Annotated in this window: 28 protein-coding genes and 1 pseudogene (1 of these 29 running past the window's edge); 13 read left to right on the top strand and 16 right to left on the bottom strand. The window is 63.0% G+C overall.

All coding sequences use genetic code 11. The features are described 5' to 3' along the window. The 4 genes in view from F3H41_RS14430 to F3H41_RS14445 are tightly spaced (at most 17 nt apart) and all read left to right on the top strand, a layout consistent with a single transcriptional unit that may run on beyond the window. Positions 1–810, top strand: the 3' portion of a protein-coding gene (locus F3H41_RS14430; RefSeq protein WP_149739389.1) for a sarcosine oxidase subunit beta family protein. It extends 444 nt beyond the left edge of the window; only the last 810 of its 1,254 coding nucleotides appear in the window; its start codon lies beyond the left edge, outside the window; it ends in the stop codon at positions 808–810. A gap of 17 nt (positions 811–827) precedes the next feature. Further along, positions 828–1,157, top strand: coding sequence for a sarcosine oxidase subunit delta (locus F3H41_RS14435; RefSeq protein ID WP_149739390.1), 330 nt, complete (start codon positions 828–830; stop codon positions 1,155–1,157). Next, positions 1,154–4,147: a sarcosine oxidase subunit alpha gene (locus F3H41_RS14440; protein ID WP_149739391.1), complete on the top strand. Its 2,994-nt coding sequence runs from the start codon at positions 1,154–1,156 to the stop codon at positions 4,145–4,147. Before F3H41_RS14435 ends, F3H41_RS14440 begins: the two co-directional genes overlap by 4 nt. Next, positions 4,140–4,706, top strand: a complete 567-nt coding sequence (locus F3H41_RS14445) for a sarcosine oxidase subunit gamma (protein ID WP_149739392.1) — start codon at positions 4,140–4,142, stop codon at positions 4,704–4,706. The genes F3H41_RS14440 and F3H41_RS14445 overlap by 8 nt, the downstream gene beginning before the upstream one ends. 281 nt (positions 4,707–4,987) lie before the next feature. Here F3H41_RS14445 and F3H41_RS14450 read toward each other — a convergent pair whose 3' ends face one another. The 12 genes and pseudogenes from F3H41_RS14450 to F3H41_RS14505 all read right to left on the bottom strand — a co-directional run bounded on the left by F3H41_RS14450 (position 4,988) and on the right by F3H41_RS14505 (position 26,052). Further along, positions 4,988–5,473 carry a MaoC family dehydratase gene (locus tag F3H41_RS14450; RefSeq protein WP_149739393.1) on the bottom strand — a complete coding sequence of 162 codons (486 nt, stop codon included), beginning with the start codon at positions 5,471–5,473 and terminating at the stop codon, positions 4,988–4,990. Positions 5,474–5,541: 68 nt separating this feature from the next. Then, positions 5,542–7,503 carry a glycogen debranching protein GlgX gene (gene glgX, locus F3H41_RS14455; RefSeq protein ID WP_149739394.1) on the bottom strand — a complete coding sequence of 654 codons (1,962 nt, stop codon included), beginning with the start codon at positions 7,501–7,503 and terminating at the stop codon, positions 5,542–5,544. A 304-nt stretch (positions 7,504–7,807) separates the two neighbouring features. Beyond that, positions 7,808–9,436 (bottom strand): alpha-D-glucose phosphate-specific phosphoglucomutase, encoded by a 1,629-nt coding sequence (locus F3H41_RS14460; RefSeq protein ID WP_149739395.1) that lies wholly within the window; start codon positions 9,434–9,436, stop codon positions 7,808–7,810. A gap of 1 nt (position 9,437) precedes the next feature. After that, entirely contained in the window at positions 9,438–10,886 is a 1,449-nt protein-coding gene (glgA, locus tag F3H41_RS14465) for a glycogen synthase GlgA (protein WP_149739396.1), read from the bottom strand. Positions 10,887–10,889: 3 nt separating this feature from the next. After that, positions 10,890–12,152, bottom strand: a complete 1,263-nt coding sequence (gene glgC / locus F3H41_RS14470; protein WP_149739397.1) for a glucose-1-phosphate adenylyltransferase — start codon at positions 12,150–12,152, stop codon at positions 10,890–10,892. Positions 12,153–12,264: 112 nt separating this feature from the next. Then, positions 12,265–14,475, bottom strand: coding sequence for a 1,4-alpha-glucan branching protein GlgB (gene glgB / locus F3H41_RS14475; RefSeq protein WP_149739398.1), 2,211 nt, complete (start codon positions 14,473–14,475; stop codon positions 12,265–12,267). After that, positions 14,472–16,937, bottom strand: a complete 2,466-nt coding sequence (locus F3H41_RS14480) for a glycogen/starch/alpha-glucan phosphorylase (RefSeq protein ID WP_149739399.1) — start codon at positions 16,935–16,937, stop codon at positions 14,472–14,474. Before F3H41_RS14480 ends, glgB begins: the two co-directional genes overlap by 4 nt. 216 nt (positions 16,938–17,153) lie before the next feature. Then, a complete protein-coding gene (locus F3H41_RS14485) occupies positions 17,154–18,347 on the bottom strand; it encodes a VWA domain-containing protein (protein WP_149739400.1) in 1,194 nt (397 codons plus the stop codon). 143 nt (positions 18,348–18,490) lie between these two features. Beyond that, positions 18,491–19,375, bottom strand: coding sequence for a transglutaminase family protein (locus F3H41_RS14490; protein WP_149739401.1), 885 nt, complete (start codon positions 19,373–19,375; stop codon positions 18,491–18,493). 5 nt (positions 19,376–19,380) lie between these two features. Further along, positions 19,381–21,729: pseudogene (locus tag F3H41_RS14495) on the bottom strand (circularly permuted type 2 ATP-grasp protein); the annotation flags it as partial. Between the two features lie 81 nt (positions 21,730–21,810). Further along, positions 21,811–25,134, bottom strand: a complete 3,324-nt coding sequence (locus F3H41_RS14500; RefSeq protein WP_149739402.1) for a transglutaminase family protein — start codon at positions 25,132–25,134, stop codon at positions 21,811–21,813. 144 nt (positions 25,135–25,278) lie between these two features. After that, a complete protein-coding gene (locus tag F3H41_RS14505) occupies positions 25,279–26,052 on the bottom strand; it encodes a VOC family protein (RefSeq protein ID WP_149739403.1) in 774 nt (257 codons plus the stop codon). A gap of 98 nt (positions 26,053–26,150) precedes the next feature. On the opposite strand from F3H41_RS14505, the gene F3H41_RS14510 reads away from it, so the two are divergent. Both F3H41_RS14510 and F3H41_RS14515 read left to right on the top strand, forming a co-directional pair. After that, the gene (locus F3H41_RS14510) at positions 26,151–26,591 is read left to right on the top strand and encodes a MarR family transcriptional regulator (RefSeq protein WP_149739404.1); all 441 of its coding nucleotides are present in this window, start codon (positions 26,151–26,153) and stop codon (positions 26,589–26,591) included. Positions 26,592–26,667: 76 nt separating this feature from the next. Then, complete coding sequence (locus F3H41_RS14515; protein WP_149739405.1) at positions 26,668–27,693, top strand: hypothetical protein; 1,026 nt, start codon at positions 26,668–26,670, stop codon at positions 27,691–27,693. 58 nt (positions 27,694–27,751) lie between these two features. Here the strand turns inward: F3H41_RS14515 and ilvD are convergent, their stop codons facing one another. Further along, positions 27,752–29,593, bottom strand: a complete 1,842-nt coding sequence (gene ilvD, locus F3H41_RS14520; protein WP_149739406.1) for a dihydroxy-acid dehydratase — start codon at positions 29,591–29,593, stop codon at positions 27,752–27,754. Positions 29,594–29,917: 324 nt separating this feature from the next. Here ilvD and msrP point away from each other — a divergent pair, with 324 nt between their 5' ends. Beyond that, positions 29,918–30,859, top strand: a complete 942-nt coding sequence (gene msrP, locus F3H41_RS14525; protein WP_149739407.1) for a protein-methionine-sulfoxide reductase catalytic subunit MsrP — start codon at positions 29,918–29,920, stop codon at positions 30,857–30,859. After that, entirely contained in the window at positions 30,859–31,515 is a 657-nt protein-coding gene (gene msrQ / locus F3H41_RS14530; protein WP_149739408.1) for a protein-methionine-sulfoxide reductase heme-binding subunit MsrQ, read from the top strand. Before msrP ends, msrQ begins: the two co-directional genes overlap by 1 nt. Before the next feature lie 19 nt (positions 31,516–31,534). Here the strand turns inward: msrQ and F3H41_RS14535 are convergent, their stop codons facing one another. Together F3H41_RS14535 and F3H41_RS14540 are read right to left on the bottom strand one after the other, a co-directional pair. Beyond that, a complete protein-coding gene (locus F3H41_RS14535) occupies positions 31,535–33,919 on the bottom strand; it encodes a GGDEF and EAL domain-containing protein (RefSeq protein WP_149739409.1) in 2,385 nt (794 codons plus the stop codon). After that, positions 33,916–34,959 (bottom strand): spermidine/putrescine ABC transporter substrate-binding protein, encoded by a 1,044-nt coding sequence (locus tag F3H41_RS14540; RefSeq protein ID WP_149739410.1) that lies wholly within the window; start codon positions 34,957–34,959, stop codon positions 33,916–33,918. Before F3H41_RS14540 ends, F3H41_RS14535 begins: the two co-directional genes overlap by 4 nt. A gap of 677 nt (positions 34,960–35,636) precedes the next feature. Between F3H41_RS14540 and F3H41_RS14545 the strand changes: the two genes are divergently transcribed. Further along, entirely contained in the window at positions 35,637–36,182 is a 546-nt protein-coding gene (locus F3H41_RS14545) for a transglutaminase-like cysteine peptidase (RefSeq protein WP_188129474.1), read from the top strand. A 313-nt stretch (positions 36,183–36,495) separates the two neighbouring features. Here F3H41_RS14545 and F3H41_RS14550 read toward each other — a convergent pair whose 3' ends face one another. Next, complete coding sequence (locus F3H41_RS14550) at positions 36,496–36,957, bottom strand: hypothetical protein (protein WP_149739412.1); 462 nt, start codon at positions 36,955–36,957, stop codon at positions 36,496–36,498. 585 nt (positions 36,958–37,542) lie between these two features. Between F3H41_RS14550 and F3H41_RS14555 the strand changes: the two genes are divergently transcribed. The 4 genes from F3H41_RS14555 to F3H41_RS14570 form a co-directional block, all read left to right on the top strand. Next, positions 37,543–38,220, top strand: coding sequence for a hypothetical protein (locus F3H41_RS14555; RefSeq protein WP_149739413.1), 678 nt, complete (start codon positions 37,543–37,545; stop codon positions 38,218–38,220). A gap of 43 nt (positions 38,221–38,263) precedes the next feature. Continuing rightward, positions 38,264–39,649: an O-antigen ligase family protein gene (locus F3H41_RS14560; RefSeq protein ID WP_188129475.1), complete on the top strand. Its 1,386-nt coding sequence runs from the start codon at positions 38,264–38,266 to the stop codon at positions 39,647–39,649. Between the two features lie 281 nt (positions 39,650–39,930). Beyond that, positions 39,931–40,293 carry a hypothetical protein gene (locus F3H41_RS14565; protein WP_149739415.1) on the top strand — a complete coding sequence of 121 codons (363 nt, stop codon included), beginning with the start codon at positions 39,931–39,933 and terminating at the stop codon, positions 40,291–40,293. Between the two features lie 473 nt (positions 40,294–40,766). Then, positions 40,767–41,086: Wzz/FepE/Etk N-terminal domain-containing protein (locus tag F3H41_RS14570; RefSeq protein ID WP_244616200.1), on the top strand; the 320-nt coding region annotated here is incomplete at its 3' end.

Below are 41,086 nucleotides of genomic sequence, written 5' to 3' on the forward strand. Positions count from 1 at the left end.
ACGCCCGAGCAGGCGAAGGAATTCTGCCCACCGCTCGATATTTCCGCCTCCGCCCGCTATCCGCTGAACGGTGCCGCCCTGCAGCGCCGAGGCGGCACGGCCCGCCACGATGCGGTGGCCTGGGGCTATGCCCGCGCCGCCTCCGACATGGGCGTCCACGTCATCCAGAACTGCGAAGTGACCGGCATCCGCCGTGGTCCCGACGGCCGCGTCATCGGGGTCGAGACCAGCCGCGGCTTCATCGGTGCCCGCAAGGTCGGCGTCTCCGCCTCCGGCCACAACACGCAGATCATGGAAATGGCCGACGTGCGCGTGCCGCTCACCAGCAACCCGCTGCAGGCGCTCGTCTCCGAGCCGATGAAGCCGATCTTCCCCTGCGTGGTCATGTCCAACACGGTGCATGCCTATATCTCGCAGTCGGACAAGGGCGAACTCGTCATCGGTGCCGGCACCGACCAGTTCGTCTCCTATTCCCAGACCGGCGGCCTGCAGATCATCACGCATACGCTGGATGCCATCTGCGAGCTTTTCCCGATCTTCCGGCGCGTGAAGATGATGCGCCAGTGGGGCGGCATCACCGACAACACGCCGGACCGTTCGCCGATCCAGTCCAAGACGCCGGTTCCCGGCCTCTACGTCAATTGCGGCTGGGGCACGGGTGGCTTCAAGGCGACGCCAGGTTCGGCGCATCTCTTCGCGCATCTGATCGCCCGTGACGCACCGCACCAGCATGGTGCCGGCTTCACGCTGGACCGGTTCCGTACCGGCCGCCTGATCGACGAAGCGGCCGCCGCCGCCGTCGCGCACTGATTTTCGGGAGTTCGTTCATGCTTCTCATCCGTTGCCCCTATTGCGAGGAAGATCGTTCCGAGCTCGAATTCCGTTCCGTCGGCGAAGCCCATATCGTCCGGCCTGACAACATTGCCGAGATCTCCGACGAAGCCTTCGCGGAATACTTCTTCCTGCGTGACAATCCCAAGGGCCTGATCTACGAGCGCTGGCGCCATATCCACGGCTGCGGCCGCTTCTTCAATGCGGTGCGCCATACCGTCTCGGACAAGTTCGTGATGACCTACAAGGCCGGTGAGCCCAAACCGGACCTTCCGGCTGCGACCCCCGTCGCGCAGCCTCTTGCCCAGGAAGGAGCGGCGAAATGAGCGGAGCCAATCGCATCCCCGGCGCAGGTCGCCTGACGCCTGCCAAGACCGCCCGTTTCACCTTCGACGGCCGCCCCTATACCGCCCTTGAAGGCGACACGGTCGCCTCGGCGCTGCTCGCCAACGGCGTGCACCTGATGGGCCGCTCGTTCAAGTATCACCGCCCGCGCGGCGTCGTCTCGGCCGGCCCGGAAGAGCCGAATGCGCTGATCGACGTGCAGCGGGACGCCGCCCGCCGGCAGCCGAACGTGCGCGCCACGGTGCAGGAAGTCTTCGACGGCGTGACCATCGCCTCGCAGAACCGCTATCCGTCGCTCTCCTTCGACGTCGGCAGCATCAACAACCTGCTCTCGCCCTTCTTTGCCGCCGGCTTCTACTACAAGACCTTCATGTGGCCGAAGAAGGCCTGGAAGCATCTTTACGAGCCACAGATCCGCGCTGCCGCTGGTCTCGGCGTTTCGCCCGATCAGGCCGACCCCGACCACTATGCCGGCCGATACGCGCATTGCGACGTCCTGGTCGCCGGTGCCGGTGTTGCCGGTCTCTCCGCTGCGCTGGCCGCCGCGAAGACCGGCGCCAGCGTCATCCTGTGCGACGAGCAGCCGGAAGTCGGCGGTGCGCTGCACTTCGACACCAGCGTCATGATCGACGGCAAGCCGGGCTTCGACTGGGCCCAGTCCGTTGCGGCCGAACTCGCCGCCATGGAAAACGTGACCGTGCTGACGCGCACGACCGCGTTCGGCTATTACGAGCACAATTTCGTCGGCCTCGTGGAGCGCGTGACGGATCATCTCGCCAAGCCGGATCGCCGGCTGCCGCGCGAGCGCCTGTGGCAGGTGCGCGCCAAGCAGGTGGTGATCGCCACCGGCGCCATCGAGCGGCACATGGTGTTTTCCAACAACGACCGTCCCGGCATCCTGCTGGCGTCGGCGGCCCGCACCTATCTCAACCATTTCGGTGTCGCGGTCGGCCGCAATGTCGGCGTCTACACCGCAAACGATTCGGCCTATGAAGCCGCCTTCGACCTGAAGCGGGCCGGCGTCTCCATCGCCGCCATCGTCGATTGCCGGCAGCAGCCGGGCGCGGCGGTTCTGGCGGAAGCCAGCCGCCTCGGCATCGAGGTCCTGACGGGCCACTCCGTCATCGACACGGCCGGCAAGCTGCGGGTTTCGTCCATGACGGTCGCCCGCAATGGTGGCGGTTCCTCGCGCACCATGCGCATCGATGCACTCATCACCTCCTCCGGCTGGACGCCGTCGGTGCATCTCTTCTCGCAGTCGCGCGGCAAGGTGGCCTATGATGCGGAAAGCCAGCGCTTCCTGCCGGGCACCTACGTGCAGGAGTGCATTTCCGTCGGGGCCTGCAACGGCACCAACGGCCTGCAGGCGACGATCGACGAGGCCATCGCAGCCGGGCGTGACCGTGCGTTGAAGGGTGGCTTCACCGGCGGCGATACCCCGGCGATCTCCGGCACCAACGCCTTCGAATGGACCGGCGGCATGGCCGGTGCGGCCGAAGGGGCCGGCCCGGACACGACGGTGAAGGCCTTCATCGACTTCCAGAACGATGTCTGCGCTAAGGATATCCGCCTTGCCGTGCGCGAAGGCATGCACTCGATCGAGCACATCAAGCGCTTTACCACCAACGGCATGGCGACCGATCAGGGCAAGCTCTCCAACATTCACGGCCTCGCAATCGCGGCCGAGGCGCTGGGGCGCGAAATCCCGAAGGTCGGTCTCACCACCTTCCGCGCGCCCTATACGCCCGTCACCTTCGGCACGCTGATCAACCATTCGCGCGGCGATCTCTTCGATCCCGCCCGCAAGACCCCGATGCATGCCTTCGAGGAAGCCAAGGGCGCGATCTTCGAGGATGTCGGCAACTGGAAGCGTGCCTGGTACTATCCGCGCGCCGGCGAAGACATGCACAAGGCTGTCGATCGCGAATGCGTGACGGTGCGCCAGTCGGCCGGCATCTTCGATGCTTCCACGCTCGGCAAGATCGAGGTGGTCGGACCCGATGCGGCGAAGTTCCTCAACCTGCTCTACACGAACGGCTGGGACACGCTGAAGCCGGGCCGCTGCCGCTATGGCATCATGCTGCGCGAAGACGGTTTCATCTATGATGACGGCGTGGTCGGCCGCATGGCGGAGGATCGCTTCCACGTGACGACGACGACCGGCGGTGCCGCCCGCGTCATGCACCACATGGAAGACTATCTGCAGACGGAATTCCCGCATCTCGACGTCTGGCTGACCTCTGCCACGGAGCAGTGGGCCGTCATCGCCGTGCAGGGTCCGAAGGCCCGCGAGATTATCGCGCCGCTCGTCGAGGGCATCGACCTCTCCAACGAGGCCTTCCCGCATATGAGCGTGGCCGAGGGCAAGATCTGCGGCGTGCCGACCCGGCTGTTCCGCATGTCCTTCACCGGCGAACTCGGCTTCGAGGTCAACGTGCCCGCCGATTACGGCCAGGCCGTGATGGAAGCGATCTGGGCCCGCGCCGAGCCGATGGGCGCCTGCATGTACGGCACCGAAACCATGCACGTGCTGCGCGCCGAAAAGGGTTACATCATCGTCGGCCAGGATACGGACGGTACGGTGACGCCCGATGATGCCAGCCTCGGCTGGGCGATCGGCAAGAAGAAACCCGACTTCGTCGGCATTCGCGGCCTGAAGCGCTCGGATCTCGTGGCCGAGGGCCGCAAGCAGCTCGTCGGCCTGCTGACCAAGGATCCGAAGGAGGTTCTGGAGGAAGGCGCGCAGATCGTCGCCAATCCGAACGAGCCGGTGCCGATGACCATGCTCGGTCACGTCACCTCGTCCTACTGGTCGGAAAATTGCGGCCGGTCGATCGCCATGGCGCTGGTCGCCGGCGGCAAGGCGCGGCTGGGGCAAACGCTCTACGTGCCGATGGCCGATCGCACGATCGCCGTCGAGGTGAGCGAGATGGTGTTCTTTGACAAGGAAGGAGGCCGCATCCATGGCTGATCCCGTAATCGCCCAGCGTCGTCCGGTTCTCGCCGGCGCCCATCCGAGCCTCTACGGCGGCTCCGCCGTCGCCCATGTCACCCCGGCAAAGGCTGCCACGCGCCTTTCGCTGCGCGCCAAGCCCGATGCCGTGGCGGCCCTTTCCGCCGCGCTCGGTGTCGACCTTCCGACGCGCCCGAAGCGTTCTGCCAGCAGCAAGGGCCGTCACGCCCTCTGGCTCGGTCCGGATGAGTGGCTGGTGATCGACGAGGCGGAAACCGACCTGATGGCCGCCCTTGCCGGCGTCGGCGTGCTGCATTCGGCCACCGACATCTCGCACCGCAACACGGCCGTGCTGGTCTCCGGTCCGGGCGCAGCCGCCGCCATCAACAGCGCCTGCCCGCTCGACCTCACGGACGGCGTTTTCCCGGTCGGCGCGGCGGCCCGCACCGTGCTCGGCAAGATCGAGATGGTGCTCTACCGCACCGCCGCCGAGGACTATCGGGTGGAATGCTGGCGCTCCTTTGCACCATACGCGTTCGGTATTCTGGTGGAAGGGGCGGAAGACGCGGCGCTCTGAGAGGCGCGCTTGCGTGTCGCCAAGGCGTCGCAGCTGCGTCGGCTGCGGCGTGTTGAGCTTCGTGGCTGCCTTGTCCTCGACCGAGCTCCAATCTCCCGTCATTCTCGGGCTTGACCCGAGAATCCACAGGCCGTTGAAAACGCTCGTGAAATGGATCCTCGGGTCAAGCCCGAGGATGACGGAGAGGGGCTGTCGCTCGTTTCACTGCCGTCAGTTGGTGTGCGATTGGAGGCGATGATGGAGGGTGTGGGGCGCATGCTTGGCGCATCCATCGGACTCCTTCACGCCCCCTCCGGCCGATCCTTCGGATCGAACTGCGCAATCGTCGTCCATGTCGCCGTCAGCGCCGGCTTGCGCTCTCCCTCTATCTCGACGCTGACATCATAGGTCAGCATCAGCATGGCCGCGCCGCGGAAGCGGGCCTCGGCGAGCGTGAAATGGCCGCGCACGCGCGCGCCCGACTTCACGGGCGTCACGAACCGCACTTTTTCAAAGCCGTAGTTTATCCCCATGGTCTGCTCGCGAATGCGCGGCACAGCCGAATAGTTCATGGCGGAGAGCAACGAGAGCGACAGGAACCCGTGCGCAATCGTGCCGCCGAACGGCGTTTGCGCCGCCCGCACCGGATCGGTGTGGATGAATTGGTCGTCGAGCGTCGCCGCGGCAAACTGATCGATCATCGCCTGACCGACGGTGATCCAGTCCGAGGTTCCGATCACGGTGCCGGAGAGCGCCTGTATCTCGCGAAGCGATATTTCTTTGTGCATGGTCTGGACCTTGGGTTGTGATCTATCGTTTGCCGGTCGCGGACGCCCGCCTCTCACGCCAGCCGGATTTATTCCCCAACCTCAACGACGAATGCCACCGCCCGTGCCTCCACCAGCCCGCCCGCCGCGCCGTCGCCCAGCAGGTCGGCCCAACGCCGCCCCGGAAGGGGCGAGGGGAGGCGGAACTGGCGGGGGAAGGGGCTGCGGTTGAAAACCACGGCGAGGTGGGTCTTGAGGGTCGTTTGCCGATCGAGCGTGGCGAGTAGCATGGTCAGCGTTTCCGTCTCCGGATTTTCCCAGTCGCTGACGGCCATGGGCCGGGCGTCGAAGGTCAGCCAGGAGACATCGCCGTCGCCGGTGAAGAAGGTGTTTTCCGAAAAGACTGTGAAACGGCTGCGGATGGCGGAGATGGCGGCGGTGTGCGCCAGCAGCTCCGTGTCGAGTGCGCTCCAGTCGAGCCAGGTGATCGCATTGTCCTGGCAATAGGCGTTGTTGTTGCCGCGCTGGCTGCGGCCGGCCTCGTCGCCGGCGGTGAGCATCACCGTGCCGCGCGTTGCCATCAGGGTCGAGATCAGCGCCTTCACATCGCGGCGGCGGGCGGCGAGGATGGCGGGGTCCGTTGTGGCGCCTTCCACCCCGTTGTTCCAGCTGTGGTTCTCGTTGTGCCCGTCTCGATTGTCCTCGCCATTGGCCTCGTTGTGCTTGTGCGCGTGGGAGACGAGATCCATCAGTGTGAAGCCGTCATGGGCGGCGACGAAGTTGACGCTGCGGGTCGCCCCGCCGTTATTGCGCGAGAAGATATCGGAGGAGCCGGAGAGGAGGGTGGCAAGCTGCCCGATCATGCCCCGGTCGCCGCGCCAGAAGCGGCGCAGGTCGTCGCGGGCCCGGTCGTTCCATTCGAGGAAGGGGGCGGGGAAATTGCCGAGCTGGTAGCCGCCGGGCCCGATATCCCAGGGTTCGGCGATCAGGATGCGGTCGGCAAGCAGTGGGTCGGCCGTCATGCGGGCCAGGAGCGGCGCGTTGCGGTCGAAGCCATCCGGGCGGCGGCCGAGAATGGAGGCGAGGTCGAAGCGGAAGCCATCGATGCCGGCCTCGCGGACGAAGTGGCGCAGGCAATCGAGGACGAGATCGGTGACGACAGGCTCGTCGCAGGCAATCGTGTTGCCGCAGCCGGTGTCGTTGACGAGGACGCCGGGATTATCGGGCAGATGACGGTAGTAGGTCCGGTTGTCGAGGCCGCGGAAGGAAAGGGTGGGGCCGTAGCGGTCGCTTTCGCCCGTATGGTTGAAGACAAGATCGAGGATGACGCCGATGCCCTCGACATGCAGCGCGGCGACGGTACGGCGCAGTTCCTCCATGCCGCCGGGCACGAGGCGCGGATCGAGCGCCATCAGCGCGATCGGATTGTAGCCCCAGCCATTGGTGAGACCGAGCGGGGGCAGGTGCCGCTCGTCGATCCAGGCGGTGATCGGCATCAGCTCCACGGCGCCGACGCCGAGCCGCTTCAGGTGGGCAATGACGCTGGGATGGGCGAGCGCTGCGAGCGTGCCGCGCTGCTTTGCCGGAACCTCTTCGTTGAGAATGGTGAAGGGTTTGACGGCGACCTCGTAGATCAGGCCGCCGGGTACCATCAACGGCGGCGCGGGCTTGACGGCGCGGGGCTTGGTGACGACGGCGCGCGGCACGAGATCGGCGGTGTCCTCGCCGAAGGCGGCGAGACGCGCGTCATAGCGGAAGGGCCGATCAAGCTCGACGGCATAGGGATCGACGAGCAGTTTCGCCGGATCGAACCAAAGCCCGGCATCCGGGTCGTAGCGCCCGTGCGCACGGTAGCCGTAGCGGGTGCCGGGGCCGACGCTGCTGACGCTCGCCCGGTGAATGTCGCCGTCGCGCTCCATGGATATCCGCCGCACCTCACGGCCATCGGCGGTATCGAAAAGGCAAAGCTCGATACGCTCAGCGTCACGGGAATGGACGGAAAACAGCGTGCCGCGCGGTGTGGGCTGCGGGCCGAGCGGAGATGCGGTCATGCCGGGGCGGTCCGTTCACGGGTTGATGCGGGTGGGGGAAGAGTAGGCACGGCAGAGGCGGGAGAGCAAGGGGGAGCTGTGCTTGCTCGACAGTGTTCGCTTGGCAGCCCTGCTGATATTTCAACGGCTGGATCCGGCGCCAACGGCGACGATTGCCCTCTCCTCTCCCCTGGGGGAGAAGGTGGCTCGAAGGGTCGGATGAGGGGTCTTCGCAGCCTCTTGCGCGAAATGTGAACCCCTCATCGCCTCACTCCGTTCGGCACTTCTCCCCAAGGGGAGAAGAGCACTCAGAGCCTATCACCCCTCACGTGATGACGGTCGGGGCGTCGCGGCCGGTGCGCTTCTTGATCTCGGCAATCTCGTCGGCGGCGGCGATGAGGTCGGCGAGCGCCTCCTGGGTGTCGATGCCGTGGCGGGCGGGATCGGCTTCGTAGCGCTCCACGTAAAGGCGCAGCGTCGCGCCCGAGGTGCCCGTGCCGGAAAGGCGCAGAACGATCCGCGAGCCGCCGGCAAACAGGATGCGGATGCCTTGCTTGGAGGAGACCGACTGGTCGATCGGGTCGTCGTAGGAGAAGTCGTCGGCCGCTTCCACCGTCAGACCGTTGATGGTCTGGCCGGGCAGGGTGGCGAGCTTGTCGCGCAGCGCCGTGACGAGGCCGTTAGCGGCGTCGCTGTCAACTTCCTCGTAGTCATGGCGCGAATAATAGTTGCGGCCGTAGGTCGCCCAATGGTCGGTGACGATGTCCTTGACGCTTTCCTTGCGCACGGCGCAGATGTTCAGCCAGAAAAGCACGGCCCACAGACCGTCCTTCTCGCGCACGTGGTTCGAGCCCGTGCCAAAGCTCTCCTCGCCGCAGACGGTGGCAAGTCCGGCATCGAGCAGGTTGCCGAAGAACTTCCAGCCGGTCGGCGTTTCGTACATGCCGATGCCGAGCTTTTCGGCCACACGGTCGGCCGCGCCGCTGGTCGGCATGGAGCGGGCGATACCGGCAATGCCGCCCTTGTAGCCGGGGGCGAGCGTGGCGTTGGCGGCGATGATGGCGAGGCTGTCGGAGGGCGTGACGAACATGCCGTGGCCGACGACCATGTTGCGGTCGCCGTCACCGTCCGAGGCCGCGCCGAAATCCGCGCCGCCTTCGCGCATGACTTCTTCGTAAAGATCGGCTGCGTGGACGAGGTTCGGGTCGGGGTGGTGGCCACCGAAATCGGGCAGCGGCATGAAGTTCAGCACCGAGCCCTTGGGAGCGCCGAGGCGATTTTCGATGATTTCCTTGCCATAGGGTCCGGTGACCGCGCTCATGGCGTCGAAGACCACGCGGAAGCCGCCGGCAATGTGGGCGCGGATGGCGTCGAAGTCGAAGAGGCTTTCCATCAGTTCGGCATAGTCGGCGACCGGATCGATCACCTGCACGGTCATGCCCTCGATCGTGTGCTCGCCTTCGAGGTCGAGATTGACGTCGGCTGCGTCGGAGATCCTGTAGGCGTCGATGGTCTTGGTGCGGGCGTAGATCGCGTCCGTCACCTTCTCCGGGGCCGGGCCGCCGTTGGAGACGTTGTACTTGATGCCGAAATCTTCCGTCGGGCCGCCAGGATTGTGGCTGGCGGAGAGCACGATGCCGCCGAAGGCCTGGTATTTGCGGATGATGTTGGAGGCGGCGGGCGTCGACAGAATGCCGCCGCGGCCGACCATCACGCGGCCGAAGCCGTTGGCAGCGGCCATCTTGATGGCGATCTGAATGACCTCGCGGTTGTAATAGCGGCCGTCGCCGCCGATGACGAGCGTCGCGCCTTCATAGCCTTCTAGGCTGTCGAAGATCGCCTGGATGAAATTCTCGGCATAGTTGGCCTGCTGGAAGACAGGCACCTTCTTGCGCAGGCCTGATGTGCCGGGCTTCTGGTCGGTATAGGGCGTGGTGGAAATGGTCTTGATCATGTCAAATGCCTTTTTTGGACAGCAGGCGGGTGTAGAGGGCGGCATAATCGCCGGCGCTCCGGTCCCAGGAAACGTCAGATTTCATGCCCTGCGCCTGGATGCGGCCCCAGATGGCGGGGTCGGCATAGGCGCGCAGCGCCCGGCGCAGCGCCATGCGCAGGCCGTCGGCGGTGATGGGGGCGAACTGGAAGCCGGTGGCGACCTTGGCGAGAAGGGCCGCCTCGTTGGCGTCGATGACCGTGTCGGCAAGACCGCCGGTGCGGCCGACGATCGGCACGCAGCCGTAGCGCAGGCCATAAAGCTGGGTCAGGCCGCAGGGCTCGAAGCGCGAGGGAATGATGATCGCGTCAGCGCCGGCCTGCATGCGGTGAGACAGCGGCTCGTTGTAGCCGGTGGTGATGGCGACGCGGCCCGGATGACGACCGGCGGCGGCAAAGAGCGCGGTTTCGAGGCCCGGATCGCCGGAGCCGAGAATGGCGAGACGTCCGCCGCCTGCAACGATCTCCGGGATGACCTCCACCAGCAGGTCCATGCCCTTCTGCCAGGTCAGGCGGCTGATCACGCAAAAAAGCGGGCCGTCACCTGCCTCCAGGCCGAATTCGGACGCAAGGGCTGTCTTGTTCTCAGCGCGCTTCTTGAGCGTTGCGGCATCGAAGCTGCGGGCAAGGAAACTGTCGGTTGCTGGATTCCAGACATCGGTATCGATGCCATTGACGATACCGACGAGATCGTCGCCGCGCGCCTGCAGCAGGCCTTCCAGCCCCATGCCGAATTCGGGCGTCAGGATTTCCTGCGCGTAGCTCGGGCTGACGGTGGTGATGGCGTGCGCGGTGCGCAGGCCACCCTTCAGGAGGCCGACATCACCGTAATACTCCACGAACTCCATGGAGAAGGCTTCCGGCGGCAGGGCGAGCTCGGCAAAGACATCGGCGCCGAACTGGCCCTGGAAGGCTATGTTGTGCACTGTCATGATCGATGGAACAGAGTGCGCGACCGGGCTGAAGCGCATGTAGACGGGGGTGAGCGCCGCCTGCCAGTCATGGGCGTGAATGATATCCGGGCGCCAGTCCGTCAAGAGGCCATTGGCGATTTGCGAGCCCGCCAGCGACAGGGCCGCGAACCGGCGGAAATTATCGGGGTAGTCCTTGCCGGCGGCGTCCACATAGGGGCCGCCCTGACGGTCGTAAAGCCAGGGCGCGTCGAGCACCAGGAGATCGAGCCCCTCGTGCTCGACGGCCAGAAGGCCGGCGGGATTGCCGAACAGGGTGTCGAAGGTGGCGATCTGGCGCGCCTTGCCGATCTTACGCATCACGGCCGGGTAGCCGGGCAGCAGCGTGCGCATAGCGATGCCGTGGCGTTTCAACGCCAGCGGCAGGGCACCCGCAACATCCGCGAGCCCGCCGGTCTTGACCAGCGGATAGACTTCCGACGCAACAGACAGCACCTTCATCGATCACATACCCAGTTTGTCGATCATCGCCTGGGTGATCAGGCAGATGCCGTTTTCGCTGCGACGGAAGCGCCGTGCATCCTCTTCGGGGTCCTCGCCGACGACGAGGCCTTCGGGGATGACGACGCGGCTGTCGATCACCACGTTGTTCAGCTGCGCATGGCGGCCGATCTTCACACTCGGCAGGATGACGCTGTTTTCGATGCGCGAGAAGGAGTTCACGCGCACACCCGTGAAGAGCAGGCTGCGGTTGAGCGTTGCGCCGGAGATGATGCAGTCGCCGGAGATGAGCGAAGAGGTGGCCGAGCCGCGGCGCGTCTCGTCGTCATGCACGAATTTCGCCGGCGGCTTGATCTCGGCAAAGGTCCAGATCGGCCACGTGCTGTCGTAGATGTCGAGTTCCGGCGTCACATGGGTGAGGTCGATATTGGCCTGCCAGTAGGCATCGATCGTCCCGACGTCGCGCCAATAGGCTTCGCGCTCGAAATTGGAGCGCACGCAGGACGTGGTGAAGCGGTGGGCGACGGCTTTGCCATGCTTGACGATGTAGGGAATGATGTCCTTGCCGAAGTCGCGGCTGGAATTGGGGTCTTCCGCATCGCGTCGCAGCAGCTCCATCAGGAAGCGCGTGTGGAAGACGTAAATGCCCATGGAAGCCAGCGCCATGTCCGGATTGCCGGGAATGCCCGGCGGATCGGCGGGCTTTTCGACGAAATCGATGATCTGGTCCTTGTCGTCGACATGCATCACGCCGAAGCCGGTCGCTTCCATACGCGGCACTTCGAGGCAGCCAATGGTCACCTGCGCACCCGAGTCCACATGCTGCTGGAGCATGAGTTCGTAGTCCATTTTGTAGACATGGTCGCCGGCGAGGATGACCATGTATTCGACGCCGCTGTCTTCGATGATGTCGATGTTCTGGTAGACGGCGTCGGCGGTGCCTTCATACCACTGCGTTTCGGAAACGCGCTGGGAGGCAGGCAGGATGTCGAAGCTCTCGTTGCGCTCGGGGCGGAAGAAGTTCCAGCCGTTCTGCAGGTGGCGGATCAGCGAGTGCGCCTTGTATTGTGTGGCCACGCCGATGCGGCGGATGCCGGAATTCAGCGCGTTCGACAGCGCAAAATCGATAATGCGGGCCTTGCCGCCGAAATAGACCGCGGGCTTGGCCCGGCGGTCGGTCAGTTCTTTCAGGCGGCTTCCCCGGCCACCGGCCAGCACATAGGCCATGGCATCACGGGCAAGAGGCTGAATGCGTTTTTCGACCATGGTAGTCCTCCCATCAGATGTTCTCAGGTTCCACCGGCCCGTTCCCCTTGGGCCAATGGTCCCTTGCGTCTTGGCTCTTCCGACGGTCCGCGCTGAGCACGCGGATGCCGGCCTATTGCTGCTCGAACATCACCGTCGCCAAGGGCGGCAGGGTGATGTCGGCCAGAATGGCACCGGACGGTTGTCGCTCGGCCTGAACGGCACCGCCATTGCCCTTTCCGCTTCCTCCGTAAATCTCCGCGTCGCTGTTGAGAATTTCCTTCCAGCGTCCCTCGGCAGGCAGCGGGATGGTGTAGTTTTCGCGATAGACGGGCGTGAAGTTGGTGACGACTGCAATGGTCTTTTCGCCCGGCGCCTTGCGCAGCCAGGCAAAGACGGAGTTGTCGCTGTCATTGGCGATCAGCCATTCAAAACCGTCGCCTTCGCAGTCCCGCGCATGAAGCGCGGGCTTGGCGCGGTAGGTGCCGTTGAGATCGCGCACGAGACGGCGCATGCCGGTGTGCAGCGGGTATTCGTCGAGGTTCCAGTCGAGCCCGCGTTCCTCCGACCATTCGCGCCACTGGGCGAATTCCTGGCCCATGAACAGGAGCTTCTTGCCGGGATATCCCCACATGAAGCCGTAATAGGCCCGCAGATTGGCGAATTTCTGCCAGTCGTCGCCGGCCATCTTGGCAATCAGCGATCCCTTGCCGTGCACAACCTCGTCATGGGAGAGCGGCAGCACGAAGTTTTCGGTGAAGGCGTAGAGCAGGCCGAAAGTGAGGTCGTTGTGGTGGTGCTTGCGGTGGATGGGCTCGCGGGCGAGGTACTGCAGCGTATCGTGCATGAAGCCCATGTTCCACTTGAAGCCGAAGCCCAGGCCGCCGGCATGGACGGGATGGGAGACCTTGGGCCAGGACGTGGATTCCTCTGCAATCGTCAGGATGCCCGGATGGCTGCCATAGACGGCGGCGTTCATCTGCTGGAGGAAGCGCACCGCCTCCAGGTTTTCGTTCCCGCCATATTCGTTCGGCACCCATTCGCCGTGCTTGCGCGAATAGTCGAGGTAGAGCATCGAGGCCACCGCATCGACACGCAGGCCGTCGAGGTGGAATTTCTCGGCCCAGTAAAGGGCGTTGTTGAGGAGATAGGCGAGCACCTCGGCGCGGCCGAAATTGTAGATCGCCGTGTTCCAGTCCGGGTGGTAGCCCTGGCGCGGATCCTCGTGTTCGTAGAGCGCGGTGCCGTCGAACCAGCGAAGCCCGTGGGCGTCGGTCGGAAAATGCGCCGGAACCCAGTCGAGGATGACGCCGATGCCGACCTTATGGGCGCCGTTGACGAAGCGGGCAAAGCCCTCCGGCTCGCCGAAGCGGGCGGTGGGGGAATAGAGACCCGTCGTCTGGTAGCCCCAGGAGGGGTCGAACGGATATTCGGTGACCGGCAGGAATTCGATGTGGGTGAAGCCCATGTCGACGCAATAAGGGATCAGCCGCTCGGCGAGTTCGTCCCAGGTCAGCATCGAGCCGTCTTCGCGCCGCTGCCAGGAGGCGGCATGCACCTCGTAGATGGAAATCGGCTGACGGCGGGCGTCCGTACTGGCCCAAAACTTTCGGTGCGCCTCGTCTTCCCAGACCTGCGCGATCTCGCCGGTGGTGACGGAGGCGTTCTTCGGGCGCAGTTCGGAGCGGCGGGCGAAAGGGTCGGCCTTCAGCGGCAGAAGTTCGCCGTTCTTGCCGATGATCTCGTATTTGTAGGGAACGCCTTCCGGTACGCCGGGAATAAAGATCTCCCAGATGCCGGTGTCGATCCTGAGTCGCATCTGGTGGCGGCGGCCATCCCAGGCGTTGAAGTCGCCGACGACGGAGACGCGCTGCGCATTCGGGGCCCAGACCGCGAAGTGGAAGCCGTCGGCACCCTCATGGGCGATGCCGTGCGCGCCCATCTTGTCGAATAGGCGAAGGTGCGAGCCTTCCTTGATGTAATAGTCGTCCATCGGCCCGAGCACGGGGCCGAAGCTGTAGGGATCGACGACGGTCCATTCGCCGCCGGCATTCTTCAGCCGGTAGCGGATCGGCTGGCGCTTCTTCAGCGCCACCGGACCATCGAAGAAGCCCGCGTCGTGGCGGCGGGTCAGTGTCCCGAGCGGCTTACCGGCCAGCGTTTCCGCGACCGCCTCCTCGGCGTCCGGTATGAAGCATCGGGCGATAAAACCGCCCTTTGCCTCGTGTACGCCGAGAACAGCAAAGGGGTCGCCGTGCTTGCCGGCGACGATTGCTGCAATTTCCGCCTCCGAAAGAACGCTTCCTCCGTTACCAGTCGTCACGTTGGCGGAATTTTCGGTCATACGACCCTCCAGATTTCCTTTGCGTATTGCCGGATCGTCCGGTCGGAGGAGAACCATCCCATCCGTGAAGTGTTCCGGATGGTCTTCGAATACCAGACATGCGGATCGGTCCAGAGCGTATCGACTTCGCGCTGGGCCTTGGCATAGGCATCGAAGTCGGCAGCGACCATGAACCAGTCGTGATTGTAGAGGCCGTCCACGAGTCCGGCGAAGCGGCCGGTATCGCCCGGCGAGAAGACGCCGGAAGAGATGGCGGAGAGCGCCTGCTGCAGTTCACGGGAGCCTTCGATGATGGCGCGGGGATTGTGGCCGTCGGCACGGGTCTTGGCCACCTCCTCTGCCGTCATGCCGAAGATCTTGATGTTCTCTTCCCCGACATGGTCGCGCATCTCGACATTGGCGCCATCCAGCGTGCCGATGGTCAGCGCGCCATTGAGGCCAAACTTCATGTTGCCGGTGCCGGAGGCTTCCATGCCGGCCGTCGAGATCTGCTCGGAAAGGTCGGCGGCGGGCACGATGACCTCGGCAAGCGAGACGTTGTAGTTGGGGACGAAAACCACCTTCAGCAGGCCGCGCACGGCGGGGTCGTTGTTGATGACCCTTGCGACGTCGTTGGCCAGTTTGATGATCAGCTTCGCATTGTGGTAGCTCGGCGCCGCCTTGCCGGCGAAGAGCTTCACACGCGGCACCCAGTCGAGCTCGGGATGCGAGCGCATCTGGTCATAGAGCGCGATGGCCTCGATGATGTTGAGGAGCTGGCGCTTGTATTCGTGGATGCGCTTGATCTGGATGTCGAACATCGCGGAGGGGTCGAGGCGGATGCCCATGCGGCTCTGCACGAGCTTGGCGAGGCGCACCTTGTTGGCCCGCTTCACGGCCGCGAACTTTTCCTGGAAGTCCTTGTCGTCGGCGAATTTGTCGAGATCGGAGAGCGCCTCCGTCTCGTCCATGAAGCGATCACCGATCGCATCGCGGATGAGGGAGAACAGGCCGGGATTGCACTGCATCAGCCAGCGGCGCGGCGTGATGCCGTTCGTCTTGTTGTTGATGCGGGTGGGGTAGAGCCGGTGCAGGTCGGCGAAGACCGTTTCCTTCATCAGCTCCGTATGCAGGGCGGAGACGCCGTTGATCGAGTGCGAGCCGACAAAGGCGAGATTGCCCATGCGCACACGGCGCTCGCCGCTTTCGTCGATCAGCGAGATCGAGCGGATCTGCTGGTCCGTGTGGGTCTTCTGCCGGCGAGCCTCCATCAGGATCATCGCATTGATGGCGTAGACGATCTGCATGTGGCGCGGTAGCAGGCGCTCGAACAGCGGCACCGGCCAGCTTTCCAGGGCTTCGGGCAGCAGCGTGTGGTTGGTGTAGGAGAAGGTGAGGCGGGCGATGCCCCAGGCCTGCTCGAAATCGAGGCCATGGACATCCGTCAGAAGGCGCACGAGTTCGGCGACCGCGACGGAGGGATGGGTGTCGTTGAGCTGGATCGAGACGGCATCCGGCAGTGAGGTGAAGTCGGGATATTGCTGCAGGTGGCGGCGCAGAATGTCCTGCAGCGAGGCGGAGGAGAAGAAGAACTCCTGGCGCAGGCGCAGTTCCTGACCGGCGGGCGTCGCGTCGGCGGGGTAGAGAACGCGGGCAAGGCTTTCGGCCTTGTTGCTTTCACGCAGCGCGCCGATGTGGTCGCCGGCATTGAAGGCGTCGAGCAGGATCGGATCGATCGGCGTTGCCGTCCACAGGCGCAGCGTGTTGACGCGGTTGGCGCGCCAGCCGACGACGGGCGTGTCATAGGCCGTGGCGATGACGCGCTCGGCCGGCTTCCAGACGTAGCGGGTCACTTCCTCGTCGACATTGACAGTCTCGACGGCGCCACCGAAGCCGATTTCGTAGGAGCTTTCGCGCCGCTCGAATTCCCAGGGGTTGCCGTGGGCAAGCCAGTTTTCGGGCAGCTCCACCTGCCAGCCATCGGCCATCTGCTGGCGGAAAAGGCCGTGCACGTAGCGAATGCCGTAGCCGTAGGCCGGCACGTCCACGGTTGCCATGGATTCCATGAAGCAGGCGGCCAGACGGCCAAGGCCACCGTTGCCGAGGGCCGCGTCCGGCTCAAGCTCGGCGATCACGTCGATGTCGACGCCGAGCGAGGTCAGCGCCAAGCGCATCTCGTCCATAATGCCGATATTGGTCATGGCATCGCGCATCAGGCGGCCGATGAGGAATTCGAGCGAGAGGTAATAGACGCGCTTCGAGCCCTCGGCGTAGGTGCGCTTGGTGGCGTCCATCCAGGTATCGGTGATGCGGTCGCGGGCCACCAGGATGGCGGCGGTCAGCCAGTCATGCGGCTTGGCGACCTTCGGGTCCTTGCCGATGCGATATTTCAGGCGTTCGAGGATTTCCGTGGCGAGCTGCTCGGGGCTCGACGTGCGAAGCGCCGGCGTCGGAAGCTCGCTGGATTTGACCTGGTTCATCATGGAAAAGATTGCCCCTTCTTTCCAGTTTTCAAGACCCGCACCCTCCGGGTTGTATCGATTTATGCATCTATCCGAAGCGCTTGCAATACATCTTGTCAAGAAAGCCGGCACGCGGGCACGGCAGGTCATGTCCCCAACGGCACTTGTGGCAAGTTGTTGAAAAAAATAAAAAAGCCGCCTGCACAGGACAGGCGGCTCCAGCCGAGACTTGGTGGATTACTTGCTGAGGCGGGTTGCGACGGCAGTGGCGCGTTCGCCGATGAACTTGAAAGCCGCCGTCAACTGATCGCCGTCTTCTGCAGGAATGTAATGGGCAGGCGTCGTGGCGCAGTAGCGCAGCAGGTCCTGCCCGGCCTTCGGCGCCATGAATGGTACCGAGAAAACCTCGATCCCCGCCTTGCGTGCCTTGTCGCAGTAGGCCTTGGTTGTCGTATCGGCGCTTAGAATGTTGTTTACGCCATCGGTCAGCAGCACGATGAACTTCGACGGTATCTGGCCGTTCTTGATCTTGTGTGCATTGTTTTCCGACAGCTTCATGAGCGAATCATAGGCTGTAACGAAAGCGGGCGCCGAGTTTGTGAAGCCGCTCGCTTTAAGATTGTTCACGTAGTCCATCGTCCGCTTCGTCCCCCAATCCAGGGGAGTAGGCTGGTCTGCATCGGTGCTGTAGGACGAAGCTCCCGTGCGAACGAGAGACTGCGTCGGATCTGCCTCGTTCAACGTCAGCACGAGTTTTCCGACCGCGTCCTTCAGCACTTCCAGCTTGGTGGCCGTGTCCTCGTAGGACCACGTACAGGTCGTCGGGACCCACTGATTATTGAAGCAGTTATAGGTATACGTTCGGGTGGTTCGCGTGTTGGTCTTTTCGTCCATCGATCCCGACCGGTCAAGGACCAGATACATGGACAAGGCGTTCTTGGACTCCGTACTCGATGTCGCGGTGCCCGTGGAATTGATGACGGTAGAATCGTGGCCGAGCAGCCGCGTCAACGGCGTGAAATGAACCGTCGTGCCGGCGGTGACTTCGACCTTGTATTCCTTGGCATTGCCGAGGGTCGGCTTGACGGAGATCTTGACGACGGCCTGGGAGGCAATCTGCTCCGGCGTGCCGTCATTTTCACCCTCGTCAAGATTGCTTTTGCGCGAAACCTGGCCCTTCAGATATTCGAGCACGATCTTTCTGGCTTCATCTTCGCTGACGCCTTTTCCGGCGAGTGCGGATGCACCCGCCAGGGCTGCCGCATCCACAGCCCCCTGCATTTCCTGTTTCGTCAGGACCATGCTCGCCATGTCCAAGACAATGCCCCCGGCACCGATCAGCACGGGCAGCGCCAACGCGCCCAGCAAACCGAAATTGCCGCTCCTGTTGGACAAAAGACCACGGGGATTGAAATGGCGTCGGCGTGTCATGGGTCTCTCGCAGGAGAACTTGATCGTCGTTACTTTATCCAAGGTCCGTTTCAAGGCCGTTGCTGCTAAATTTAGAATTTTAGCGATCGACGCAAAAACTTGGCGTTTTTTGACAGTGAGACGCCGCTTTGTCCGGCTTTGGGTCAGGCCGGCAGCACCGGCACCACGTCCACGGCCTGTTCCGTCGTCTGGCCGCCATAGCTTTTCAGGATACCGATTACCGGGGCGACGTCGGCATAGTCGCGGCCGTGGCCGACCACGATGTGGTCGGTGCCGGCCGGGATGTCGTTGGTGGGGTCGAGTTCGACCCAGCCGGTGATGGGGCCGGCCCAGTAGCGCACCCAGGCGTGCATCGCGTCCGCCCCTTCCAGCCGTTCCTTGCCCGGCGGGGGAATGGTGCGCAGGAAGCCGCTGACATAGCCCGCGGGAATGCCGAGGCTGCGCAGCGCGACGATCATGACATGGGCGAAATCCTGGCACACGCCGCGCTTCAGCTTGAAGGCGGCTGCCGGTGTCGTATCCACCGTCGTCGCTTTCGGATCGTAGGTGAAGTCCTTGTGGATGCGGGTGCAGAGCGCCCTGGCGATCTCGTTGACCGTCATGCCGTCGCAGACCGCAGTGCGGGCATAGGCGGCAATGGTGGCAACCTCGGGCAGGCGGGGGCTGACGCCCATGAAGTGGTGCGGAGAATCAGGATCGAGCGTCCAGACGGTCGCCAGCGCCGGTGCGAGATCGGCGAGTTTTGGCGAAAAGTCGGCGGTGATTGGCACGGGGTCGACGGTGACGCGGGCCTGCATGCGGATCATCAGCCGGTCATGGGCGGTGCGGAAGACGATGGATGTGGCAGCGTTGCGGAAGAAATCGGTGCTTTCGTGCCGCTCCTGCGGGGTCGGGACACAGCTGACGGAACCGGCGACGAGACGCTGGCGGCCCGGCTGCGAGAGCGGCAGCACGCGCACCATGTGCCGGCCGCCGGAGACGGGGACGTCATAGGCATAGGTGATCTTCAGATTGATGTCGTAGATCACGGGGCTCAGCTCAGATAGGTTTGTGCAAGGACATCGGAGAGGTGCTCCAGATCCTGCTCGAAGCGGCGGTAGACGGCGGGGGTCATGCCGTCCGGCGTCATGACGGCGAGGCCAGCGTGCAGGCGCATCGCTTCGCGGTAGAAGGACGACATCTGCCCATTGGTGAAGGCGTTCGGCAAAAGCTCGACCTCGGTCTTGATCTCGTTCAGCTGGTAGAGGATCGAGCGCGGGTTCAGCGGGTCGAGCGCAAGCAGATCGGTGACCGTCAGCGAGGCGGTGGCGACGTTGTAGCGGCGGCGATGGGTCATGACGCTGTCGCCGATTTCCAGCAGCATGTCGTAGGCGCCGTCCGGCGTGTTCGGCCCGGTCATGTGGCCGAGAAGGCGCGTCATGTGCAGGCCGCGCTCCAGGTAGCGGCCAATCGACAGGAAGCGCCAGCCGGTGAAGCGGTACATGTTTTCATGCACGAGACCGGCAAAGCCCGCAAGCTTGCGCAGGAGAATGGTCATGGCGTGGGTGGCGTCGTCGCCGGCCTGGACGGTGGCGTGGAACTTGCGCGCGGTCTTGGCGAGATCGTTGAGCGCCAGCCAACCATCCGGCGAGAAGCGGTCGCGAATGTTGCTGGCAGAAAAGAGGGCGCTCGAAATATTGGCGAGCAGGCTCGACGGGACCGGCTGCTTGGTATCGATGTCGAGCGCCGCCAGATATTCCGTCACGTCTTTCAGAAGCGGCATGTCGGGATTGGCAGCTTCCGCGTAGCGGCCGTGCCAGGCACGCAGGATGCGCAGCGCCCCTTCGGCCCGCTCGATGTAGCGGCCGAGCCAGAAGAGATTGTCGGCTGCGCGGCTCGGCAGGCTGCCGGGCATGTTGCGGGTGAAGCTTTCCTCCGCCGGCAGCAGCGATGTGCGGGCGACGGGCTTGTCACTGACGATCCACACATCGGCCGCCGAACCGCCGGCCTGCATGGCAATGGCCGCGACATCGTCGCCCGAGCCGATGCGGGCAAAGCCGCCGGGCATGATCTGCCAGCCATCCAGCGTGCGGGCGGCAAAGACGCGCAGCGACATCGGCCGCGGCGTCAGCTTGCCGTTGACGAAGGCGGGCGTGGTGGAGAGCGTCACGGCCTCCTGGCCGACGAGCTTGGCGCCGTCGGTCTTCAGCCATTCGCCGATCGATGTCTTGGCGTTGTCGCGCAGGGTGGAGCCGAGAACGGATTGCTCGTTGTCGTCGAAGAAGGGGCGCACGGAATAGGCCGGGCCGATGACCATCTTCTCGATATTGGCGGCGACATGCGCCTGCTCGGCCGCCTGCCCGCACCACCAGGTGGCGATGCTCGGCAGGCGGAGGTCCTCGCCCGTCAGGTGGCGCGAGATGCGTGGCAGGAAGGCGAGGAAGGCGCGGGTCTGCAAGATGCCGGAGCCGAGCGCGTTGACGATGGAGACGGAGCCGGCCCGCAGCGCCTCCACAAGCCCGGGCGTGCCGATGTGGGAGTTCTGGTTGAGCTCCAGCGGATCGGCAAAGGCGGCATCGAGACGACGCCACAGCACGCCGACGGGCTTCAGGCCAGCGACGGTGCGCACCATGACGCGGTCGCCGACCACCGTCAGGTCTTCGCCTTCCAGCAGCATGAAGCCCAGATAACGGGCGATGTAGGCGTGTTCGAAATAGGTCTCGTTGGCAACGCCGGGCGAGAGGACCGCGATGCGGTCTTCCGGGTGGCGTTTGCCGGCCTGCAGCGTGTCGCGGAAGGCGCCGAAGAAGCTGGCGAGGCGGTGCACATGTGTTTCGGCATAGACATCGGAGAAGGCGCGCGTGGTCGCCACGCGGTTTTCCAGCGCAAAGCCGGCGCCGGAGGGCGCTTCGGTGCGGTCCGACAGCACCCACCAGTTGCCATCCGGGCCGCGGCCGATTTCGAAGGAACAGAATTGCAGAAAATGGCCGTCGGCGGGCTTCACCCCGACCAGCGGGCGCAGGAATTCCGGATTGGAGCCGACCAGGGCCGGCGGCAGGAAGCCTTCCCGCACCAGTCGTCCCTCGCCGTAGATATCGGCGACCACCTTCTCCAGAAGCTCGGCGCGCTGCACAAGGCCTTCGGAGACGACCTGCCATTCCTTTTCGTCGATGAGGACGGGAATGTGGGAGAGCGGCCAGTTGCGTTCGGTGTTTTCCTTGCTGCCATAGGCCCGGTAGAAGACGCCGGCATCGCGAAGATAGCGGTCGGCGCGGGCGAAGCGGTTGACGAGGTCGGTCTCGTCCATGCGGCCGATGGCTGCGAGCAGGTGCTGCCAGACGGGGCGCACTGCGCCCGACTTGTCCAGCATCTCGTCGGCGCTTCCGGGCAAGGCGGCATAGCCCGAGACGAGATCCGTTCGGGCCTTAGCCTTTGCCTGTGCCTGTGCCTTCAACTGCGGTTCGGCCGCCGATTTCACCACGCCTTACACTCCTGCCGGGCGCCTCAGGTCGAGCGTCAGGGGGAATTCGGGCGACGGCGTTTCCGGATAGAAGGTAAAGCCGCCGGCCGTGTGTCCCCAAGGCTCGAAGCGTGCCAGCCGGCGTGCCTCCGCCTCGTTGCCGTTGACGGGGAAGGTCTCGTAATTGCGACCGCCCGGATGGGCAACATGGTAGATGCAGCCGCCGATCGAGCGCCGCGACCAGGTATCGTAGAGGTCAAAGGTTAGCGGCGTGTTCACGGGCAGCACCGGATGCAGGCCGGAGGCCGGCTGCCAGGCCTTGTAGCGCACGCCGGCAACGGCAACGCCGGCTTCACCGGTCGCCGTCAGCGGCACGGGCCGGCCGTTGCAGGTCACGGTGTAGCGACCGGGATTGGCGGTCTGCAGCTTGACCTGCACGCGCTCGACGGAGGAATCGACGTACCGCACCGTGCCGCCGATGGCCCCCTGTTCGCCCATGACGTGCCACGGCTCCAGCGCTTGGCGGATCTCGAGCTTGGAGCCCTCGTATTCCACCTCGCCGCAGAAGGGGAAGCGGAATTCGAGCTGGGCCTCGAACCATTCGGGCCGGAAATCGAAGCCATGGGCGCGAAGGTCGGCAAGGACGTCGAGGAAATCGGCCCAGACGAATTGCGGCAGCATGAAGCGATCATGCAGCGTCGTGCCCCAGCGCACGAACTTGCCGTCGATGGGATAGAGCCAGAAGCGGGCGATGAGGGCGCGCACGAGAAGCTGCTGGGCCAGCGACATGCGCGCATTCGGCGGCATTTCGAAGCCGCGGAACTCGACGAGGCCGAGACGCCCGGTCGGGCCATCCGGGGAGAACAGCTTGTCGATGCAGATTTCCGAGCGGTGCGTGTTGCCGGTGACGTCCACCAGGAGGTTGCGAAACAGGCGATCGACCAGCCAGGGCAGCGGCGGGTGCAGGCCTGAATTGGGCAGCGGCACCTGCGAAAGCGCGATTTCCAGCTCGTAGAGGCTGTCGTGACGCGCCTCGTCGATGCGGGGTGCCTGGCTTGTCGGGCCGATGAAGAGGCCGGAGAAGAGGTAGGAGAGCGAAGGGTGGCGCTGCCAGTGCAGCACCAGGCTCTTGAGAATATCCGGACGGCGCAGGAACGGGCTGTCGAAGGGCGTCGAGCCGCCGACCACCACGTGATTGCCGCCGCCGGTGCCGGTGTGGCGCCCGTCGATCATGAACTTGTCGGCCCCGAGGCGGCACTGGCGCGCTTCCTCGTAGATCGCCGTGGTGATGTCGACACAGTCCTTCCAGCTATAGGCCGGGTGGATATTGACCTCGATGACGCCGGGGTCCGGCGCGACGCGGATGACGTTCAGCCGTTCGTCGTGGGGCGGAGCATAGCCTTCGATGTGAACCGGCAGCTTCAGCGCGGCAGCGGCGCGTTCGGCCGAGGCGACGAGATCGAGATACTCCTCCAGCGCCGCCGTCGGCGGCATGAAGATGCAGAGCCGCCCGTCGCGCACTTCGACGGAAATCGCGGTGCGCACCCGCCCGCCGATCTCCTCGTAGGACTGGCCGAGCGCCTGCTGCTGCGGCGTTTCCGCCTGGAAGGAGTGTTCGGGCATGACCCGGCCCGTTTCCGTCGAGAAATCCGGCAGCGGCGGCTTCTCGATCATCGGATCGGTCGGGTTGATGTAGGGATACCAGGAGGGGGCGATGTAGGGCAGCGAATTCAGCGGCAGGCGGAAGCCGACCGGGGAATCGCCGGGGATGAGATAGATGCGGCCGCGACGGGTGCGCCACTTCTCGCTGACCCAGGTGAGGCCCGAGGCGCGCCCCTGCCACGCCTGCACGGGCAGGACATAGCCGGCCGGCTGGGTGAGCCCGTTGGAAAAGACCTTGGCGATGCGGTTGCGCTCTTCCGGGTCCTTGAGCTTGGAATTGGCGGGATCGACGTTTTCGGGAAGATTGGCTTCCTTGACGATCCATTCGGCCGGATCCTCGTAGGCCGCCGTCACATTCTCAGTGGCAATGTCGAGCTCGACGGCAATGGCCTGAAGGAGACGCGAGGCATCCTCGTGGGTGACACCTGTGTCGCGCGTTTCCACGGCCACGAGGTCCGGATTGTTCCAGATCGGCCGGCCATCGCGGCGCCAGTAGAGCGAAAAGGTCCAGCGCGGCAGGCTCTCGCCCGGATACCACTTGCCCTGGCCGTAATGCAGGAAGCCGCCGGGGGCAAAGCGCTCGCGCAGGCGGCGGATCAGCGTATCGGCAAGGCCGCGCTTGGTGGGGCCGACGGCGGCGGTGTTCCATTCGGCCGACTGGAAATCGTCGATGGAGACGAAGGTCGGCTCGCCGCCCATGGTCAGGCGCACGTCGTTTTGCGTGAGCACGTGGTCCACGTCTTCGCCGAGCGCGTTCAGCGCCTCCCAGCTCTCGTCGGAGAAGGGCTTGGTGATGCGCGGGTGCTCGGCGACGCGCGAGACGCGCATGTCGAAATCGAATTCGGTCTCCGCCTCGCCGAAATAGCCGCCGCTGATCGGCGCGGCATTGCGATAATGGGGCGTGGCGGCCAGCGGAATGTGGCTTTCGCCGGTCAGGAGTCCGGAGGTCGGGTCAAGGCCGATCCAGCCGGCGCCGGGCAGGAAGACCTCGCACCAGGCGTGAAGGTCGGTGAAATCCACTTCCGTGCCGGAGGGGCCGTCGAGCGCCTTGAGGTCCGGAGCAAGCTGGATCAGGTAGCCGGAGACGAAGCGGGCGGCGAGGCCAAGATGGCGCAGCACCTGCACGAGAAGCCAGCTGGAATCGCGACAGGAGCCCTTCAGCGATGTCAGCGTCTCCTCCGGCGTCTGCACGCCCGGCTCCAGGCGGATGACATAGCCGAGTTCCTGCTGAATGCGGGCGTTGAGGCCGACGACCATGTCCACGGTGCGCTGGCGCGAGCGATCGACCGTCGCCATGAAGGCCTTCAGCGCCGGGCCCATCGGTTCGGGCTCGGTGTAGATCGACAGGTCCTTGCGGATGTCTTCGGGATAGTCGAAGGGCCAGTGCTCGGCCAGTTCCTCGACGAAGAAGTCGAAGGGATTGTAGACCGTCATGTCGGCGACGAGATCGACCTCGATCTTCAGTTCCGTGACGGGATCGGGAAAGACGAAGCGGGCCTGATAATTGCCGTAGGGGTCCTGCTGCAGGTTCACGAAATGGTTGGCGGGCGTGACCTTCAGGGAATGGCTGATGACCTTGGTCTTGGAATGCGGCGCCGGTTTCAGCCGGATGATCTGCGGTCCGAGGCGGACGGGTTTGTCGTAGCTGTAGTGGGTCAGATGGTAGATGCTGGCCTTGATCGACATGCTGCCTCGTATTGCCCTCTGGAACGGTCTTTAGCCGTCATTCCCCTGAGTTTGTGCAATGCGAAGAGAGAAAGCAAGCGGCGATCGGGCGGGGTGTGGAAGAAGCCGCCGGCATCGCCGGCGCGCCTCCCACACTTTTGCCGTTCAGCGTGTCATGGAGACCAGCGAGAAGGATGCGCCCTGGGGATCGAGGCAGGGGATGATCCAGGCGCCGCCCGGTACCTCCATCGGCTGGTCGAGCACCTGCCCACCGCCCGCCGTGACCCGTTCGCCGGCCGCATCGAGGCCTTCGACGGTGAAATAATACTGCCAGCGGTGCGGGCCCGGCATTTCCGGCGGCTTGCGCATCATGCCGCCAATGGCGTTTCCGCCGACGGCAAACATCTGGTAGGTGCCGAGCGGGCCCATATCCATCGCCGTATCCTTCTGCCAGTGGAAGAGGCGATGGTAGAAGGCCATGGCTTCTTCCACATCGGCGCACATCAGCTCGTTCCAGCCGACATGGCCGGGCGCCATGAACTTCGCCGCCTCGCCGCCGGGGGTCGCGGAATGGAAGAGGCAGAAGACCGCGCCATGGGGATCGGAGACGACCGCGAAGCGGCCGACGCCGGGAATGTCCTCGGGCGCGCGGTGCAGCGTGCCGCCATGGGCGGACAGGTGCACGGCCGCGATATCGACCTCTTCCACGGCGATGTAGCCGAGCCACGCCGGCGTTGCTCCGCCCTCGGCCGCATGCGGCGGCATGTCCATGATCCCGGCGACCATGTCCTTGCCGGCGCTGGCGATGAGATAGTCGAGGCCGGGCATGCCGCTGTCCTCGATCGTCCAGCCGATGACATCGGAATAGAAGGCCGTTGCGGCGGCCGTATCGGTGGTCATCAGTTCATGCCAGACGAAACGTCCGCGAAAGTCACTCATCCTCAGTCCTCCATTGGTGGCTTCTGCCTCTTGCAGCCCTTTACGTCATGGCGGCGTCAGCGGCTTGACGGTTATGTTGATATCAACATAAATGGAGCATGTCAAAGCCACCGGTGATTCCCTTCCAGACGACGCTTTTCGTGAAGGACATGTGTCTGTGCCTGCATGCGCAGCGGGCGGCGCGAGCGCTGGCGCGCCTCTTCGACGAGGCGCTGAAGCCGCACGGGCTGACGAACGGGCAGTTTTCCCTGATGATGTCGCTGAACCGGCCGGTGCCGGCCGGCATGGCCGACGTCGCGACCCTGCTCGCCATGGACCGCACGACGCTGACCGCGGCGCTGAAACCGCTGGAGCGACGCGGGCTGGTGACGGTGTCGGAGGATGCGAAGGACCGGCGACGGAAGCTGCTGCGGCTGACGGGGGAGGGGGAGAGACTGCTTTCCGCCGCGCTGCCCGTGTGGCGGGAGACGCATGCGATGCTCGATCAGCGCCTGCCGGATATCGAACGGCTGAGGGCGGATTTGCGGGTGGTGTCGTAGAAGCGCTGCAGATTTGGGTTGATTTTTTGGCTTTCTATCCCGAATCCTTTGCCTAATGGGGCTGGAGGAATGTTTCATGCCAAAGCGAAAAAGAAAACGTGGCCCCAGTTCTCTCGCAATTGGCAGGGTTTCGAGATTGCCAATGACGCCTAATCAAGCGCTTGGTATCCGTGTCAAGAGGGCCCTGCGTAAAAGGATTGCTCCTCCTCCGCCAGTTTCGGAGGTTGTTCTTGTTTTTCGCTCTGAAGTTTTTGACAGAGTGATAGAGGCGCCAAAATTCTATAAAATTGGCGAGAGCATGATCGGTGTTTCCAATAAGAAAAACGTTCACCCAGTCTATTTTTCCGGCGAGTATATATTCATAGACTTTGATAAGTACAAGTCAGTTCCTAAAATTGACTGTTCCTTAATGGCGAATGCTCCCAAGAGCGCTGATGAATTTCCAAAGGCAGCCTCATTGCAATTCAAATTTTTGACAGACAAAATACCTTCTCAGTCAAAATCTAATTTCCTGAAGTATTTATTGTTAAAACACTCAAAAGAATCTAATAGCGTATTGAGGGGAAGGGATATCTATCGAAACTGCATAAAAAGATGGATACGGCAGGCGGAATTGTCAGCAAATATGTCTGCCCCGGAATCAGTCAGGCAAAATGCTTTGGCGATGATCGATGTTATTGAAAAGGAGATGAAATCTCTTGAAAATGAATATTTTCACTGGCCTTCCACCTCCGCACCAAAAGCTTCCGGGAGGGGCTTCTCAATTCAGTCGCCAGACGAAGGTATTTTATCGTTTTTTCAGTATCATGTTGGTTTTTCTAGCGAAGTCAGTCAGCATGCGCGACGTGCAATTTTATTGTTAATTTTCAAGTGCGATTTGCCACCTATATTGCCTCCGGAACATATGATGTTGTGGGCTGCGCCGAATACGAGTCGTCGATTATATAAAATTGCTCACACACTTGCATCGTTAACACGTAATGCTAAACGGCAAAAGTACGAAAAGTATCAAGAAGCGATATCGGATTGGGAGTCCGATCTAGGCTTCCTCTACCGAAATCTCTACGTCGGGCACTTCAAATTTGATTGGCCTTCGACATAAATGTGCAGGGAAGAACTAGCCGCTCTCAGTCGAGCGGCCAATGTCAAAAACGTTCTTCTCACTCCTCGCCAGGCAGAATGCGCACCGCGCCCTTGTCGGCGCTGGACGCAAAGGCGGCGTAGGCCTTCAGCGCCGTCGTCACGTTGCGCTTGCGGGGGGCGGCCGGCTTCCAGCCGAGCTTGTCCTGTTCGGCGCGGCGGGCGGCGAGTTCGGCGTCGCTGATGGCGATGTTGATCGTGCGGCTCGGGATGTCGATCTCGATGATGTCGCCCGGCTTGACGAGGCCGATAGCGCCGCCCTGGGCGGCTTCCGGCGAGGCGTGGCCGATCGAAAGACCCGAGGTGCCGCCGGAGAAGCGGCCGTCGGTGATGAGCGCGCAGGCCTTGCCGAGGCCCTTCGACTTCAGGTAGCTCGTGGGATAGAGCATTTCCTGCATGCCCGGGCCGCCCTTCGGGCCTTCGTAGCGGATGACGACGACGTCGCCGGCCTTGACCTCGTTGCCGAGGATGCCCTTCACGGCCGCGTCCTGGCTTTCGTAGACAACGGCCGGGCCGGAGAATTTCAGGATCGACTCGTCCACGCCGGCCGTCTTCACGATGCAGCCATCGAGCGCGATGTTGCCCTTGAGGACGGCAAGGCCACCATCCTTGGAGAAGGGGTGCTCGACGGAGCGGATGACGCCGTTCTCGCCGTCGGTGTCGAGTTCGTCCCAGCGCGCTTCCTGGCTGAAGGCAACTTGCGTCGGGATGCCGCCCGGCGCGGCGCGGAAGAAGGTGCGCACGGTCTCGGAATGGGTGCGGGTGATGTCCCAGCGGTCGATGGCGTCGCCGAGCGTTGCGGCGTGCACGGTCGGGCTGTCGCGGTGGATGAGGTTGCCACGCTCGAGTTCGCCGAGGATGCGCATGATGCCGCCGGCGCGGTGCACGTCTTCCATGTGCACGTCCTGCTTGGCGGGCGCGACCTTGGACAGGCACGGAACCTTGCGCGACAGGCGGTCGATGTCTTCCATCCCGAAGTCGATGCCGCCTTCATAGGCCGCGGCGAGGATGTGCAGGACGGTGTTGGTCGAGCCGCCCATGGCGATGTCGAGCGACATGGCGTTTTCGAAGGCCTGCTTGTTGGCGACGTTGCGCGGCAGGACGCTGGCGTCATCCTGCTCGTACCAGCGCCGCGTGATGTCGACGATCAGGTGGCCGGCTTCGACAAAGAGGCGCCTGCGGTCGGCATGGGTGGCGAGCGTCGAGCCATTGCCGGGCAGCGACAGGCCGAGCGCTTCCGTCAGACAGTTCATGGAATTGGCCGTGAACATGCCCGAGCAGGAGCCGCAGGTGGGGCAGGCAGAGCGCTCGATGACCTTGACGTCCTCGTCGGAGACCTTGTCGTCGGCAGCGGCGACCATGGCATCGACTAGATCGAGTGCGTGCGTCTTGCCATGGAGGACGACCTTGCCGGCCTCCATCGGGCCGCCGGAGACGAAGACCGAGGGGATGTTGAGGCGCATGGCCGCATTCAGCATGCCGGGCGTGATCTTGTCGCAGTTGGAAATGCAGACCATGGCGTCGGCGCAGTGGGCGTTGACCATGTATTCGACGCTGTCGGCGATGATCTCGCGGCTCGGCAACGAATAGAGCATGCCGTCATGGCCCATGGCGATGCCGTCGTCGACGGCGATCGTGTTGAATTCCTTGGCAACGCCGCCGGCCTTCTCGATCTCGCGGGCGACCAGCTGGCCGAGGTCCTTCAGGTGCACGTGGCCGGGCACGAACTGGGTGAAGGAGTTGACGACGGCAATGATCGGCTTGCCGAAATCGCCGTCCTTCATGCCGGTGGCGCGCCACAGGCCGCGGGCGCCGGCCATGTTGCGGCCATGGGTGGTCGTACGCGAGCGATAGGCGGGCATGGTCGTTTCCTCTTGTTCGTCTTTGTCTTGTCATGTGTCGGCGCTCGTCGGCCTTTTTGGGGCGGGCACCGTCTGTGGCGGTCTTTTACGCCAGTTTCCGGCACTTTTCACTATCACATCTGTCAAAAGCGGTACGCCAGCCCAACAATCGGGCGTGATCGCCAGATGCGCCGGCGTGTTTTTTGGCGACCGGATGTAACGCTGCCATGATCGGCTGCGTAGAGTGGGGGACAGGATTTGCGTGGCAGGCAGGTGAAACTCTGTCAGCGGCTTGTCCGTTCTCTATATAGGTTTCCGCTTATTCGTTTTCCGAGAGGTTCTGCCATGGCCGCCTTCCGCGTTCCCCCGATCCCCGGCAGCGAGATCACCCCGAAATCCGTCTATCTACGTCGGCGCGAACTGATGGGGCTGGCGGCTGGCGGGCTGGCGCTGGCGGCGTCCCCGTCCCTTGCCGCGCCGCTGACGTCAAAGCCCTCGGCCTACACGGTGGATGAAAAGCTGACGCCGAAGGATTCGGTGACGAGCTACAACAATTTCTATGAATTCGGCCTCGACAAGGAGTCCCCGAAGGCGCTTTCCGGTGATTTCAAGCCGATGCCCTGGACCATCCAGGTGGACGGGCTCGTTTCCAAGCCGCAGACGCTCGATGTCGAGGCGATGCTGAAGGACTACACGATCGAGGAGCGCGTCTACCGCATGCGCTGCGTGGAAGCCTGGTCCATGGTCATTCCGTGGAACGGCATCCCGCTCGCCGCTGTCATCGACAAGGTCGAGCCACTCGGCAGCGCCAAATATGTGGCCTTCGAAACCGTCGTGCGGCCGGAGGAAATGCCGGGCCAGAAAGGCTATTTCCAGTCCCTGTCCTGGCCCTATGTGGAGGGGCTTCGCATGGATGAGGCCCGTCATCCGTTGACGCTGCTGGCGGTTGGCCTCTATGGCGAGACGCTGCCGAACCAGAACGGCGCGCCAATCCGGCTCGTGGTCCCGTGGAAATACGGCTTCAAGGGCATCAAGTCGATCGTCAGGATCTCTTTTGTCGAGGAGCAGCCGAAGAACACCTGGGCGCTGACGGCGCCGTCCGAATACGGCTTCTATGCCAATGTGAACCCCGAGGTTGATCATCCGCGCTGGAGCCAGGCGAGCGAACGGCGCATCGGCGAAGGCGGCTTCTTCAGCGAGGCACGCAAGCCCACTCTGCCCTTCAACGGCTATGCCGATCAGGTGGCCAGCCTTTATGCCGGCATGGATCTGAAGGTGAACTTCTGATGGCGGCTCCCGCCCAGCGGCGACTGCCGGTCATCTCGGTCTGGTGGATATACGGGATCGGCCTCTTGCCGGCGGCCTGGTTCTTCTACCTCGGCGCCACGGGTGGGCTTGGCGCCGATCCGGTCAAGACATTCGAGCGGCTGCTGGGCACCTGGGCGATCCGCTTTCTGATCCTGACGCTGGCGGTCAGCCCGCTCCGGGAGCTTGTCGGCATCAACCTCATCCGCTACCGGCGCGCGCTCGGTCTCCTCACCTTCTACTACGTGTTGATGCATTTTTCCGTCTACCTGATCCTCGATCAGGCGCTGGTGCTTCAGGCGGTCGTGCAGGATGTCCTCAAACGTCCCTTTATCATGTTCGGCATGGCGGGTCTCGTCTGTCTGATCCCCCTGGCGCTGACCTCCAACATGGCGTCGATCCGCAAGATGGGGCGCAACTGGGGCCGGCTGCATCGGCTGACGTATGTCGTCGCGCTGCTGGGCGCTCTGCACTATTTCATGGCGACGAAAGTGACCGGTGCGGAGCAGGGGCTCTACATAACGCTGCTATTGCTGCTCGTCGCATGGCGCGTGGCAAGGCCTTTCTGGAAGGATCGGCAGCGGACCCGCAATACGGGCGATGCCGGGCAGGCCCGGCGTCCGATCGTTCGGGGCTAGGCGCGCCCCGCACGCTTTCTCAGGCGGACTTGCGCCGGGCGGCGGCCGTACGGGTCGGCTTCGGGGTGGATGGCATGACGGGCGGTTGATTGGCATGACGCAGCGCCCAGACCTGCAGGTCCTCCATCTGCCGCGGTTTGCTGAAGAAATAGCCCTGGAAATAATCGCATCCGGCCGACATGAGCGTTTCCAGCTGCTCGCGCGTTTCCACGCCCTCTGCGACCACCCGCATCTTCTGGGCATGGCACAGTTCGTTCATCGCGCGCAGCGTCGGATGCATGTGGTCGGCCGTCAGCTTGCCCACGAAATCTCGGTCGAGCTTGATGGTGTCGGCCATGTAGTCGATGATCTGCTGCACCGAGGTGTAGCCGGCGCCAAAATCGTCGATGGCGATGCGCAGGCCGCCTTCGCGCAGCCGCTGAATGTTCTGGCGCAACTGATCGCCAAGGCTGACTGCGAAGGTTTCCGTCAGCTCGATCTCCACGGACCGGGCATCGACCTTGTAGTGACGCAGCCGGTCCACAATGTGATCGGTGATGGCGGTGGAGTGCAGTTCGGCCGAGGAGATGTTGATCGCCACCACCGTGTCCGGCCCGAAGATATCCTGCAGGCGGGCACAGTCCGCAATGGCCCTGTCGATCACCCAGAAGTCGATCTTGGCAAACAGGCCGTGGCGCTCCGCGATCGGGACGAACTCGTCCGGACCGACGGGGCCGAGGACAGGCGAGCGCCAGCGCAGCAGGGCCTCGCAGCCGGCCACCTTGCCCTGGCGGTTGATCAGCGGCATGTAGACGAGGTGGAACTGCTCGTCCGGATCGGCAAGGCGCAGTTCGTCCTGGATTTGGCGGATGCGGTGCTGCTTCTCCTCCAACGTCCGGGAGAAGTAGGCAAAGCGGTTCTTGCCCGTACCCTTGGACTGATACATCGCCGCGTCCGCATTGGCGACGAGGCTGGCCAGAGTCGATCCGTCGGTGGGGCAGAAGGCGACGCCGATGCTGGCCGTGACCGGATAACGTTCGCCGTGCACCTCGAAACCGTTGGCAAAAAGATTCAGGATGCGGCCGGCCAGTTCGTCCACCATGTCGGTGTGTGTCTGGGTCGGGATCAGGATCGCGAATTCGTCGCCGGACAGGCGCGCCACGATGGCGTTGGCCACCCAGTATTCCCCGGCGATCGCGTTCACCGTGGCGCTGATGCGTTCGGCAAGATGGCGCAGGAGGTCGTCACCGATCTTGTGGCCGTAACGATCATTGACGAACTTGAAGTTATCAACGTCGATGAAGAACAGGGCGCAGGCCGAGTCCGTCTCGATCATGCTACGGACCAGCGTTTCGCCGATCACGTTGAAATGGGCGCGGTTGGCAAGCCCGGTCAGCGGATCCGTCCACGACGCCTTTTGGACGAGAAGCAGGGTCTGCTGCGATTTTTCGTGCAGTTTCTGTATGTTATCCGTCAGGCGGGCCACTTCCCCGACCGTATTGCTGCTGACGATTTGCGTCGTCGATCCCGTCATCACCTTGGTGACGTTGCGGTCGAGTTCGGTAATGGGCTCGATCACGAAGCGGCGGATCAGCACGGTCAGAAGGCCGAGTGTGACGAGCGCCAGAACGGTCGCGCCGATGCCGAGCAGCATGCGCAGCCGACCAAGCGTCTGGTCGAGGATTCTCGCGTCTGGCACGATGCTGGCAAACATGCCGCCGCCAAGCTGCACGCTGGCTGCGAGATCCGCGGTGTTTGCGGACGGCTTGTCGCGTGACACGATGACCGGCGCACCATATTCGCGCTCCAGCCCGGCGCGCATATCGAGGAAGCGATCCGGCTTGACGGCGCCCTGCAACAGCAGTGCACGGGATTTTTCAGAGGCGATGGGCGGATTGAAGGTGCGCGGATCCACGAACTGTGAATAGACGATCAGCGGGCGTTGGCCATCGCCTTCGAGGAAGCTCCAGGCAACCAGATCCGCGCCGCTCTTCAGCTTCTTCGCGTTCTCGCGCTGCAAGGAACTGAGCGTGGCGAAAGGATCGTCACTGTTTTCGAAGTAATAGCTGAGCGAAAGATCCGGCTTGAGAATGGTGAAGGAGACGAATTTGCGCGGATCGGCCGACAGCGACTTGACCGCCTGCTGCAACCGGACGCCAAGGGCAGCGCTGCGATAGCTCTCGTCCTGCTCCTCGATGAAGAGGCGAAGCGCGCTGCCATCGGCAAGGCCGTAGAGGAAGGTGCGGCTCTGGTTCAGGTCGCTGTCGAAGAGGGCGGCCAGATGGTCAAGCTGCTGGGCGAGCTTGGCTTCCTCCAGTGCGCGCAGGGCACGACTTTCCGCGACGTAGACCAGGATGGCGGCCACGACATAGCCGACAAGCACGACGGGGAAGATCAGGAGGCTGGTGCGCTTGATGAGTGTCACTGGAAATGCACCAGGGAGCTGATGATCCGGCGGCGGATCTGGATGGACTGGGTGCTCAGTTCCTGCTGGATCTGGCTGCGGTCGAGGGCGCTCTGATCGGGGTAGACTTCCGGGTTGCGCCTGACGGCGTCCGGCATCAGGTTGAGCGCGGCATTGCTTGTGGTAGGCATTCTCAGGGTGAGCGCGTTCTGCTTGGCGTTTTCCGGAGAGCCGATGAAATCGACGAGCTTCAGGGCCATCGCCTTCTGTTTGGATGCGGACATGACGGCGAGGCAGTCGAGCCAGAACAGGCCGCCCTCTTTTGGCAGGCTGTAGCGCCACAGGTCAGGCCGGCCGACCTTGTTGTTCAAGGTGTGCTGGTCACCGGAATAACCGACGGCCATGTAGATTTGCGGGCCGATATTGGCGTGCTGGATGGACGTGATGACGTAGTCGTAGGTCAGCACATAGGGCGCCTGCGCCTTGAGGGCTTCGAAAGCCTGCTTCAGGCTGTCCTGGTCGTTGGCATTGATCGACAATCCGAGGAGGGAGAGCGGCGCGACGAAGGCCTCGTTATGGTCGTTGAACATCGCGATGTGCTTGCGCAGCGGCTCGGCCGGCTGCATCAGCGCGCTCCAGGAATTGGGGCGCTCCTGCACCTTGTCCGACCGGTAGAGGATGCCCATCGTGCCCCAGAGATAGGGCATGGCGTAATTGGCACAGCGATTGCGCCAGCGTGTGTCGTAATCCTTGAGAACGGGAACATTCGTGGTGTCGAGCGGCTCAAGAACACCGCGATTACCGAAGAGGTTGGCCGTCGTCTCGCCGACCACGGCCACATCGATGTTGCTGCCGGGATCTGCCAGCACCTCGTCCCGCTTGTCACCGCTGTCATAATAGATCTGGTTGACCGTCACGCCGGTCTCGGCGGTGAAACGCTGCAGGATGTCTTCGTCGATATAGGATTCCCAGATCAGCAGGTTGAGGCTTTCCGCATGGGCGGCACTGTTGACGAAACAGGATAGAAGTGCGGCGCAGAAGAATGAGAGCCGGGTGCCCATGATCTTGCCTCCGATTATCGTAGATACGTTCGTCTGAACGCTGGCATCAAAATGATTTCAAAAGGCTTAGTTCTTTGTGCCAATTCCCCCAGTTCGACCGCATTTCGCGTTGTATTTTCACAGGATTGGCCCTGTTGAAGAGCTATTGCTACCATTGGTGCGTCTGTCGAGTGATAGGTTCGCGTCACCTTCCTGCCTTTGAATGCGGACAGGGCGCGACGAGCCAGTCGTGCGGTGTGTTACAGCCCGGAAACGGGACACATCTTTAGAATTTTAGCAAATCTCGACAGGGTTCGCCGCTCTCCCGGTAACCACGTTCACCGGCCTCGCGTGAATTAAGATGGTGCGCAGGGCCTGCGCCTCGATCCCGCGCTGTTTCGCCGGTCGAAATGTCTCAAGTGACGTAAAATGTTGATTTTAATCACGATTTCGCTTGCCCTTCGCAGCGTTGGAAAGTGAGAGCTGCGGTGCGGCAGGCCCTGATCCGAGATGCGGCAGCCGTGGGCGTGGCAATTCGGTAAAATTGCTCGGATCGACTTAAATGGCGGGAAAACCCTGTTCTGTAGTGTGAGGTCAGTGGGGAACGAGAGCGGGCAAGCTTTCGTCAGCATCACGCGAACCCCGACCGAGATGAACTCGGAGAAGAAGCTCGAAGAAGCTCACGAAGGACAGGGATGATGTTGAAGAAAATTATCGCGACGCTTGCCGTCTTTGCCGCCGTCAGCGGTTTTACCGCACCTTCGGCCAATGCATTCAATGTTGGCAACTTTGGTGGTCGCGTGCTCAGCGAGAGCCGCGCGCCGAAGGGTTATGTCGCCTTTTGCCGCAGCAATCCGTCGGAGTGCAAGGCTGACGGCGTCGGCATGGTCAGCTACAACTCGCATATTCGCTCGCTGATCACGACCGTCAACAACCGCGTCAACCGCAGCATGAGCGCACGCAACGATATGGGTGCCGACGTCTGGACGGTCAACGCCACCTCCGGCGACTGCGAAGACTTTGCGCTGACAAAGCGCAGCCAGCTGATCCGCGCCGGAGTGCCGGCAGGTGCCCTTCGAATGGCCGTGGTCGTTACGCCGCGCGGCATCGGTCATGCCGTTCTGGTGGTCAAGACCAATCGCGGCGAGTTCGTGCTCGACAACCTGCGCAAGTCGATCGTCAAGCGCAACCAGACCGGCTACGCCTTCCTGCGCGTCGCCTCCGCCAATCCGATGCGCTGGTAACAGGGATGCCTGGGGCGGCCGCGCTGCCCCGCTTCTGATCGGATGTTCTCCAGCATGCAGGAATAGAGGCAATCCGGGTGAACCGATGTTCGCCGGGATTGCCTCGTTTTGTTGGGCTTGCTTACGATCGCGGGTGACTCTGCGCCGCGTGACCAAACAGGGGCCGCTTCCGAGACGTGATGCGGCCGACATGGCATGCCGTCATATCGGCTCTCGGCCCCCACAGAACACAAATGGAAAAACCTCAGGCATCATGCAATGCCTGAGGTCAGCCTCCCCTGCGGGAAGGAATTCAACTGAGACCGTGGAGGTCTTACGTGGCGCTCGGCGGGGTGCCGTTGAGCTGCAACGGACGGTCACGATCCGCATTGCCGTCACCCGTCACATCGCCGCCGGCCGTGGGCCCAGTAGCGGTCGGACCGGGCGTAGGACCTACGTCTGCGGTCGACGGCAGCGAGTCTGCGATGCTTGCCATCTGCTCGGTGTTCACGCCGGCCTGCTGAGCGGCAGCGGCGACCACGCCCGAGGCATTTGTGTTCTTATAAGCCTGAGCGGCAACCGCGAGGCGCTGCGCGGCCGGGACCCTAGCGAGCGCCACACGGACTGCCGCAATCTTGGCAGCCTGGGACAGAGCCGGGTTTGCGACGATCGTCTGGATCTGCAACACAACGCCAGCCGCCTGGATCTGTGCCGGCGCAGCCTGCGCATAAGCCTCGCCTACGAGGCCGAGCGTCGAAAATGCCAAAAGTACGGGTACGAGATACCTATTTTTCATTGCAGACCTCCTGCGTGCTTAAATCGAGAGCGTTATTACATTTTTCTTAATGCATGACAATAGGCCTCAGAGAATAGCCGAATGGATCTGATTTGGCCAGAAACAGTTTGTGCCATAATGAAACGGCTCGACTCCGTGGGGCGCAAATAATCTTTACGGGCATCCTGCGCCGGTACATGGCGTTGCAGTCAGAAAAATGCCATTAAATCCATCCAATCCAATGGATTAAAACACATCCAGTAATTCTTGCCAACTGAATTTTTTATCTATTTTTCTTCTTTTGAAACTAAAAGTTGCAGTTCCGTATCGTTCTCCTGCATGCTGTTGCACCCAAAAATGGTTGCGGAATCAATTTCGGCGTCCTGGCTCGGGGCTTTCAGCCTGCCGTTGGTGTGCCTGTTTTCACGGAGAAAGCGGGGTGCGACGGTTCTGAGAAAGTGCGACCTGACTTACAAAGGAGCACTTGCCTCGAATTCAATACGATATATTTGGATGAAATTAAATCGAGCCGTGTAGGAAAGCAGGCAGCGTTCTGGCCAGCAATGACGGCTCGGGCTTTCTGACATATCCGATCTGGTGAGGACCATGGCGCGATCGAGGGAAAATGTCGTTCCCCTATACATTTCTGCGGCGGCCGGACTTGTCCTTTGCTTTGCCAGCGTCGCTCTGTTCTTCAGTGAAACACGCATATTCGCAAGGCCTGATGAAACGGCTCCGGAATTTGCGGACTTTCTGACGAGCGACGCCAATCAGTCTTCCCTGTCATCGTATTCGAAGGTCATCGTTCTTGCCGATTGCTGGTACGGGCTCAATCCCCCGGCAAATGCGCCCAATATCCTGGCCAGGAGGCTCGCCATTGCAAAACGATGTCGGTCGATCGCGGGGGAGATCGCCGAGGCGATGCCCTCCAACGGCCTTGCCTGGGTCGTGCGGGCGCAATCGGCGCTCGTTCGCGGCGATATCGATGGATTTCTCTCCGATTTAAAACTGTCCCAAAGGGTGACTCCGAACGAGGCGGCCAAGGCGCGGCTGCGCGTGATCCTTGCCGAGGCCAATATGGCGCTGCTCGACGAACCGGCGCGTCAGGCTCACATTTCCGATATCAGGATGCTGGCCGGAACCACGGAGGGCATGCGCTGGATCGCTCAGCGGTATCTCGCCAACCCCGAGTACCGTGAAACGATCGTGCAGGTGATCGAAAGTCTACCGGACGAACGCCAGCGGAGATTTCTGGGTGAGCTGAAGAATTCCCCATCGACCTGAGCCTTCCGTGGCGGGTTTTTTCTTTTCAAACAGGTATATGTCCTTGATCGGCGAAACAAACAGCATCCGCTACAAGACCAACGGCTTCCTGATGTGGGCCGTAACGGCCATCGTGCTGGTCATGCCCCTGTTTCTGGGAGCCAACCGGCCCGGCGTGTGGGCGCTGACGGCCGCGCTCCTGTTTGCAACGGCCAGTCTCTATTTCCTGCGGCTTGCACTCGCCGGCGTCACGCCGCGCAAGTCGGTGTCGGCCTTTCCGCTGATCTGGGGCCTGTTCCTGGCGCTGACGGTCTACATCGCCATCCAGTTCCTGCCGGTGGCGCGCCTCCTGCCTGGGGCCTTGCTGTGGTGGCCGGCGGATGTGCCTGCGAGCGCCACCATTTCCGTTTCGCCCGGCGATACGCTCTTTGCGCTGCTGCGGTGGCTCAGCTACGGTCTGCTCTTCTACATGGCGGTACAGATCGCCGCGAACCGGACACGCGCCGCCACCTTCCTATCCGTCATGTATGTCGTCGTCGTCCTACATGCGGCCTACGGCGCGATCATGTTGCTGCAGTTCAACGACACGATCCTCTTCAGCGAGAAGTGGAGCTACGAGGGGTCTGCCACCGGGGCCTTCGTCAATCGCAATTCCTTCGCGACGTTCCTCGCCTTTGGCTGCGTGCTCGGGGTCAGCCTCATTCTGGAAGAGCTGTTCACGCCGATTGAGCGCCGGCCGCAATCGACCGGCTTTCGCTACGGCTCCAATCGCAATCTCATTCTCAACCTCACCGGTCTCGCCATCATCGCATCCGTGCTTGTGATGACCAATTCGCGCATGGGCAATTTCGTCGCGCTGGCCGGCGTGCTGGTCGTCTCGCTGATGGCGATTGCGAAATCGGATACGGTCCGGGGCCGCTATTCCGCGCTGGCTGCGGTGGTCCTGGCGAGCTTCGGCCTGCTCCTTGCCCTCTACGGTGGCGGTCTTCTCGAACGGGTGGGTGCCGTGGGGACGGATGCGGATACGCGCCTTAGCCTCTACAAGCAGGCGATCGAGATGATCGCGGCCCGTCCGCTCACCGGCTTTGGCGGCTCCTCGTTCGAATATGCCTATCCGCTGTTCCACCAATTGCCCGTGAGCACCGACTTCCTCTGGGACAAGGCGCACAACAGCTACCTGACCCTTTGGGTCGAATACGGTCTGTTATTTGGCTCGATCCCGATGCTGATCCTGGCCATCATCGCCTGGCGGCTGGTGCGTGCCTTTGCGGCGGCCCCGTTTGTCGAGGCGCCAATGCTTGCGGGGAGTGGCGTGATCATCGTCGGCGCGCTTCACTCGCTCGTCGATTTCAGCCTGGAGATCCAGGGCGTCACCATGCTCTTCGTGGTGATCGTCGGTGCCGGCTTCGCCTATGCCGTCCAGTCCGAGCGGCGCGCCACCCGCGACTGACCGGCGTGGCGCGCGTGCGGGCGCCGTGGCGCCGTTCGACCTGACGTAGTCGCTGACCGGTCCCCGTTGCGCTGCCGTTGGACCATGCCGAGGGAGGCGGGCCGATGCGCTGCAGACGTCGCCTGCGGGCATGGGTTCCTGCCTCTTCCGACAAAAGACGAGTTGCTTCGAATTTTATCGATCCACTTAAAGCAGGTGCAGGGGGGCTGCGTGTAGAGTTGTCCTATCGGCGGTCCAGAAGGGTCGCACAACAAGAAGCAAACAGGACAGGGACAACTTCGATGCTCAAGACCTCGGCAATCGCCATCCTCGCTGCACTGACTGTCACCATCGGTGCTGCAGGCCCCTCGCATGCTTTCCAGATCGGCAGCTTCGCGCGCCAGCTCGGGACGGCCGTCGCCGCCAGTGGTGCGCCGCTCGCCATGAACCTCGAGCGCTCCAGCTTCAGCGGCGCCTGCGAAACGCTCGCCTATCGCAGCGCCGCCCGCGCGCCGCAGCTCGCCATCCTCATCCCGGCGGCCAAGGCGACCGTGTCTGCGCAGGCTGTTGCCCGCGGTGAGGGCGCCGTCGTCTGGTCCTTTGACGTTGCAGCAGGCCAGCCGTTCGTCGTCGCTTCCGCCGATGACATCGGACTGATCCAGTAAGACGTTCCCGTCTTTCGTAGAGCGAAGCTCTCCGTTCCTGCCAGGCAGTGCGCGTTCTGCTTGGTATCACGCGGACGATCGCTGGCCGCAGTCCATGGCGGCCCGCGCTGGCACGTCTGCCTCCCACCCGTCAGAACGGGTCATGCCGGGGTCCCTTGCGAGGGCAGCCGTCCGGCCGGGATCTCCCGCCGCCGTGATGCGCGCGCGGGGCTTGGGACTATTATATCCCCAAAATCGAGCGTTTCCGGCTGAGGCGGGCCAGGCATGACTGTCCGTTGTCTATTTGCGCCCGCACGCCGTGCAAATGGATGCAAACCTGTGCCCGCGGTGGCACTGCCACGGTGCCTGCCAGCACAGTCAATTTTGCCATTAACTGCGTATGATGAAAGCGTTTGCTGCACTGTGGCGCTGTGGTACACAAAGGGGCAAATGGAAGACCTGACTTTAAATTATTCATTTAGGAAATTCGTTGGATGAGTAACGAAATTGATCTCAAAAGCGTCCTCGGCCTCGTTCGACGCCAGATATGGCTGATCCTCTCCCTGTTTGTCGGCATTACCGTTCTCGGCGTGCTTTTTGCCTATTCGATAAACCCGAAATATGCCGGTACAGCGCTCGTCGTCGTCGATCCAACGCCTTCGAACCTTCTGGATCCGCAGGCCCGTCTGACGGGGGGCATCACGGACAATGCCCGTATCGAGAGCGAGGTGAACATCATCAGCTCCGACGGCGTGCTTCTGGACGTCGTGCGCAGCCAGAACCTGATTTCCGATGACGAGTTCGGCGTCAAGCT

Origin of the sequence: Rhizobium sp. RU20A (assembly GCF_900155885.1) — a bacterium.
GTDB lineage: Bacteria > Pseudomonadota > Alphaproteobacteria > Rhizobiales > Rhizobiaceae > RU20A.

Bases quoted from the DNA above. Each gene is read 5' to 3' on its own strand.
- F3H41_RS14435 (WP_149739390.1), top strand. From the start codon at position 828: ATGCTTCTCATCCGTTGCCCCTATTGCGAGGAAGATCGTTCCGAGCTC.
- F3H41_RS14555 (WP_149739413.1), top strand. From the start codon at position 37,543: ATGGCGCGATCGAGGGAAAATGTCGTTCCCCTATACATTTCTGCGGCG.
- F3H41_RS14515 (WP_149739405.1), top strand. From the start codon at position 26,668: ATGCCAAAGCGAAAAAGAAAACGTGGCCCCAGTTCTCTCGCAATTGGC.
- glgC (WP_149739397.1), bottom strand. From the start codon at position 12,152: ATGGTCGAAAAACGCATTCAGCCTCTTGCCCGTGATGCCATGGCCTAT.
- glgX (WP_149739394.1), bottom strand. From the start codon at position 7,503: ATGACCGCATCTCCGCTCGGCCCGCAGCCCACACCGCGCGGCACGCTG.
- F3H41_RS14440 (WP_149739391.1), top strand. From the start codon at position 1,154: ATGAGCGGAGCCAATCGCATCCCCGGCGCAGGTCGCCTGACGCCTGCC.
- F3H41_RS14510 (WP_149739404.1), top strand. From the start codon at position 26,151: ATGTCAAAGCCACCGGTGATTCCCTTCCAGACGACGCTTTTCGTGAAG.
- msrP (WP_149739407.1), top strand. From the start codon at position 29,918: ATGGCCGCCTTCCGCGTTCCCCCGATCCCCGGCAGCGAGATCACCCCG.
- F3H41_RS14505 (WP_149739403.1), bottom strand. From the start codon at position 26,052: ATGAGTGACTTTCGCGGACGTTTCGTCTGGCATGAACTGATGACCACC.
- F3H41_RS14500 (WP_149739402.1), bottom strand. From the start codon at position 25,134: ATGTCGATCAAGGCCAGCATCTACCATCTGACCCACTACAGCTACGAC.
- F3H41_RS14565 (WP_149739415.1), top strand. From the start codon at position 39,931: ATGCTCAAGACCTCGGCAATCGCCATCCTCGCTGCACTGACTGTCACC.
- F3H41_RS14445 (WP_149739392.1), top strand. From the start codon at position 4,140: ATGGCTGATCCCGTAATCGCCCAGCGTCGTCCGGTTCTCGCCGGCGCC.
- F3H41_RS14480 (WP_149739399.1), bottom strand. From the start codon at position 16,937: ATGATGAACCAGGTCAAATCCAGCGAGCTTCCGACGCCGGCGCTTCGC.
- F3H41_RS14460 (WP_149739395.1), bottom strand. From the start codon at position 9,436: ATGATCAAGACCATTTCCACCACGCCCTATACCGACCAGAAGCCCGGC.
- ilvD (WP_149739406.1), bottom strand. From the start codon at position 29,593: ATGCCCGCCTATCGCTCGCGTACGACCACCCATGGCCGCAACATGGCC.
- F3H41_RS14545 (WP_188129474.1), top strand. From the start codon at position 35,637: ATGTTGAAGAAAATTATCGCGACGCTTGCCGTCTTTGCCGCCGTCAGC.
- msrQ (WP_149739408.1), top strand. From the start codon at position 30,859: ATGGCGGCTCCCGCCCAGCGGCGACTGCCGGTCATCTCGGTCTGGTGG.
- F3H41_RS14540 (WP_149739410.1), bottom strand. From the start codon at position 34,959: ATGGGCACCCGGCTCTCATTCTTCTGCGCCGCACTTCTATCCTGTTTC.
- F3H41_RS14485 (WP_149739400.1), bottom strand. From the start codon at position 18,347: ATGACACGCCGACGCCATTTCAATCCCCGTGGTCTTTTGTCCAACAGG.
- glgA (WP_149739396.1), bottom strand. From the start codon at position 10,886: ATGAAGGTGCTGTCTGTTGCGTCGGAAGTCTATCCGCTGGTCAAGACC.
- F3H41_RS14550 (WP_149739412.1), bottom strand. From the start codon at position 36,957: ATGAAAAATAGGTATCTCGTACCCGTACTTTTGGCATTTTCGACGCTC.
- glgB (WP_149739398.1), bottom strand. From the start codon at position 14,475: ATGACCGAAAATTCCGCCAACGTGACGACTGGTAACGGAGGAAGCGTT.
- F3H41_RS14450 (WP_149739393.1), bottom strand. From the start codon at position 5,473: ATGCACAAAGAAATATCGCTTCGCGAGATACAGGCGCTCTCCGGCACC.